Consider the following 56,249-nt stretch of genomic DNA (forward strand, 5'->3'; position numbering starts at 1 on the left):
TCCTGGTGGCGCTGGCCGCCGCCAACCGCGACCCGCGCCGTTTCACCGACCCCGACCTGCCCGACCTCACCCGGACGGACAACGCGCACCTCGGCTTCGGCCACGGGCCGCACTACTGCCTGGGCGCCCTGCTGGCCCGCCTCACCGGCCGCGCCGCGCTGAGCGAGGTCGTCCGGCTGCCGGGGCTGGCCCTCGCGGTGCCGCCGGAGCGCCTGCGCTGGCGTGCCAGCCTGACCGTGCGTGGGCCCGTGAGCCTTCCGGTGACGTTCGGCTGACTCTCCGGGCTCACCCCGCCGGTTCCACCCCCTGGACCACGCTCCTGGCCCCTTCCAGAGGCCCCTTCCAGAGGGCAGGGTCGAGGCCGCAGAGCTCGTCTTCTAGAAGCTGGGGTCAGAGGCCGCAGAGCTCGTCGAGGCCCTTGGCGCCGGCTCGCTGCGAGTTGCGGGTGGGCGTCTGCGTGGGCCGCTGCGGCGTCGCCGTGCGGGTCCTGGACGCCGCCACGCTCGGGGAGGCGCTGACATTGGCCGTCTGCGCCTGCCGGGCCGGGCGCAGCGAGTCGTTGATCGCCTTCTTGGTGGCCGTACGGATCTTGGCCCAGTCCGGCCGGCCCGAGTAGAACTCTGGCGGCACGAACTGCAGACTGGAGATCTTGGCTTCCTTGACCTTGACGGCCAGTTCGAGGAGCGGCTGCACCAGGTGCCGGGGGATGTTCGTCTGGGCCAGCCGCTTGGCCGCGCCGGCGATCTTGTTGAACCGGGTGAGGATCACCGTGGGCGTGGCCTGCTGCGCGAAGGCGCCGATGACGCAGCGCTGGCGGCCCATCCGGGAGAAGTCGTCGCTGCCGACGCGGGAGCGGCCGTACCAGAGGGCCTGCTCGCCGGTCAGCTTGCGCTCGCCGGCCTTGATGACGCCGGCGGTGCCGTACAGGCCGCCCCACTTGACGTCCTGCTCCACCTTGATCCGCAGGCCGCCGATGGCGTCCACCAGGTCGGCGAAGCCGTACATGTTCATCAGCATGTAGTAGTCGATCTTGAGGTTCAGCGTGTAGCCGATGGCGTCCATCAGCGCCCGCGGGCCCTTGTTCCTGCCGCCCATGAGCTGCGGGTTGTCGTTGGCGTACTGCCAGACCTCGTTGAGCAGGCCGCCGTTGGGCAGTTCCGCCATGAAGCCGTTCGGGAACTGCTTGTGCAGCGGCGAGGACGGGGGGAAGCGGACGTGCTGGAGGTTGCGCGGGAGGCTGAACAGCACGGTGGTGCCGGTCTTGAGGTCCACGCTGGCCACGTTCATGCTGTCGGTGCGCACGCCGGTCCTGTTGCCGGCCGCGTCGCCGCCGATGAGCAGGAAGTTGACCCGCTCCTTGCCGTCCCAGGGGTCCTCCGGGTTCTGGGCGACGGTGGGCGTGTCGGCGTCGGGCTCCGAGGGGAAGATCGAGCCGACCGCGTCGCGTACGGTCAGCACGCTGTTGGCGGCGAGCGCGAACGGCGACATGACGGTCACGCAGAGCAGGCCCACCGCGATGCCGGTGAAGATCTGGCCCTGCTGGGGCAGCTTGTTCGGCCCCAGCGCCACGTAGGAGGTCACCAGCAGGGCGAACCAGGCCAGGGCCAGCACCGAGGCGCCGATGACCACCGCGAGCATCGCCCCGTCGCCGGCCAGGCCGGCCGCGTTCGACAGGTCGCCCGCCACGCTCAGGCCGTAGGCCAGGACCGCCAGCAGCAACACCGCGTACACGCTGACGAGGATCAGCCCGGTACGGCGGTGCCCGGCCCGCAGGTGAGCGGCGCCGGGCACGATGGCCGACAGGGCGGTCCAGCCGAGGACCGCGCCGGGCGTCAGTGGCTTGGCGAAGCGCGGGGCGGCGGGCGCGCCCGAGGGGCGGCCGGCGCCCCGCTGGGCGTTCGGCCGCGATCGTCGGATGGGGCGCCGTTTCTTGCCTTCTGGCACGGTGTCTACCCCATCGCGCTTGCTCACACCCGGCTCCTTACACGCCTACCAGGCAAAACTGACGTTTGCCCCCCGATGGGCACAAGATTGCCAGGATTCTAGTCCCCATATCTGGACAACAGAGACATGTGCTCAACATGAGATGAATGCCACGCGGCTGTCAGGAGACCGTCGACGAGGGCGCCAGCCACGTATTGCACTGGTATGTCTTGCTTCTCTCCCATCCCTGACGGAACCAGCGATTGTTGTTCACCGGCTTGCCGTGATCGCGCGGCCGGCCCGGCCAGTCGCCGACCTGACCGTAGAACCAGAACAGCCGGCTGCGCTGGGAGGTGTTCACCGGGTACGACGACGCCACCGACCGCATCCACATGCCGGCGAAGCAGGTGGCCTGCAGCTCCAGCCGGCGGCTCAGCGCCAGCTTGCCGCTCTGGCTGCCGGAGTCGAGGGTCGAGGACCACCAGGAGTTCATCAGGCCGGTGATGTTCTGGACGTGGTGGCCGTACTCGTGGGCCATCATGCTGATGGTGCCGCCGTGCCAGCTGATGATCTCGCCGTACCCGGGGGAGTTGCCGACGCCCGACGCCAGGGCCGAGGTGGAGGCGTAGATGGTGCTGTTGCGCGGGCAGTAGTACGGCACCATGCTCCCCGGCGAGGGATAGTCGCCGCAGGCGCCCCTGCCCTTCCTGGACGCGATGGCGTAGCTGGGCGGGCGGAACTGGATGCCCTGCTTCTCCAGGATCGGCTGCCACGCCTTGTCCATGCACCTGCCGGTCTTCAGGATCAGCGCCTTGAGCTGGCTGTGGTTGAACTGGTTGATGTTGCCGCCACGGCAGTTGAGCCGGGGCAGCGAGCCGGCCCGGTACATCGAGTTGTTCCTCAGGCTCGTGTTGACCGACACCCTGGCGGGCGGCGTGACCCGCGTCGTCGGCCGCTGGGTCGGCCGCTGGGTCGGCCGCTCGGTAGGACGCTGGGTCGGCCGCTCCGTGGGACGCTCGCTGGGGCGCGTGGGCCCGTCGCTGGAGTACGGATCGGGCTCGTAGTCGTCGTCGGGGTCGTACGTCGGGATCGCGACCGGGTTCGAGGTGTCCGAGCTCGACGAGCTGCCGATCGCCGCGACCGCGATGACGAGCAGCACGAACACCGCCGCCAGCGAGCCGAAGATCGTGCCGAGCACCCCCGCGACGCCCATCCCCGACTTCTTCTGCGGCGGCCGCTGCCACTGCTGCGGCGGCATGGGCGGAGGCATCGGGGGCGGCATCGGGGGCGGCATCGGGGGCGGCATCGAGGGAGTGGGCGGCGGGTATCCCGGCCCAGGACCGTACTGCGGAGGTCCGTACTGCCGGCCCTGCGGGGGTCCCTGCGGCGGCCCGTAGGGCGGCTGGCCGTGTTGCGGGTACGGCTGCTCCAGCGGCCGCGTCGGCGCGGGATGGTACGGATTCCCCCGCGGCGGCGGCGGTGGGGGAGGCGGCGGTGGCGGGGGAGCGCCCTGCCCGCCGCCGCCCGGCTGCCGGTAACCGGGCGGCGGCCAGGGCAACGAGGGTGGCCGCTGTGGCTGTCCTGGCTCATGTGGCGGGGGTGGATACTGCCCGTTCCCTGTCACCTTGTCTCCCCGTTTGCCCCGTTGAGTGCAATGCCTGGTTTGCGACGCGACTTGTCGGACCCTTGGCAAATTTGGGGCAAAAGCATACTGATTTAACACCCGTCACGGATGTAGCTGTGCTCGGTTACAGTCCGAAATCATTCGAGGTGATCTCCGCTATCTCCCGGTCCCGGCGGCGGGCGGTGTCCTAGCTTCTTTGGCATGAATCTCCAGCAGCTCCGCTATGTGGTCGCGACAGCGGAGCACCGCACCATGACCGACGCGGCCAGATCGCTCTACATCGCGCAGCCTGCGCTGTCTCGCGCGATCCGCGATCTCGAGCGTGAGCTCGGCATGACGCTCTTCGCCCGTTCCGGACGCGGGGTGGTCGTCACCGCGCAAGGACGCCGGGTGGTCAAGCTGGCGAGGGAGGCACTCGACGCGGTCCACGAGATCGAGGGCCTGGCCAACCAGAGCACGGCCACCGAGGCGGAGCTCCGCATCGCCGCCACCCCGAGCCTCGAACCCGGCCTGGCCGGACGGCTGCTCCCCGCCTACGCGGCCGAGCATCCGGGAGTGCGCGTGCACATCGTCCGCTGCGACGGCCGTGACGGCGTCGTCAGCGCCATCCGGGATCAGCGGGCCGACCTGGGTCTCACCGACCTTCCCGTGCCCACCGACCTCATCACCCATCCGCTCGAACGCCAGGAGATCGTGCTGATCTCACCGCCGGGGCTCGAACTGCCCAACCCGGTGCCGATGGGCAAACTGCACGGCATGCGCCTGGCGCTGCCCGCCCGCGGCAGCATGCGGCGCAGGGACCTCGACGCCATGTTCGGCAAGTACGCGGTCACCCCGGTCGTCGTTCTCGAGACCGACGAACGCAACGGCTGGCTCAACGCCGTACGCGCCGGGCAGGCCTCGCTGCTGTGGTACCGCGGGATGGCCGAGCAGGCCGGACGCGCGGGCCTGGTGGTGCGCTCGCTCGAACCCGCTGTGCGCCGCGTCATCGCGGTCGTGCACGCCCGCCGCCGCCTGCCGCTCATCGCCCAGGACTTCCTGGCCACCGCAGAAAAGGGGACAGCCGCCTGACCACTTTCGGAACGCTCCATGCCCATCCCCAGAGTCCATCCCCGAAGATCCGCACCACGATCAACTGACAGGGCCCGGCACACACCGAGCCCAGGGGGCCCGGCGACGACGCCGTGCCCCTGAGGGTCACCGGAATCCGCTGTCAGCTCCTGATCCGCAGCACCTCCCCGCGAACCCGCACCCGTGATACGCGCATGCCTCGTGCCTAGCACGCGGCCCGCCGGCTGACCAGGGCCCCGCCTCCGACAGGACGCAACCGGTCTCGCTCACGCGACGCCCGCCAGGCGAACGCACGCGACGCCGTCAGGTCCCGGCCCGCGCCACGGCGTACAGGTTCCGGCCCGCGTGCTCCCCTGACGGGGTCAGTCGCGGGCGACGGGCAGGGTGACCACCACCCGCAGTCCCGGCTCGGCGTCTTCGAGCGACACCGTCCCGCCGTGCGCCCGCACGGTCTCCCTGACGATGGCCAGGCCCAGCCCGGCCCCGCCCTCGTCGCGGCTGCGCCCGGTGTCGAGCCGGGTGAAGCGGTTGAAGACCCGTTCGCGGTCCTGCGCGGGAATGCCGGGACCGTCGTCGGTGACCGTCAGGACACCGTCGGCGGTCAGCGCCACCTCGACCTTGGAGGCGGTGTGGCGTACGGCGTTGTCCATGAGGTTCGTCAGCACCCGGCTGAGGTCGAGCGCGTCGCCGCGGACCACGACCGGGTCGCAGACCGTCAGCCGGGCCTCGGCGTAGCGGTCGGCGGTCTGCCGCACCACCTCGTCGAGGTCGACCGGCTCGCGCCGCGCGGGCACGCCGCCGCGCTCGTCCAGCCTGGCCAGCGCGAGCAGGTCCTCGGCCAGCCGGGACAGCCGCATGGTGTCCTCCAGCACGCCCTCGGCCGTCTCGCGCCAGTCCTGGCCCTCCGGATGCCCGAGCGCCACCTCAAGCTGCAATCGGATGCTGGCCAGCGGGCTGCGCAGCTCGTGGGCGGCGTCGGAGACCAGCGCCCGCTGGCGCTGCTCGGCCTCCTCCAGCCGCGACAGCATGCCGTTGAGCGTGGTGGCCAGCGAGTGCACCTCGTCCCGCGACTCGGGCACCGGCAGCCGGCGCGACCTGGCCGTGTGCGTGATGTCAGCCGCGCCCCTGCGCAGCGCCGCGATCGGACGCAGCGTCCTGCCGATCATCAGCCAGCTCGCCACCGCCAGCAGCACCACCAGCGCCGGCGTGCCGACCAGCAGCACCCGCCCGGCCGTGACGAGGCTGGTCTGGATCTCGGAGATGGGCCTGGCCGCCACGACCGTCTGCCCCCGGTCCGCGCGCAGCACGACGACCCGCAGGAACCCGGGGATCGCGTACGGCCGCCCGTCCAGCAGCGTCGCCTCCCCCTTCGCCAGCACCTTCGCCCTGGCCGACGCGTCCAGCAGCGGCACCAGCCGGTCGGTGCCGTACGTGACGTGCGTGATCCGCTCCCGGGAGTCGATGACCTGCACGAGCGTGCCGTCGTGCGTGGTGATCGGGCTGGTCAGCGTGCCCGCGTCGGCCGCCACACGGACGGCCTGCGCCTGCTGCCTGGTGCTCTCGTCCACGGTGCTCATCAGGGCCCGCTCCAGCGCGCTCACCAGCACCGACGCCGACAGGGCGAGCGCCAGCGCGAGCACGGCCGCGGCGGCCACCGTGAGCCTGAACCGCAGCCCCTGCCGCCGCCACCAGGCCAGCGGCGAGTCAGCCACCGTCGCCCGCCAGCCGGTAGCCCGCGCCGCGCACGGTCTGCAGCGAGTTCTTCCCGTACGGGGCGTCGATCTTGCGGCGCAGGTAGCCGACGTACACCTCGACCACGTTGGGGTCGGTGTCGAAGGTGTCCCACACGTGCTCCAGGATCTCCGACTTCGACACCACCTCGTCGCGCCGCCGCATCAGGTATTCCAGCAGCGCGAACTCCCTGGGCGTCAGCTCGATCGGGCTCTCCCCGCGCTCCACCTTGCGCCTGGCCGGATCCAGCGACAGGTCGCCGGCGGTCAGCACCGACGGCCGCCGCCCGGCGTCGCGCCGCATCAGCGCCCGCAGCCGGGCCACCAGCACCACGTACGAGAACGGCTTGGTCAGGTAGTCGTCGGCGCCCAGGTCGAGGCCGTCGGCCATGTCGTACTCGCCGTCCTTGGCGGACAACATCAGGATCGGCACCCAGTTCTCCTCGGCGCGCAGCTGCTTGCACACGTTGTAGCCCGACAGCCGGGGCAGCATGATGTCCAGCACCACGACGTCGTAGTCGCCCTGCCTGGCCGCGTACAGGCCCTCCTCGCCGTCATGCGCGAGGTCCACGGCGAAACCCTCGGCTTGGAGCCCCCGCTGGAGCGCGGCGGCCATCCGCCGCTCGTCCTCGACGACAAGTACTCTCATGTGGCGATTCTCCTGTTCCGGCCCTGAGACAACGCTGAGAAGGCTGAGAGCCATCTCAGACTGTCTCAGGTCTGCCACAGGATCCATGACGCAGGCTCTGGGCATCGACATACCGTTAAGGAGTGAAATGCGCAGAGGCACGTTCGTGAGGTGGGGAGTCCCGATCGCGGCAGCGGCCGTGATCGGAGCCGCGATCGGCGCCGGCCCCGTCATCGCCGCCGTGAGTGGCGAGCCCACGCTGCCGGAACGCTCGGCGGCGCAACTACTGGCCGACGCCGTGGCGGCCACCCACAAGGAGGGTGGCATCGCGCCGATGTCCGGCACAGTGCAGCAGACGGCCTCGCTCGGCCTGCCGGCCCTGCCGTCGTCCGGACCGGCCTCGCCGCTGAGCCTGCTGTCGGGCTCGCACGAGGTGAAGGTCTGGTACGGCGCCGCCGACAAGCTGAGGGTGGCCATGCCGACCCAGCTGAACGAGACCAACCTGATCGTGAACGGCGGCGAGGGCTGGTACTGGGACAGCGCCACCAACACCGCCACCAAGCTGACCATCAAGAAGGGCGACACGCACACGCCGGCCACGCCGGTGCCCCAGGCCAGTGACCTGACCCCGCAGCAGGTGGCCGCGCGGGTGCTGGCCAACGCCGACGAGCACACCGCGGTGCGGGTGATCAACAACGCCGAGGTGGCGGGCCGCCCGGTCTACCAGCTCGTGCTGTCGCCCAAGGAGGAGGGCTCCCTGGTGCAGGAGGTGCGGATCGCGCTCGACGGCGAGACGTACGTCCCCCTCCAGGTCCAGGTATACGCCAAGGGCTCGGCCGAGCCGGCCTTCCAGCTCGGCTTCACCCAGATCACGTTCACGCCGCCGGCCGCCGAGAACTTCACCTTCACCCCGCCCGCGGGCGCCAAGGTGGAGGAGAAGACGATCGGCCTGGACGAGACGCACGAGAAGCGGGCCGAAGAGCACGCCGAGCGGGCCGAACGGGTCGCGGGCGAGGCCAAGGTCGTCGGCGACGGCTGGGCGAGCGTGGCCGTGATCCCGTTCTCGCTGTCGGACCTGACCGCCGCGAAGCCCGACGCGTCCGAGCGGCCCGACGGCTTCGGCGACGGGGCCGACCCGCAGGCGCTGCTGGACGGCGTGCTCAAGTCCGCCACCCCGGTGAGCGGCACGTGGGGCTCGGGCAAGCTGATCAAGACCAAGCTCGTCACCGCCCTGCTGACCGACGACGGCCGCCTTCTGGTCGGCGCGGTCACTCCGGAGGAGATCACCAAGGCGGCGGGCACCAAGTGACCGCCGTCATGCAGGAAGCGGGGGCGCCCTTCGGGGCGGCCCCGCCCTCCGGGGACGCGATCGTCACCGAGGGACTGACCAAGCGCTTCCGCGGCGGCCAGGTCGCGGTGGACGCCCTCGACCTGGCGGTGCCGCGCGGCTCCGTCTTCGGCTTCCTGGGGCCCAACGGCTCGGGCAAGACCACGACGATCCGCATGCTGCTCGGCCTGGTGGCGCCCACGGCCGGCGAGTACTCCGTGCTCGGGCTGCCGCAGGCGGAGGCCTTGCCTAAGGTGGGCGCGCTGGTCGAGGGCCCGGCCTTCTACCCGTACCTGTCGGGCACGGCCAACCTCATGCGCTTCGACGCCGCCGACCCGTACGCGGTCCCCGGCACCGTCAAGCGGCGCGTCGAGGAGGCACTGGAGCGGGTCGGCCTCTCGGCCGCGGCCGGCAAGCGCTACCGCAACTACTCGCTCGGCATGCGCCAGCGCCTGGCCATCGCCGCCGCCCTGCTCGGCCCGCGCGAACTGCTCATCCTGGACGAGCCCACCAACGGGCTCGACCCGCAGGGCACGCGCGAGGTGCGCGCGCTGGTCAAGGAGATCGCCGCGGACGGCACCACGGTCTTCGTCTCCTCGCACCTGCTGGCCGAGGTCGAGCAGATGTGCACGCACGCCGCGATCATGCGCGCCGGCAAGCTCGTCGCGCAGGGCACGATCGCCTCGCTCAACGGCGGGCTGGTCACCCGCATCCGGGTGGAGACGCCCGACGAGGCCGGCGCGGCCCGCGTGCTGGACTCGCTCGGCCTGGCCGAGGTGCGGATCGAGGGCGGGCAGGTCCTGGCGGAGCTGGGCGGGCACGCGCCGGAGAAGATCAACGCCGCTCTGGTGGGGGAGGGCGTGGCCGTACGGGGGCTGGCCGTGGTGCGGCCGAGCCTGGAGGACGTGTTCGTGGGACTGACAGGGGAGGGCTTCGATGTCGACGGCTGAAAGCGCGACCTCGACGGCCACGCGGCGGACGCCCGGCCTGGTGCCGGTGACGGAGACCATGCGGACGACCGAGCGAACAGAAGAGCATGCGGCGGATCGCCCCGCGACGACCGGACCTTCTGGGCCTTCCAGACCTTCCGGGCCTTCTGGACAGGCGTCGGAGCCGGTCTCCGGGCGGGCTTCCGCGGCCCGGGCGACGTGGGCGTTCTGGCGGCTGCTCCGCTCCGAGCTGGGCCTGACCTTCCGCCGCCCGCGCAACCTGGCGATCCTCGCCGTGCTCGCCGTGGTGCCGGTCGTCATCGGCCTGGCCCTGCGCCTGGTCGGCGGCTCCGACGACGGGGTGGGCGGGATCATCCAGGCCGTCGCGGGCAACAGCCTGATGCTGACGTTCGCGTCGTTCTCGTTCCTGGTGCTGCTGCTGATGCCGGTGGCCGTCAGCGTGGTCGCGGGCGACTCGATCGCGGGGGAGGCGGGCGGCGGGACGCTGCGCTACCTGCTCGCCGCGCCGGCCGGGCGCACCCGGCTGCTGGCCGTCAAATACCTCAACGCGGTCGTCTACGCCTACGCGGTGACGGCGGTCGTGGCGCTGTCGGCGCTGCTGACGGGGCTGGCGCTGTTCCCCGCCGGGCCCGTGACGCTGCTGTCGGGGACGACGATCCCGATGCTGGACGGCCTGGTGCGCATCGCCATCACCGTCGGGTACGTCGGCGCGGGCATGGCGGCGCTGGCCGCGATCGCGCTGACGCTGTCGGTGTTCACCGAGGTCTCCATCGGGGCCATCGCGGGCACCATGATCCTGGTCATCGTCTGCCAGGTGCTGCGGGCCTTCCCCGAGCTCAGCTCGATCACGCCGTACCTGCTGCCGACCAGGTTCACGAGCTTCGACGCGGTGCTGCGCAGCCCGATCGACACGGGGGCGCTGATGGACGGGCTGCTCACGTTCGGGGCCTACATCCTGCTGTCCGGCACGATCGCGTGGGCGCGCTTCTCCGGCAAGGACATCACGTCCTGACGGCGGCCGTCCCCGCGCACGCGGCGCGGGGACAGCGACGGGCCCGGAGGGCCTTCGGACGGGCGAGTCAGGCGGGCGGGTCAGGCGGACGGGCGGCGGCGCAGGCCGAGGAAGCCGACCACCACGCCGATGACGCCCACGACCAGCCCGGCCCCGCCGAGCAGCCGGGCCGTGCCGTCCGAGGACTCCGCGGACGCCGAGGCCGCGCCGGCCACCGGGCTCATCGTCGGCGCCGCCGCGGCGGCGGGAGCGGTGGTCGCGGGGGTGGAGGCGGTGGCGTCGGCGGCGGGCACCAGCTTGAGCAGCGGCGCCGGGTGCTCGGCCTCCGTGCCGTCCGTCTTGGGGGCATCCGACCAGTCCACGACCTCGCCGCCGGAGTACGTCTGCTTCGTCGGGAACATCAGCGAGTCGACGCCCTTGGGCAACTGCCCCATGGACACCTCGAACTCCTGGAACTCCCCAGGGGCGATCTTGCCGCCCGACCAGACGACCTTGGTGACGGCCTCCTTCAGCTCGCCGTACTCGGTCTTGACCGGCGCGGGCAGCATGCCCTCGGTGACCTTGACCTTCCACCCCGGCACGGGCTTGACGGAGACGAAGGCCAGCGGATGGTCGGCGGGGAAGCTGACCTCGACCTCGGTGGTCGAGGCGTCGTCACGCTCGTTGGGCACCCGGAAGGCGACCTTGGTGAACCCGCCCGCCTCGGCGGTGCCGGGCTGGATGGTGACGTGGGCCAGCGCGGGCAGGGCCAGGCCGGCGGTGAGGGCGGTGGTGGCGGCGAGCACGGTCGCCGCACGGCGTACGAAGGACATGGGAAGGCTCCACTTGGTGTTCAGGGGGCAGGACAGGTGTCAGAAGGTCAGGCGGGAAGTGGAGGACCACGCCTGGCCACGCTGTGCCGGAACCCCGGCTGGAGCGGGACGACCCTGGTGTGCACGATCGCCGTGTACGGCCGCGGAAGAGGAACGCTCACGGGCGCGAGCGGCGTGAGCCGCCGGCCGAGGCGGCGCAGCAGCGACCACAGCGCGGCCTCGCCGCGCGACAGCCACAGGCCCGTGATCACCGTCGCCGTCAGGTGCGTGAGCAGCATGCCGGCGTTGACGGCCAGGCCGCCCTGGGCGTGCCCGTGCACCGACACATAGGCGGCGCCCTCGCCCGCGAACAGCTCGTGCAGCCCCAGCTGCGCCCCGACCAGCATCAGGTTGATCGTGCCCGCCGAGCGCTCCCTGCCGCCCAGCGCCAGCCCGAGCGCGGCCACGCCGCAGAACCCGAGCGCGGCGGTCGCCGGCGCGGGCGCCGATCCGCCGCCGAGGACGTGGGCGAGCGCGGCCAGAGCCCCGCAGACGGCGGCGAAGGCGGCCGTCCGCGCGAGCCTCAGGGGGAGTTGCGCACGCATGGGTGTGCCCCATGCTCTCACGGGGCAGGGTTGCTTGAGACCTCGAGTCCCAAGCTGTCCAATGCCATGTCCGAAATTGGCATTTGTCGCTAGGGTCGTGCCGATCCACGTTGACATTGAGGTGAGAACGTTGCGGCACTTAGGTGGTTTGCTCATCGGGCTTGTGGTGACGGTCGCCGTGCTGGGGGGCGGGGGCTGGGCGGTGCAGCAGGCCGTCGGGAACGCCGCGGCGAACCCTCCCGACATGCAGAAGATTTGGATCGCGCTGGGCGCGATGGCCGCCGTCGGGCTGGTCTTCGGGCTCGTGACGGCGGGCCGGATCTCGCCGCTGGCGACGTTCGTCCCGTCCATGGTCCTGCTGGCCTGGACGGTCGTCTACGCGCTCGACATGAACCGGGCGCTCTCCCTGATCCCGTCCGAGCCCTCGGTCAACCAGATCATCCGCGACGCCGGCTTCGGTGCCAGGACGATGCTCACGACCGGCGTCCTCGCCCTGATCGGCGTGGCCCTGTTCATCCCCGTCCTGATGCCGTCGCGCTGGTCGCGCCGGCAGGACGACGATCTTGACGAGGACTACGAGACCACGCCGGAGGGCAGCTACTACTGACCGGCGGCGCTACCCGCCGGTGTAGAGGCGGGTCACCACGTCCTCGATCGACGACTCCTCCGGGGCCGTGGCCATCAGGTCGTCGAGCGTGCCGTCGAACGCCAGCCGGCCGTGGTCGATCAGCATGACCCGGCGGCACAGGCGTTCGATGTCGCCGAGGTCGTGCGTGGTCAGTAGCACGGTCGTGCCTCGTTCGGCGTTGAGCCGCTTGAGGAACTGCCTGATGCCGTTCTTGCTGACCACGTCGAGCCCGATCGTCGGCTCGTCCAGCACCAGCACGTCCGGCGCGTGCAGCAGCGCCGCCGCCAGATCGCCGCGCATGCGCTGGCCGAGGCTCAGCTGGCGCACCGGCGTGCGCAGGAAGGCGCCCAGGTCGAGCGTCTCGGTCAGCTCGGCCAGGCGCGCGGTGAAGGCGCCGCGCTCCACCCGGTAGAGGTGGCGGATCAGCTCGAAGCTGTCCTTCAGCGGCAGGTCCCACCACAGCGTCGTACGCTGGCCGAAGACGACGCCGATGCGCCGGGCCAGCGTGGTGCGCCGGCGCGACGGCTCCAGCCCGGCCACCCTGACCCGGCCCGTGGTGGGGGTCAGGATGCCGCACAACATCTTGATCGTGGTGGACTTGCCCGCGCCGTTCGGCCCGAGGTAGCCGACGAACTCGCCCGCCGACACGGTGAAGGACAGGTCGCGCACGGCGTGCACGACGTCCCGCTTCACCTTGAACGACCGTCCCACCTGGTCAAGCTCGATCATGTACGTCAACTCCCCGTCGATCGGTAGTGCCGGATGCCCTGCCGCCAGGCCAGCGCGGCCACCAGGGCGAGGACCAGCGCGGCGGCCGGTCCGGCGAAACGCGTGTACTCGGGTGTCCCGAAGGGATCGTCGCGGCCCAGTACGTACAGGCCCGGCTGCCAGTTGACGAAGGCCAGCGGGAGCACGTACGTCACGCCCCTGACCACGTCGCGGGCGTAGATGCCGAGCGGATACTGGGTGAGCTGGTAGCTGCCGTAGGTGAAGGCGTTGACCACCTCCGGCGCGTCGGTCAGCACGAACTGCGCCGCGCCGGCGAGCGTCCACAGCGCCCCGAAGATGACGATCCCGGTGAGCACCATGACCGGGATCATCCAGACGCGCTCCCGGTCGAGGCCGAGCGCCGTGACCGCGTACCCGAGCACGAGGGCGGACTGGAGGATGCGGCCGATCCGGGTGATCTGGAAGCGGTCGGTGGCGAGCTGGATCCAGGCGCCGACCGGCCTGATCAGGAACGTGTCGAGGGTGCCGGCCTTGATGTGCGCGCTGACCCGGTCGAGGTTGCTGACGAACGTGTCGCAGCTGGTGAACGCCAGGGAGGCGGCCCCGTACAGGAAGAGGACCTCGTCGCGGGAGAAGCCCGCGAGCGTGGTGGTGTTGGCGAAGACGACCAGGATCACGGCGACGTCGATCGCGGCGATGACGAAGCCGAGCACGCTCATCAGCGCGAACGAGGCGGGGTACGCGGCGGCCGCCCTGGTCCACGTCCAGACCAGCCGGAAGTACGTCCTAACCACCCTGGATCACCACCTTGTGGCGGATCGCCCTGGTGCCGGCCGTGCCCAGCCCGAGCAGGACCACGGCCCAGAGCGCCTGGAGGGCGAGCGTCGGCGCCACCGGCGCCTTGCCCAGGTAGAGGTCCGTGGGCAGCTGCACCATGGCGGCCCACGGCAGGACCGCGGCCAGGTCGCCCAGCCAGCCGGGGAACAGATGAAGCGGGATCATCATGCCGCTGAAGAACGTGCTGAGGACCAGCGACACGACGGCCACGCCGCGGTCGTCGAGGAGCCAGCAGACCGACAGCGCGATCAGGTAGCGCCAGCCGAAACTGACGACGACGCCGAGCGCGAAACCGGTCAGGAAGGCCAGCCACTGGCCGGGGCCGGCCGGGAAGTGGATGCCGAACACCAGCGCGCCGACCAGCATCGGCGGGATGCCGCGGACCAGGAACAGGTAGGCGGCCCTGCCCGCGTCCTCGGCGAGCGTCCAGGCTTGGAGCGGCGCGGGGCGGACCAGGTCGAGCGCGATGTCGCCGCTGCGGATGCGCTCGGGCAGGCCGAGGCCGCCGCCGAACAGCTGCATCGGGCCGATGAACGCCTGCGTGACGAAGCAATAGGTGATGGCGTCGGTCATGTCGTAGCCGGCCAGGCCGGGGCGGGCCTGCCACAGTGCGATGAGGATGTAGGCGCGCAGGATGCCGAAGACGCTGTTGGTGAACGCGCCGGCGAGCGCCGCCCAGACGTAGGTGGCGTGTTTGCGGAAGCCGTACCGGACGAGCCGGGCATAGAGCGGGATGGTTTGGCACCTCCGGGGGGTGATGGCACGGTTGCGCACCGTGCTTGGACCCGCGCACGGGTCTGTCGAGTGGGAAGCACGGAATTATCGGGGGGCCGTGTGGCGGCTCGCAACGCGATTAATCCCGGACAAATCCGGCGCTGGTGTGGTTCGTCCGCGTGCGGCGAGGCCGAAATGCGGGCGTAAGAGATTAGTTACCTACTGATGGGTAGGACGATCTTGAACGGGGGAAGAATCACTCTCGGAGGGTCGAGAATGCTCATCGACAAGGACGTGATACCCGGCTACCCCTTGAGCTGGCAGGCCCGCGCGCTCACCGGTCTCATGCGCGGCACGCTCAAGCCGGCCTCCAGTTTGCTGATGCGTCATCCCCTCGCTTTGTCGGGGGCGGCCCGCCTGAACGACCTCACCCGGATGGTCAAGGTGCCCCATCCCGGGCACGTGACGATCGAGCCGGCGGCCTTCTCCGCGTGCGGAGGTGAGTGGGTGCGTGGCGGGGAAGACCTGGACGAGGGCAAGGTGGTGCTCTACTTCCACGGCGGCGGCTACTTCTCGTGCTCGCCTCGTACGCACAGGTCCATCACCTGGCGGCTGTCGGTGGCGGCCGGGCGGCCGGTGCTGGCGCTCGACTACCGGCAGGGCCCGGTGCACCGGCTGGCGGACTCGCTGGCCGACGCGCTCGACGCCTACGACTGCCTGCTGGGCCGCGGGTACGCTTCTGAGGACGTCGTGCTGGCCGGCGACTCGGCGGGCGGCCACCTGACCCTGGCGACCCTGCTGGCCCTGCGCGACCGGGGCACGCCGCTGCCGGGCGCGGCCATCTGCCTGTCGCCGTGGGCCGACCTGACCGACGTGCCGCGCCGGGCCAACCGCTGGCAGGACCCCATGCTGCCGGCCGGCCGGGTGCGCTGGCTGGCGCGCAGGTGGACGTCGGGGCTGGACCCGTGGGACCCGCTGGTCTCGCCGGTGCACGGGGACTTCACCGGCCTGCCGCCGCTCATGATCGTGACCGGCTCGACCGAGGTGCTGCGGGACGAGGGCAGGCAGGTGGCCCGGCGGGCGCGGCTGGCCGGGGTCCCGGTGCGTTACGAGGAGTGGCCGCGGATGCCCCACGTCTTCCCGATCCTGGCCGACGTGCTGCCCGAGGCGCGGCTGGCCTTCGAGCACGTGTCCCGGTTCCTGGCGGCGGTGGGGGCGGCGTCGATGCCCGCGGGCGACTCGGCGGCGGCCTGACTTTTTGCCGGCCCGGCATTTCGCCTGTCCGGAATGAGGGGATTGGCATACGCCAGGAGGCCAGGGCAGTATAAGGTTAGGTATACCTAACTGCACCAGGGGGCTGTTCGATGGCGAACAAGCGCACGGATCATCACCGGGGCGTGGTCCAGCGGACCGAACGCATCTCCCGCCACATGGTACGCGTCGTCGTGGGCGGCGACGGGCTGGCGGACTTCGCGACGACGGGGCTCACCGACCACTACGTCAAGCTGGTGTTCCCGTACGAGGGGGTCGACTACCCCCAGCCGTTCAGCGTGCAGACCTGCCGCGAGCAGCTGCCGCGCGAGCTGTGGCCGCGCCTGCGCACCTACACCGTGCGCGCCTGGGACCCCGACACCCGCGAGCTCACCCTCGACTTCGTCGTCCACGGCGACGAGGGCTTGGCCGGGCCGTGGGCGGAGCGGGCGGTGCCCGGGGACGAACTGCTCATGCTGGGTCCCGGCGGCGGTTACGCGCCCGACCCTGAGGCGGGCTGGCATCTGTTCGTGGGCGACGAGAGCGCGCTGCCGGCCATCGCGGCCTCGCTGGAGGCGCTGCCGGCGGACGCCACGGCGTACGTGCTGGTGGAGGTGGACGCGCCCGAGGACGAGCAGAAGCTGGGCACGGCCGCCGAGGCGCACGTGACCTGGGTCTACCGGGGCGATGGGCCCGTGGGGCTGCGGCTGGTGGAGGCGGTGCGGGCGCTGGAGTTCCCCGAGGGTGAGGTGCACGCGTTCGTGCACGGGGAGGCCGGGTTCGTGAAGGAACTGCGCCGGCATCTGCGGATCGAGCGCGGGATCGGGCTCGACCGGCTGTCGATCTCCGGCTACTGGCGGACCGGGGTCGACGACGAGGCGTGGCGTGAGGTCAAGCGCGAGTGGAACCGCCAGGTCGAGGCCGAGGAATCGGCCGCCATCGCCTCCTGAACCGCGCCGGGCGGCGGTGTCTTCTCGCGCCCGGCCACGATGCCTTTCGCACCCGGCCGCGGTGCTTTTCGCGCCCGGCCACGGTGGCCCGGCGGACCTCGTTCCCGCCCGGCACGGCAGGCGCGAAGTGCCACTTCAGACCGCTATGTCACAGCATTTACTTACCTAGAGGGAATGACAGCCTTACCTCCAATACCCCTTATGTAAGACATGCGGAAAGCCTCCACGGGAGCCGCCACAGTGTGCTTTGCCGTGACCCTGATCAGGAGAGGCGAAACCCGGATGGCGCGTGGGGCGAGGGACATGCCTGCCGGAGTGCGACCGCTGACGGTGGGCGACCCGGTCATCATCGGCCGATATCTACTCCTCGGCCGCCTGGGAACCGGCGGGATGGGAGTGGTGTATCTGGCCGAACACCCTCAAGGGGGCCTGGTCGCCCTCAAGACACCGCATGCGGTGCATCTCAACGATGCCACGTTACGGGCCCGCTTCGCCGAGGAAGTGGCTTTCTCGCGGAGATTGGTACCGTTCTGCACCGCCGCCGTCGTGGAGGACGGCACCGACAAGGACCGCCCTTACCTGGTCACCGAGTACATCCCGGGCCCCGCGCTCTCCCAGGTCGTCAAGGCCAAGGGGCCACTCCCGCCCGACCTCGCCTACGGGGTGGCGCTCGGCGTCGCGGCCGCGCTGGTGGCCGTGCACGAGGCGGGGCTCGTGCACCGGGACCTCAAACCGGGCAACGTGCTGCTATCCCCGCGGGGCCCGCGGGTCATCGACTTCGGCATCGCACGGGACGTGGACACGCTGTCCGCGCACACGCAGGCAGGCCAGGTCATGGGCAGCCCTGGATGGGTCGCGCCGGAACGGCTGACGGGCGGGTCCGCCGTGCCCGCCTCCGACGTGTTCGCCTGGGGATGCCTGGTGGCCTTCGCCGCCGGCGGGCACCATCCGTTCGGCGGCGGTGAGACCGACGTGCTGACCCGGCGCATCCTGTTCGACCCGCCGCGCGTGGAGAACGTGCCGGCCCTGCTGCGGCCCGCCGTCGAGGCCGCCCTGGCCAAGGAGCCCGGCGACCGTCCCAGGGCCGCCGACCTGCTGCGGGCGCTGCTGGCCGCCGGCGGGGTCGGGGATCCGTGGGACCTGCGGCACTCGGTGGCGGAGGTGCTGGCGGAGATCTGGACGCCGGTGCCGTATCCGGCCGGGGGAGGGCTGGTGCGGCTGGCGCGCTCGCCCGGCGACCCGGAGTCATCCGGAGACGAGGACGGCCCGTTCGTGGACCGTTCCGAAGCCGGATCCGTCTGGGGCGAGGGTTCCGGTGGCGGTCCCGATGACGCGGCCCCTGGTTCCGGGGGGCGTTCCGGCGACGCTGCCACGGGTCGGGGCGGTGGCCGGGACGAGGGCGGTACTGGAGGCAAGGGGCGGTCCGGGGCGCGAGGGCGGGGGAGCAGGGCGAAGTCGAGGGCGCAGCTCTCGCACGCGACGTTCGCCGCCCTGGCCACGGTCTCGATCGCGGCCCTCACCGTCATCGCGGCCTCGGGCGGGGACGGGACGAACATGGGAGGAGGCGCGCTCCTGCCCGCCGACCCGCCCGCCGCGCAGCCGCAGAGCAGTGCCGGCTCCACCGTGCGGCCCGCGATCACGACCAGGAATCCGCCCCCGGTACGCCTGGCGACGACCGCGCTGCCGTCGCCCGCCACGCCCACGGTGTTCGTCACGCGAACCCGTACGACCAGCCCGGTCTCCGTGCTCACGCCCGGACGCGAGCGCGACCGCAGGCGGAGCGTCGTCCCGACGTCGCACACGTTCGGCCCCGGCGACCCGGGCGGGAACGACCCGGGAGAGTGCGCGAACCCGGCGGCCCGCAGACGCGGCAACGCCGCGGCCAGACGGGACTGCCCGCGGCCCTCGGGCTCTATCACCACGATCCCGCAGGACGGACCTGGCGAGTCACCCGGCCCGACCCCCACCGTCACGACCACCCCGACCCCGACGGGCGGCACCACCGCCCCCTGAGCAGGTCAGGCCGGCGGCAAGTGAACAGGCCCCCGCCCCCTGAGCGGGTCGGGCGCGCGGCCGGTGCATGTGAAAGCGGGCCGCGCCGGCGCTGGGAGCCGGCGCGGCCCGGTCGCCGGGGAACCGTCCCATGCCCTGGAGGTGGCCGGCGAGATCGGGGGAACCTAGTGGCCGAACTGCTCCTCTTCGGTGGAGCCGCGCAGCGCGGTGGTCGAGGAGTCGGGTGCCACGGCCGTGGAGACCAGGTCGAAGTAGCCGGTGCCGACCTCACGCTGATGCCGCGTCGCGGTGTAGCCGCGCGCCTCGGCGGCGAACTCCGCCTCCTGCAGCTCGACGTACGCGGTCATGCCGTCGGCCGCGTAGCCCTGGGCCAGGTCGAACATGCCGAAGTTCAGCGAGTGGAACCCGGCCAGCGTGATGAACTGGAACTTGTACCCCATGTGCCCCAGCTCGCGCTGGAACTTCGCGATCGTCGAGTCGTCGAGGTGCTTCTTCCAGTTGAACGACGGTGAGCAGTTGTAGGCGAGCATCTGGTCCGGGTACTCGGCCTTGATCGCCTCGGCGAACTCGCGGGCCACGTCGAGGTCGGGCGTGCCGGTCTCCATCCAGAGCAGGTCGGAGTACGGCGCATACGCCAGGCCGCGCGCCACGCACGCCTCCAGGCCGTTCCTGACCCGGTAGAAGCCCTCCGCGGTGCGCTCGCCGGTGGTGAACGCCTGGTCGCGCGGGTCCACGTCGCTGGTCAGGAGCGTCGCGGCCTGGGCGTCGGTCCGCGCGACCACCAGCGTGGGGACTCCGGCGACGTCCGCGGCGAGGCGGGCGGCGTTCAGGGTCTTGACGTGCTGGCCGGTCGGGATCAGCACCTTGCCGCCGAGGTGGCCGCACTTCTTCTCCGAGGCCAGCTGGTCCTCCCAGTGCACGCCCGCGGCGCCGGCCGCGATCATGCCCTTCATCAGCTCGAACGCGTTGAGCACGCCGCCGAACCCGGCCTCCGCGTCCGCCACGATCGGGGCCAGCCAGTGGGGGGCGTCACCGTCGCCCTCCGACCAGGTGATCTGGTCGGCGCGCAGCAGCGCGTTGTTGATCCGGCGCACGACGGCGGGCACGGAGTTGGCCGGGTAGAGGCTCTGGTCGGGGTAGGTGTGCCCGCCCAGGTTGGCGTCCGCGGCGACCTGCCAGCCCGACAGGTAGATCGCCTTCAGCCCCGCCCGCACCTGCTGCACCGCCTGGTTGCCGGTGAGCGCGCCGAGGGTGTTGACGTAGTCCTCGGTGTGCAGCAGGCTCCACAGCCGCTCGGCGCCCAGCCGGGCGAGCGTGTGCTCCTCCTGGACACTGCCGCGCAACCTGATCACGTCTTCGGCGCTGTAGGTGCGCTCGATGCCCTTCCAGCGAGGGTCGTTGTCCCATTCGTCCTGCAGCTGCTCAGCAGCTCCCTTGAGGCGATCGATCATGGCTCACTCCTTTGTCGTCCCCTGGGTGCTCACGCCGAGTCTCTGCCCCGGCCACCTGCGACAAATAGGGTTAACCTGCGAGAAGAATCGCCGATATTCTCGTATTGAGGATTGCCGGCCGGTATTCAGCAGTGAAGAATTCGCAGGTTTTACCGTTGGCCTAGACCAATCGCCTCTGCGGCGGCGCCGTCCAAGATCCTGCGCCGAGGAGTCCCGAAGCGCTGGAAGATGAGCCGAATTTCTGTCTAAGATTCGGTATGGCCTCCTTGCTGGGCGAAGAACCGCTGTCTTTGACGCAGGAGCTCGATCTGATCGCGTTTGGCCAGCGCCTGCGTCACCTGCGCAAACAGCGCGGGCTCACCCTGTCCGACCTGGGCTCGCGCGTCAGCAGGGCGCCGAGCCAGCTCTCCCTGCTGGAGAACGGCAAGCGCGAGCCCAAGCTCTCCCTGCTCAAGTCGCTGGCGACCGCGCTCGGCGTCCCCGTCGAGGAGCTGCTGCGCCGCCAGCCGCCCAACCGCCGCGCCCAGCTGGAGATCGCGCTGGAGGAGGCCCAGCGCGACCCCGTCTACGCCGGGCTCGGCCTGCCCCGGCTGAAGGTGTCCGCGCGCGTGCCGAACGACGTGCTCGAACACCTCCTCGGCCTGTACGGCGAACTGCGCGCCCGCCAGGCCCGCGGCACCGCCACGCCGGAGGAGGCCAGGGCCGCCAACGCCGAGCTGCGGCGCCGGCAGCGGGAGGTGGGCAACTACTTCCCCGAGATCGAGAAGGCCGCCGCCGAGGCGCTCGAAGCGGTCGGATACCGTACGGGCGCGCTGTCGCAGAGCATGATCCAGAGCCTCGTCACGCACTTCGGCTACACCGTGCACACCGCCCAGGACCTGCCGCGTTCGGTGCGTTCCATCACCGACATGCGCAACCGCCGCATCTACGTCAAACACGAGCAGCTCGGCATGCACACCCCGCGCACGATCCTGCTCCAGACGCTCGGGCACCTCGCGCTCGGCCACGACAAGCCCCGTGACTTCGCCGACTTCCTGCGCCAGCGCACCGAGGCCAACTACTTCGCCGCCGCCGTCCTCGTCCCCGAGAAGGCCGCCGCGCTCTACCTCCAGGAGGCCAAGTCCGACCGGGCGCTGTCGGTGGAGGACCTGCGGGACGTGTTCGCGGTGTCGTACGAGATGGCCGCCCACCGCTTCACCAACCTCGCCACTCACCATCTCGGGCTGGTCTGCCACTTCGTCCGCAACGACGCGGGGGGCACGATCTACAAGGCGTACGAGAACGACGGCATCGTCTTCCCGGCCGACGAGCAGGGGGCCATCGAGGGGCAGCGGATGTGCCTGCAGTGGTCGGGGCGGCAGGTGTTCGCCTCGCCGGACCGCTTCTCGGTGTTCTACCAGTACTCCGACTCGCCCACCGGGACCTACTTCTGCGTGGCCCACGTCGATCCTTCGCGCGAGCGGGACTTCGCGATCACGCTGGGGGTGCCGTACAAGGAGTCGCGCTGGTTCCGGGGCCGCGAGACCACCAACCGCACGAAGTCCAGCTGCCCGAGCGGCGACTGCTGCCGCCGCCCACCGGCCGAGCTGGCGGAACGCTGGGAGGGGTACGCCTGGCCGTCGGCCAGAGCCAACTCCCACGTGCTCGCCGCACTGCCGCCGGGGTCGTTCCCCGGGGTGGACGAGGCCGACGTCTACACCTTCCTGGAACGCCACGCCGCCGCCGGCTGAACGCCGGGCGGTGCGGACCGTCGGTGCTCGAACCGGGCTTGATGGTTCACCCGGCCGTCGAACGCAGCCGCCGTCGTAACGCATTTGTTATCCAAATCAAGTGTTTAGTCGGCCATTTGCGGGCATTCTTGATCATGAAGTCCAGCAGAGGGCTTCCCTCACGCGTTACCGAAGCGTGCCTCTGCCTGGGCTTTTTGTCATGGGCGGAGCCGCTGGCACCTGTTGGAGCAGCACATGTCCCTCATGACCGTCGCATTCGAGCAGCTCACCGCCGAAGACCTGCTGGCCGAACTCGCCGACCCGCACATCTCCGACCTGCGCGCCGCCCGCATCCGTGAGCGCATCGTCCAGCTGCACGAAGGACTCGTCTCCGAGGTCACCCGCCGCTACCGCTACCGCGGCGAACCCATGGAAGACCTGCGCCAAGCCGCCTACGTCGGGCTCATGAAGGCCGTCAACGGCTACGACCCCGACCTCGGCCACGAGTTCCGCGGCTACGCCATGATCACCATGATGGGCGAAGTCAAGCGCCACTTCCGCGACCGCACCTGGGCCATCCGCGTCCCCCGCGTCTACCAGGAACGCCGCATCGAGCTCAACAAGGCCACCGCCGAACTCACCCAGACCCTCGGCCACGCCCCCACCGTCGCCGAACTCGCCGCCAAGCTCCGCATCTCCGAAGAAGACGTCCTGCTCGCCCTCGAAGCCTCCACCGCCTACAGCACCCTGTCCCTCGACGCCCCCGTCAACAACGGCGAGGACGACGCCGCCGAACTGAGCGACTTCCTGCCCGCCCAGGACGACTCCCTCAACCACCTCCTCGACAGGCACGCCGTCAAGCCCCTCATCGACGCCCTGCCTCCCCGCGAGAAGAACATCCTGCTCATGCGCTTCTACGGGAACATGACCCAATCGGAGATCGCCCAGGAGTTCGGCATCTCCCAGATGCACGTCTCCCGCATCCTGCGCGCCGTCCTCACCCAGCTCCGGACCGCCCTCACCGACTGACGGCGATGACGGAGACGAGCGCCTGCCCTCCCAGGGTTCGACTCACCGGCTGACTGGCACCCGGCCTCGGCGGACGGCACGAATAACGGCATGATTCTGTCGGGGCCGGGTGCAAAGATGCCCGCATGACTGACTGGGACCCGACGGCGGATCTACGGCACTACCTGCAGACCGTGCGCGAGGCACTGCTGTGGAAGCTGGACGGCCTGTCGGAATACGACGTCCGCCGGCCGCTGACGCCCACCGGCACCAACCTGCTGGGGCTGGTCAAACACCTGGCCGGAGTGGAGGCGGGCTACTTCGGCGACATCTTCGGCAGACCGTTCGCCGAGCCGATGCCGTGGATGGAGGACGACGCCGAGCCCAACGAGGACCTGTGGGCGACCCCCGACGAGTTGCGCGAGGACATCATCGGGCTCTACCGCCGGGTGTGGGCGCACGCCGACGCGACGCTCGACGCGCTGCCGCTCGACCACTTCGGCGAGGTGCCGTGGTGGCCGGAGGATCGGCGGCGGGTGACCCTGCACCGGATCCTGGTCCACGTGATCGCCGAGACCAACCGGCACGCCGGCCACGCCGACATCGTCAGGGAGTTCATCGACGGCTCGGCGGGCTTGCGCCAGGGCGTCGACAACCTGCCGCGGGTCGGCGAGGAGTGGTGGGCGGAGCACCACGCCCGCGTCGAACAGGCGGCCCGGGAGGCCGACCAGGCGTCGGCGCGGTAGATACGCGGTCGGTCGATACGCCTTCTTCGGGTGGGAGCACCTTTTCGTGCCATCATCCATTGCGGCGTCGTTGCCGGCAGCGCTGTGGCTTCAGCCCCGTTCTTTGCGGTGCCGTCGTTCCAGACCCGTCCTTTGCGGTGCGGTTGTTCCAGCCCCGCCCCCGCGGGGCTGTGGTTCCAGCCCCATCCTTTACGGCGGCGCCGTGGCCTCCCACCCGCCGCACTCCGGCCGGCGACCCTCCAGGGAGACGGCCTCTGACCCTTCACCGGCTGAGCGCCGTAACGCGAGCCCATCTTGACCAGCCACGTGGTCATCCCCCGCCCGCCCGCGTCATCCACCCTGGGCTGCCCTCAGAGTCCACCCGCCTGACCCGGTAACCCAGACCCCCTCCGCGCGGGTCACGTCCCGTCAGCTGGAGTAAAGCCGGTCCTCAACGGCGCGTCGCCTTCAACGAAGGGGGCCATCGACATGGCCGGCTCTTCGGATTGCCAGTGGATCTTTGGCTGGTGTGCCGTCGAGGGGGATGCCGCGCACGCTGAGGAGCATGAGCAGGGCGCAGCCGCCGGTGAGGGCGATGTCGGCGACGTTGCCGACGAACAGGCCGCCGTAGTCGATGAAGTCGACGACGTGGCCGTGGGCGAAGGCGGGCGGGCGCAAGAGCCGGTCGAGCAGGTGGGAGGCGGCGCCGCCCAGGAGCGCGCCCAGCACGACGGTCCACGCCGACGAGCGCAGCCGCCTGCCGACGTACAGGATGCCGATCACCGCGGCGGCGGCCGTGAGGGCGAACACCCACGTCACGCCCTCGCCGATGGAGAACGCCGCGCCCGGGTTGAGCAGCAGGCGAAGCTGGATCACCTGGGGGATGACCGTGACGCGTTCACCGTCCGCGAGCGCCGAGACCGCCCAGAACTTGGAGGCCTGATCGACGGCGAGCACCACGGCGGCGAGTGCGAGCATCCACCCGTATCGCCGCATTTCACGTCCTGTCGCCTGCGCAATGTGTTCGTCCGGCACCCGCTACCTCGCCATCACCGTCGTTTGCGAACGAATCTACCGAAAGCGCCTTCGCGACGTCTGGATGCCGTCGCGGATTTCCCCCCGCCGGGTTCCCCGCCCGCAAGGCGATGGCCCTCCTCCTGACGCCGCCTGTCCGGGCGGCGCGGCTCAGGAATGAGATGAAGCCCCCTCCTGAGGGCGCCTCTCCTGGCGGCTACTCATGCACGGGGATGTCCCCAAAATGGCAATGTCCAGCTCAGGAGCAGGACATGTCCCGCGCGTCGCTGCTGACGGCTTTGCCCGGGTATGCCATCGTGGCTGCTTCCAGCAGCGCCCCCGAGGGTCCGCCGTCCGGCCGTCACCGGCCACCGGCGCTTCGCACATCACGCTCACGACCAGGTCGCGGTCCCAGCACCGCACCCTGGCCGCAGGCACGCACGGGCGCAGGCATCCGCACACCCACCACGGGGCGCGCCCGCCCCGACCATGAGGAAGGCTGGCCAGCGCAGGCATGACCGGCAGGCGACCAACCCCGACCAGCACCACCAGACGCGACCGCGGCAAGCGGCGCGTGGCGCGCCTGAGCGGCGCGCAGATCACCGGCGGCGGCCTGGCCGCACTCACCGCCGCCGTCACGGCCTCGTACCTCGGGGTGACGGGCACGGTGATCGGCGCGGCCGTGATGAGCGTGGCCACCACGGTGGGGACCGAGTTCTACGCCCATCTCCTGCGGCGCACCGGCCACAGGGTCAAACAACACACCACGACCAGCCGGCGAACCCGCCCAACCCGGGATGACGCTCCAGCGGGTCGCGAGGCTTCGGCCGGCGGTGATCCGGCAGGTGACGCTTGGGTGATCGGCGCTCCGGCAGGCAGCGCTTCGGCAGGCGACACCTGGCCACTCGACACGCCGGCGGACGGAGCTTGGGTAAGCAGCGGTGCTCCGGCGGGCGGAGGTCTCGTAGGCGGCGCGGCCTCGGGTGAGGTGCAGGCGGATGAGGCGTCGGTGGGTGGGCCGGCGTTCGGGAGCAGTGCCTGGTCGCATGGGATGCGCGGGCGACTGGGCTGGCTGCGGGTGGGGGCGGTGCTTGCGCTCGTGGTCACGGTCAGCTTCGGTGGCGTCCTCATCTACCAGGCGTTCAGCGGACAGATGGCGGCCGATCAGGGGAACGGCACGAGCGCGAGGAAAGCGAAGTCAGACAAGCGGCACGCTCCTGACCGCGACCGGCGCGCCGCCCGGGGGTCCCAGCAGTACGGTCCGGTCCAGTCGGGGCCGCCCGCCACACCGTCCCCCACAGGCCCGTCCGGGTCGCCCTCGGCGGTCACCGGCCCACTCACCGATCCATCCATCGGTCCAGGCAGCGGTACGACAACCGGACCGGACGCGGGCGCGGTCAACGGCGCCGGCAGCGACCTGGGGGAGGGCGCGGGCATCGGCGGAGGCGGTGCGGTGAACGGCACCGCCCCACCTGGCGGCTCGGCCCACGCCACGTCCGCGCCGCCACCCGGCTCATCCACGACCGCCCCGCTCGAAGCACCGGAGGCCGCACTGCCGGACGCCGCGCCCTCCACCTCGACGGCCCCCGGACGACCGCACGCGGAGAACCCACCGGCTCCCACCCGGCCTGCGATGGGCGAGGATGGCGGAAGCCGGCATCGATGACCGAGGGACTGGGTGGTCATGGTCGGCGTTCGATGAAGGGGGCGAGCAGGCCGGGCAGCGCTGTCTCGGCCAGGGTCAGTCCCTGGTCCACCGACACGTCGCGGATCCGGTAGATGCCGTCTCCCGCCGCCGTGGTGGCCCCCAGGGTGAGCAGGCCGGTGCGGCGCTGGAACGGTGAGCGTGTGATACTCCAGCCGATGACCCCGTCCCGCCGCAGGACGACGGTGCGGCGGGCGAACGCCCCATAGGCGGTGACCAGGTAGGGGCCGCGGATGGCGTGACCGAGCGAGCGGTAGGCCGAGCGGGCCAGGGCCGTCAGGACGGGCGCCAGGACCAGGCAGGTGATCGCGCCGGTGATGACGAACGCGGGTCCGAGCCACAGCCCGAGGCCGGCGGGGATTGCTGCGATCAGCACCGACGCCGTCAGAGCCTGGTTGACCCGCCTGCGCAGAGCGACACGAGGATGAGCGCCCAGCCCCCGCCGCTCCAGCAACTCCCGCCCGTCCAGCAGTTCCCGCTCGGTCAGGTCGCGCTGGGCCGGCAGGCTTCGCACGGCCGGGTCACGTGGCTCCCACACGGCCAAACCGGTTGGTGGCAGGATTTGTGCGGCGATGGTGAGGGCTTCGGGGCGGGGGACTGCCGGGGTCAGGGCGCGGCGTCTGCGGTTCTCGTCGCGGTCGCCGAGTCCGGTGGTGACGGCGTTGAGTCTGGCGCCGCCGGCCCAGCGCAGCGGAAGGGGCTCCACCAGTTCCAGGCCGCGCAGCCGGTGCTCCTCCATGCTCACCGACCGGGTGGCCAGCAGGCCGCGGCGCACGCGCAGGACGCCGCCTTCGCCGCGCCGCAGCTCGTACCCGCTCCAGTTCTCGATGAACGTGAGCGTCGAGCAGGCCGCCCCGAGAGCGACGACGGCGAGCACGGTCACCAGCAGGCCGAACCAGAGCGGGACCGAGCCGAAGCGGCGCACGAGGTCCTGGACGACCCCGAGTTCGAGCGGGTCGATCTTCATCTCGTGCAGCGTGCGGTAGCCGGTGCCGGCGGCGGCCAGGACGGTGCCGACACCCCAGACGGTGAGCGGGGCGTAGCGCAGCCACGAGCGGTCCAGCTCGCTGATCAAGCCGTCGCTGTCGGCGGCGTGTGCGGTGTCGCTCCCTTCGAGGATCAGGCGGCGCAGCTCGGCGGCCTGATCCTCGGTGATGCCGTCCAACCGGACCCCGCGGCGGGCGGCGCCGCCCTGGCCGCCGCCGGTGTCGAGATGGAGTGTGGTCAGGCCGAACAGGCGGTGCACCGGATGGGCGGTGATGTCGATGCCGCGGACGCGGACCAGCGGGATCGAGTGCCGGCTGCGGAAGAGCAGGCCGGCGCTGACCTCGAACCGGTCGCCGGTGAGCCGGTAGCGGGTGGTCGCCAGGCGCGACAGCCCGATGCCGCCGACGATCAGGCCGGTGAGGAGGAACGAGGCGAGGGTGATGAGGATCTGCAGGTTCGGCTCGCCGCCGGTGACGAGCAGGCTGACCGCGAACAGGGCCGCCGGGGCGAGCAGGGCGCTCAGGCTGACCAGGACGAGCCGGCCGCTCAGCCGCCCCTCGTGGTCACGCGGCGCCGTACGCGGGCGGGTGCCGGTGGTGGTCGTCATGAGGCGTCTCCGGGTACGACCTGAGTCCGGTCGGCCAGGTAGGCCACCAGTTCGTCCCCCACCTTCGCGTCGAGCCCCTTGATGCTGACGGCCGAGGACGAGGCGGTCGTCACAGTGATGCCCGACAGCCCGAACAGCTGCTGCAGCGGCCCGCGCAGCGTGTCGACGGTCTGGACGCGCGACAGCGGGACGACCCGCCACTGCTGCCACAGCCAGCCGGAGGCGGTGTAGACGGCGTCGGCGGTGACCTCCCAGCGGTGCACCCGGTAGCGCCAGACCGGCATCACGGCCAGGTAGAGCAGCCCGGGTGCCAGGGAGCCCAGGGTGAACCACATGAACAGCTCGCGCGTGGGCGGGATGGTGGCCCACAGGATGCCGAAGGTGAGCGGCAGCGGCAGGGCGAACACCGCCGCCTGCGCGCTCCACCAGCCGATCGCACGGCCCTCTACGCGGTTGCGCGGCGGCCTGAGCCTGAGCTCGTCCATGACGTCACCTCTCACTGTCACCTGTCGCTGACTCGCCTGTCATCGGGTCGCGGGCACCGGTACGGCGGCGGCCTTGAGCCTGCGCATCTTGGTCATGAGCACGGTGGTGCGGGAGAGCACCATGGTCAGGGACATGAAGACGAAGGCGTTGGCGTAGGTGTCGGGGCCGCTGATCCGGTAGTCGATGGAGAAACGGACCAGGTCCGCGGCGAACCAGTGCTCGGCTCCGTACGCGAACACCACCCGCCCCAGCGACAGCACGATCCACACCAGCGCGTAGCCGAGCCCGCCGGTCGTGTAGAGCTCGCCCGACGGGCGCCGGTGGGCGGGCAGCAGCGAGCCGGCGATCAGCCCGCAGATGATCCCCGTCCCGATGCCCACGAGTTGCAGCGACAGGTCGTTCCCCTGCGACGGGAAGGAGTGGACGAAGATGGGGATGATGACGGCGACGACGATCACCGAGCGCAGCACCCGCGTCATGGTGATGCGGCGCTGTCCGAGGTCGGTGGCCAGGATGACGAGCAGGATGGTTCCGCTGGCTATGAGGGCAGTGAGGAACTGACTCATCAGGGGGTTACTCCGGATCTTGAGTGGGGAGATCCCGTGCGGCTTGGCGCTTCGCACGTTCTCTTCGGCGCTTTCCACGCTAGAGACGGGGCTCCCGCCCGGAGACGACCGAACGGTGGGTCCGGTTGTCAACCGATCAGTGGACACGGACGTTTCCGTGGTACGACTGTTGCCGTGCGTGTACGACCTGATACCGGAGAGACAGGCGACCATCCCCCCGCCACCGAGCCGCGTACCGGCTGGTTCGGCCTGTGGGACGGCTTCTTCGCCGTCTCCTACCTCCTCACCGCGGTGCTGCTGTTCCTCTCCGGCGACCCCACGGCCGCCCAGGCCGTCTCGATCGGCGCGCTGACCCTGATCGTGCCCTGGTACGCGGGGCTCGGCCGCCGCCTGATGGCCGTCCAGACGTACGGGCGGAAAAACCTGATCTTCGCGGCCGGGCTGGTGGCGCTGTTCTGCGTCACCACGTGGTTCGGCCTCATCAGCTCCTTCGCGTTGTACGCCGTCGCGCCCATGCTGATCATGACGCTGCCGATGAGGCGGGCCGTCGGCTGGCTCGCGGTGGCCAACCTGTTCCCCGTGCTGGTGACCTGGATCAGGAGCGAGGAACTGGGGATCCCGCCCTGGAGCGCGCTGCCCCTCTCGCTGCTGAGCTACGCGCTGTCGATCCTGCTGGGCGTCTGGATCAAGCGGGTGACCCGGCAGAGCCGGGAGCGTGCCCAGCTCATCGAGGAGCTGCGCCGCACCCAGGAGCGGGTGGCCAGGCTCTCCCACGAGGCCGGCATCTCGGCCGAGCGCGAGCGGCTGGCCAGGGAGATCCACGACACCCTCGCTCAGGGCCTGACCAGCATCATCAGCCTGACCCAGGCGGCGGAGTCGAGCGTGCGCGACGCGCCCGACCAGGCGAGCAGGCACCTGTCGCGGGCCGGGCAGGTGGCCAGGGAATCCCTCGCCGAGGCGCGCGAGTTCGTCGCCGCCCTGACCCCGCCCACCCTGCGCGGCGGCTCGCTCGTGCAGGCCGTGCGCAGGCAGGCCGACGGCCTGGTCGCCGACACCGGGCTCGATGTGCGCACGTCGGTGCGGGGCGCGGAGGAGCCGCTGCCGATGCCGGTCAACGTCGTCCTGCTGCGTTCGATGCAGGAGGCTGCCGCCAACGTGCGCAAACACGCCGCGGGGGCGCGCTCGGTGGACGTGGTGATGACGTTCGAGCCGGACGCCGTGCGCCTGCTCGTCCGCGACGACGGCGAGGGCTTCACCCCGGAGGGCGACCACGACGGATACGGGCTGCGCGGCATGCGGGCCAGGGTCTCGGAGATCAACGGGACGGTGAGCATCGGCAGCCGCCCCGGCGGGGGCACCGCCGTCGAGGTGCGCGTTCCCCTGCCGGCGGAAGCCGTGGGGGCGGCCGGAGTGGCTGGAACGGCGGGCGAGGAGCGGGCGCGTGGCTGAGGCGGAACCGATCACCACCCTGGTGGCCGACGATCATCCAGTGGTCCGCGAGGGGCTCATCGCCATGCTGGAGTCCGCCGACGGCATCACCGTCGTGGGCGAGGCGGGCTCGGGGGAGGAGGCGGTCGCCAGGGCGCCGGCGCTGCGGCCCGACGTCGTTCTGCTGGACCTGCGCATGGGCGGCATGGACGGCGTCGCCGCCACCGGGCGCATCCTGCGCGAGCTGCCTTCCACCAAGATCGTCATCGTGACCACGTACGAGAACGACACCGACATCCTGCGCGCGGTGGAGGCGGGCGCGGCCGGATACCTGCTCAAGGGCAGCTCACGGCAGGAGCTGATCGACGCGGTCCGGGCCGCCGCGCGCGGGGAGACCGTGCTCACCCCCTCGCTGGCGGGCAAGCTCTTCCGCGCGCGGACGCCCGACCCGGCCGCGCTGTCCGAGCGTGAGTGCGCGGTGCTGCGCCTGGTCGGTCAGGGGCTGACGAACGCCGAGATCGGCGGCGAGCTGTTCATCAGTGAGGCGACCGTCAAGACGTATCTGCTGCGTTCGTTCAAGAAACTCGGCGTCTCCGACCGCACCGCCGCCGTCATGACCGCCATCGAACGCGGCCTGCTGTCCTGATCCGGGTGTTTCCGCCGCGTCGCGGGGGATGAGGATCAACGGGGACTGTGGCCAGGGGGAGGTCACGATGGGTGGTGGTATCGGCGCCGGCGCCGGCTGCGGTGACGGGCCGGCCTTCGAGATGCTGGATCCGGCGCCGGTGGGCGTGGCGGTGACGCGCGGCCCCGAGCACCGGCTGATCTACATGAACCGCATGTGCCGCGCGCAGCTGGGCGATCCCGAGCTGGGCAGCCCTTTCCCCAGCGCCTTCACCTCGCCGACGCGCGAACGCTACCGCCGGCTGTGCGACCAGGTGTTCAGGACGGGCGAGTCCGTCGTGCTCACCGCCATTCCTTTGGGTACGGAGGCGCCGCCCGAGCAGGACCGGGGCCGGCGCGCGTGCCCGGCCCGGGATCAGGATCAGTTCCATGACCACGACCAGCACCATGACCACGACCAGGACACGAGCTTGGCCCAGGATCAGGACCAGGACACGAGCACGGTCCAGGATCAGGACCAGGACACGAGCACGGTCCAGGATCAGGACCAGGACACGAGCCCGACTCAGGATCGGGCCCCGAGACAGGGCCAGGACGCGGACGAGGACGTAGACCAGGAGCGGTTCTTCACCTCCAGCCTGTCGCGGATCACGTTCGGGCCCGATGACCACGGCGTGCTGGTGATGGCCATGGAGGTCACCGAGCAGATCGCCGCAGCCCGGCAGGTCCAGGCCATCGCCGACGAGCGCCGCCGCATCCTGCGGCGATACCGGAGCCTGATCCAGGTCAGCGCCCAGATCATCTGGGTGACGGGGCCCGAGGGCGACGCGATCGAGCCGAGCCCCAGCTGGGAGCGGGTGATCGGGCAGGCTTGGGAGGATTTCCGCGGCAACGGCTGGCTGCGGATGGTGCACCCCGACGACCAGCCCGAGGTCCTGCGGACGTGGCAGGCCACCCTCGAGAGCGAGGCGAAGTCGTACGACCACATCTGCCGGCTGCGCGTCACCGAGGGCGGCTACCGGCACTTCCGCGTGCGGGCCGTGCCCGTCTACGAGCACGGGCGGCTGGTGGAATGGGTCGGGAGCTGCAGCGACGTCGAGCGGCAGTGGCAGGAACGCCGTTCCCAGGACCTGCTCGACCGGGCCGCCGCGGCCATGGGGGAGCTGTCGAGCCTGCCGGACATGCTCCACGCCCTGGCCGGGGTGATCGTGCCGGAGCTGGCAGACGGCTGCGGGATCCACCTGATCACCGACATGTCCAGCGCCGATAGCGGGGGGCCGCTGCTGGTCGAGCGGGTCGCGGCCGCCGTACGTCCCGGATTGCCGATGATGACCCCGTACGGACAGGAGCAGGTGCGGCCCGAGAACATGCTCGTCCAGGCCGTCCGGCAGCGGCGCCCGATGCTGGCGACGTTCGCGCCGGGCAACCCGCCGCCGGACCTCGCTCCGTCGGGAGCGCAGCAGTGGGTGGCGGAGAACGGCGTCAACAGCCTGCTGCTCCTGCCCGTCGTGGTGGACGGCGCGGTCCCGGCCGTGGTGACGGCGCTGACCTGCCAGCATCGCGCGCCGCTCAGTCAGGCGGACAGCGCGTTGATCACCCAGATGTTCGACCACGCGCACGACGCGCTGAGCAATGCCATCCGGTTCCAGCGGGCGCAGCAGATCGCGCTGGCCTTGCAGCACAGCCTGCTGGCCGAGCCGCCGCTCCTGCCCGATCTGCGCATCGCCGCCCGCTACCGGGCTAGCCCGGCCGCCGCCGAGGTGGGCGGCGACTGGTACGACTCCTTCGTCCTGCCCGACGGCGCCACCGTCATCGCCATCGGCGACGTCGCCGGCCACGACCTCGCCGCCGCCGTCGAGATGAGCCAGCTCCGCAACATGTTGCGCGCCCTCGCGATTGACCGCTGGGGGCCGCCGGGCGAGGTCCTCACCCGGCTCAACAAGGTGATGGCGGCCCTCTCTGGCGAGGTCACGGCCACCTGCGTGCTCGCCCGTGTCGAGGAGGCCGGCGGCGGTCACCGGCTGCACTACGCCGTCGCCGGCCATCCGCCGCCCCTGCTCGTCACGTATGAGGGAACGGCGCGTTTCCTGGACGATCCGACCGGCTCGCTGCTCGGCATCGGCGACGTGTTCGACTGCCCCTCGGCGACGGTGCCGCTGCCGCCGCGCAGCACGCTGCTCCTCTACACCGACGGCCTGGTCGAACGGATGGGCGAGCACCTGGACCTGGGTCTGGAACGGCTGCGCGAGCTGGCGGGGACGCTCGCCCGCGAGCCCGTGGACGCCTTCTGCGACCAGTTGCTCAGCGGACTGCCGACGACAGGGCTCGACGACATCGCCGTCCTGGCCCTGCGACGACCGGGAGACGACTGACACCGGGCCGCACCGGAGATCGACGCCGCCCTTCCGCGAGCTGAGGGCGGGTCGGTCGGAGGACTTGAGCGGGGTCTCGTCGTAGGCCGGTTTCGGGCCGTCCGGGAGAGGACTGACACCGGAGGTCGACGTCGGCTCTTCCCACCGGACCGTCCGGACTACTGAGTCTGGCCTTCCCGAAGGCCGGTGCCGGACCGTTCGGGAGATCGACGTCGGGTCGCACGTGCTAGGGCTTGAGGACGATCTTGCCGCGGGTGTGTCGTTGCTCCAGCTCGCGGTAGGCGTCCTGGACCCGGTCCAGCGGGTAGGTGGCGGCGATCGGGACCTCCAGTCGGCCCGTCCGGATGAGCTCGGTCAGCTCGGCCAGCACGTCGGCCGTGGCCGCCATGGCGCTGCCCTCGTTCTTGACGCCGTAGCGCTCGGCCGCGGCGACGTCGATGATGGTGTCGATCCGGTCGGGGCTCACCCCGAGCTCGATCGCCATCTCCACGTAACCGCCGCCGAAGTTGTCGATGAAGGCGTCGACGTGCCCGGCCGCGGCCTTGATCCGGGCGGCGGCCCCCTCGCCGTACGCGATCGGCACGGCCCCGTGATCACGCAGCCACTGGTGGTTGGGCTCGCTCGCCAGCCCGATCACCGTGGCGCCCGCCTCGACCGCGAGCTGCGTCGCGATCGTCCCGACCCCGCCGGCGGCCCCGGCGATGACCACCGTGTCGCCGGCGCGCAGGCCGACCGCCCGCACCTCCGCCACCGCCGTCGTGCCCGCGACATACAGCGAGCCCGCCTGCTCCCACGACACCTCCGACGGGCGCCGGACCAGGTTGGACGCCTCCACCACGACGTATTCGGCATGGCTGGCCCGGTTGTCGGTGAAGCCGAGCACCTCGTCGCCCGCCGCGAAATCCGCCACCCCGTCGCCGGTCGCGACCACCACCCCGGCCAGGTCGCTGCCCTGGCCGGAGGGGAATGTGGCCGGCCAGATGTCGCGGAGCGCCCCCGAGCGGATCGCCGCCTCACCCGGGTTGATCCCGGCGGCCACCACCTTCACCAGGACCTGCCCCGGGCCGGGCGCCGGGCGCTCCACCTCGACGATCCGCAGCACCTCGATCCCGCCGTAGTCGTCGAACCGGACCGCTCGCATCGTCTCGACCGTCATCTCGACCTCCCTGACCTGTTCTTGCTCCGGGTGACGTGGTGAAACCCGGTTCGGGAGACACGTTGCCAAGCGTTGACGACCGGCGGAATCGGACAGGTCTCCCTAGGATCCACGGTCCTAGGCTGTGAGGTCGGGCAGGCCCCGCGGCCGCGTCATCATGGATTCATGGACATGGACCGGGAGCAGCTCGCCGACTTCCTGCGCCGGGCCCGCGAGCGGCTGCGTCCGCAGGAGGTGGGGCTGCCGGCCGGGCCGCGCCGCCGCACGCCCGGGCTGCGCCGCGAGGAGGTCTCGCAGCTCGCGGGCATGTCGGCCGACTACTACATGCGCCTCGAACAGGCCCGCAGCCCGCAGCCCTCGCTGCAGATCCTGGCCGCGCTGGCCCGCGGGCTCCGGCTGACCGACGACGAGCGCGACCACCTCTACCTGCTGTCCGGCCACCGGCCGCCGAGCGGTCCGCTGGCCCACGACCACGTCAGCCCCGGCCTGCTCTACCTCCTCGACCGGCTCACCGAGACCCCGGCCCACATCACCAACGACCTCGGCGACCTGCTCGCCCGCAACCAGATGGCCGAGGCGCTGCTGGGCTGCATCTGCTCGGTCCGCGAGCAGGACCGCAATTTCGTCTGGCGGTGGTTCACCGACCCGGCGATGAGCCAGGCCTACGATCCGGACGAACGCGCCGCGCTCAGCCGGGATCACGTCGCCGACCTGCGCGCCTCCTACGCCCGCCGGGGCGGCGACGAGCCCTCCGCCCGCCTGGTCGCCCGGCTGCGCGCCACAAGCGAGGAGTTCGCCCGGCTGTGGGACCTGCACGAAGTGGCGGTACGCCGTTCCAGCCGGATGCGGGTCGCCCACTCCGCTGTCGGAGCGATCGAGCTGAACTGCGAGACGTTACTCAGCCCCGCCGAGGACCAGCGGCTCGTCATCTACACCCCGGTGCCGGGGACGTCCGCCATCGAGCATTTGAGCCTGCTCCGCGTCCTCGCCCACAACGACTTCGTCCCCGCCAGCCCCGCCCGCCGCTGACCGAGGAGGATTGCGGTGCACCGTCGCCGGTCGCTGCTCTGTTATGGCGCAGAACGCCGCCGGCCGGTGGCGATTGGCAGGGCCTCACTGGCGCTGGCCGGTGGTGGCTCGGTTTCGGCCGTTGGTGGACGGCACGGCGGCACCGGTACCGAGCGGCCCTGGCAGGGCTTCGACCGGCGGTGAACGGAGCGGCACCACCCGGAATCACCAGCGCTGACCGGTTTCAGCTGAACTTCGGTCGCCGGCTGCGCGTACCTCAGGTACGCGGCGACTTCACGGCGGGCCGTCGCGTGTGATGGTGTGCCTCCTGACGACGTGGCGGTTTCCTGATGACAGTTTCCGCACGGCTGTACGCCGTACTCGCGGTCGGCTCGGGCGTTCTGGTGCTGGTGGCGGCGCTGCGGTTCGGGGGCGGGGCCGGGGCGCCGCCGATCGCCGGGCTGCCGGCCGCGGGGCCGCTGACCGACTGGGGCCTGCCGCTGGCGCGGTTCGCGCACGAGCTGTGCGCGGTGGCATGCGTGGGCACCGCGCTGGCGGCCGCACTGGCTTCGGCAGCCTCGCCCGAGTCGGCGCGCTGCCTGCGCGCGGCCGGATGGTGGGCACTCGGCTGGGCGTTCTCCAGCCTGCTGGGCTACGTGCTCACCCTGTCCAGCTTCATCCCGATGCCGGTGGCGGACCTGCTCGCGGCTCCCGGCATGCTCAGCTTCGGCACGGACCTGCCGCAGACGCGGGCGCTGCTGGTGGTGACGGCGGTGACGTTCGTGGTGGCGGTGGCGACGATGGTGCCGCGGCTGCCGAGGTGGGTGCCGGTGACGGTCGCGGTCTTCGGGCTGCTGCCGCCCGCGTACGTCGGCCACGCCGCCTCCGCGGGCGATCACGACCTGGCCGTGTCCGCGCTGATGGCGCACCTGGTGCCGATGGCGCTGTGGGTCGGCGGGCTGGGCGCGGTGCTGGTCTACTTCCGCCGCTCCGGCGACCTGCCGGTGGTGCTGCCGCGCTTCAGCACGATCGCCCTGTGCTGCTTCGCGGCGGTGGCCTTCTCCGGCGCGGTCAGCGGCTGGGTGCGGCTGAACGCCGTCTCCGACCTGTGGCAGAGCCCGTACGGGCTGCTCCTGCTGGCCAAGATCGCCGCTCTGGCGGTGCTCGGCTGGTTCGGGTGGGTCCACCGGCGCAGGACCGTCGCGGGTGTCGCCGATCGCGGGGTGCGCCGTACCTTCGTCCGGCTGGCGGCCGGTGAGCTGGGCGTGATGGCGGTGGCGATGGGGCTGGGCGTCGGCCTGGCCAGGACCCCGCCGCCGCCCGGCGGTGAGGGCGGCGGGCACGCGCATCCCCTGCTGGAGTACACGCTGGCCCCGTTCTCGCCCGGCGCGCTGATCGTCGAGGGGCGGCTGGACGTCCTGGTCGCGCTGCTGCTGGCGCTGCCCGCCGTCGCCTACGCGCTCGCCGTGCGCAGGGTGGCCGCGTGGCCGTACGGACGCACGATCGCCTGGTACGCCGGGCTCGGCCTGGCCGCGCTCGTGCTGCTCGGCGGGGTGGCCGGCTACGCCAGGGCGATGCTGCCCGCGCAGGCGCTCCAGCATGTGGCGCTGGCCGTCGTGGTGCCGGTGCTGCTCTGCCTGGGTGCTCCGCTGACGCTGGCGGGCCGGGCCACCTCGCCGGCGTCCCGGCTCGGCGCCCTCGGCTCGCCTGAGTCCCGGTCCGGTGCTCTGAGCTCGCCTGGGTCCCGGTCTGGCGGCCCAGGTTCGCCCGCCTTCGGGCGGCGCCTGACCGGGCCCGTCCTCCTGGCCGCCTATCCGCTGCTCTTCCTGCTGCTGTACGGGACGGACTGGCTGGCGTGGTCGCTGTCCGGGTACGCGCCGCACCTGGTCACCGAGCTGCTCTTCCTCGGCGTCGGCCTGGTGACGTCATGGGTGCTGGCGGGTGCCGATCCGCTGCCCCGGCCGTTCGCGCGGGGTGAGCTGGTGCGGCTGCTGACGGTGGTGGCCGTGACGCACCTGGTGGTGGGGGCATACCTGCTGGTGGGGCCGCCGGTCGCGGCGGACTGGCTGGTGCAGACGGCGCCGCCCGGCGCACCGGACCTGCTCACCGGTCAGCGGGTGGCGGCGGCCGTCTTCCTGGTCGTGCCGCTGCTGGCTCTCGCGCCCCTGGCTGTGCGCCTGATCCGGAGGCGACCAGCCGCGCGGTGGCGTTGGTCCCACATCCGCGTCGCCGACGCGAGCACCGAGGCGAGCACAGGCGTGAGCGCCGGCCGTGAGCACGGTGGTGCCGCTCTGGACGATCCCCTGCCGGTCACGGACGGGGTGCTGCTCCTTGATAAAGGCCGGCGACGGCCGCCAGCACCCGCTCACGGGCGACGGCCCCCGGGGTGACGCCGGTGAGCACGTAGGCGGCCAGCCCTTCGGCAAGCGCCACCAAGGACAGCGCGGCCCCGTGCGGGTCGATGGCCGCGGGGATGCGCCCCGCCCGCTGGTCCCGTTCGACGAGGCCGGCCATGTCGCGGTGGAAGGCGGCGTACAGGACGCGCAGCCGGGCGGCGATCGCCTCGTCGGCGAAGGCGTAGGCGTGGAAGGACTGGCGGACCCGCATGTGGGCCTCGGTCGTGGCGTCGTACGGGATGAGCTCGGTGAGCACCGTGGTCAGGACCAGCCGCGGCTCGGCGGCGCCGAGCTCTGAGCCGACCCGCTGCCGGATGCGGGCGCTGGACAGGTGGTTGCCGCGCTCGAAGGCCGCTTCGATGAGCCGCCGCTTGGCCGGGAAGTAGTGCTGCACCCGGCCCGGAGAGATGCCGGCCTGGGCGGCCACCTCGGTCAGGGAGACGGCGGCCAGGCCGCGTTCGGCGACGATGGCGAGCACGGCGTCGGCTATCTCGGCGCGCCGCTGCGCGTGGTGCGCGCCGGGCCCTCTGGTACGCCGTTCAGCCGGCTGTTCTGCCACTCAGCCACCTTATCGATAAGACCACACCGGATTGACCGTTCAGCGTAGGGGTTGTCACCCGGAATCCCCGTGCGCATCGGCGTTCCGGCCGTCAGACGGGCTTGGAGACGGTTGTGACCCGAGGGACTACGGATGACCAGAGACACGGATGCGACCGGCCGACCGGGAAGACTTCGCATAAGCTGACAAATGGGATAGCGGGGGGAGGGTTGGCATGCTGCCTGAGGTGCGCGGATGGTTGGGGCGCCGTACTTCGACCGCCGGGGACTGGCCGCTGCGGGACCTGGTGGCCGCCAAGGGAGACAGCACGGTCAGCGTGGTGCTTCCCGCCCGGGACGAGCGGGAGACCGTGGGGGAGATCGTCGCGATCATCCTGCGGGACCTCGGCACGCTGGTCGACGAGGTCGTCGTCATCGACTCACGTTCCACCGACGACACCGCGCGCGTGGCCGCGCGAGCAGGGGCCACGGTGCACGCGCAGGACGAGATCCTGCCGCGGCTCAAGCCGCTCGACGGCAAGGGGGAGGCGCTGTGGAAGTCGCTGGCCGTCACGTCGGGGGACGTGCTGGTGTTCGCCGACGCCGACATCAGGAACTTCCGTGCTTCCCTGATCACGGGAGTGCTCGGGCCGCTGCTGGCCGATCCCACGATCGTCTACGCCAAGGGGTGCTACGACCGTCCGCTCCACGGCGTCCCCGACGGAGGCGGGCGGGTCACCGAGCTCGTCGCCCGGCCGCTGATCAACCTGCACTGGCCCCAGCTGGCCGGTTTCGTGCAGCCGCTCGCGGGTGAGTACGCGGGCCGGCGCTCCGCCCTCGAACGCGTACCGTTCCTGACCGGCTACGGCGTCGAGCTCGGGCTGCTCATCGACCTGCTCGAACTGGCGGGGCTGGACGCGTTCGCCCAGGTGGACCTGGGCTCGCGCGAGCACGCGCCGCAGTCCACCGAGGCACTCGGGGGCATGGCCGCGCAGATCATGCTCGCCGCCTGGTCGCGGCTCGACCGGCAGGGCAAGATCGCGGCGCTGGCCGAGCCCTCGGTCCGGCTGGCGCAGTTCAAGAGACGGCGGTCCGGGTACGGCGTGCGGACGCGGGACGTCGGCATCGGCGAACGCCCGCCCATGCTCACCCTGGACGAGTGACCGGCCGGTAAGGTGTTACCACCGGTAACGTCTCGGTTCGAGGAGCGGCGCGATGACGGGATTCTGCCCGGAGCTCAGTGACGACGTGGTCGAGGTGCGCGACTGGGTGCACGCGTTCGCCCGCGACGTGATCCGCCCCGCGGGCGCCGAGTGGGACGAACGCGAGGAGACACCCTGGCCGGTCATCCAGGAGGCGGCCAAGATCGGGCTCTACTCCCTCGACTTCTTCGCCACCCAGTGGTTCGAGCAGAGCGGGCTGGCGCTGCCCGTGGCGTTCGAGGAGCTCTTCTGGGGCGACGCCGGCATCGGCCTGTCCATCACCGGCACCGGCCTGGCCGCCGCGGCCCTCGCCTCCAACGGCACCCCCGAGCAGATGGGGGAGTGGCTGCCGCGGATGTTCGGCACGGCGGACGACGTCAAGCTGGGCGCGTTCTGCGCCTCCGAGCCGGACGCCGGCTCCGACGTCGGCGCCATCCGCACCCGTGCCGTCCCCGACGGATCCGACTGGGTGCTCAACGGCGTCAAGACCTGGGCCACGAACGGCGGCATCGCCGACGTCCACGTGGTGGTCGCCTCCGTGGACCCGTCGCTCGGCACCAGGGGCCAGGCCTCCTTCGTCGTCCCGCCGGGCACGCCAGGGCTGTCGATGGGGCAGAAGTTCCGCAAACACGGCATCCGCGCCTCCCACACGGCCGAGGTGGTGCTGAACGACGTGCGCGTGCCCGGGGAGTGCCTGCTGGGCGGCAGGGAGAAGCTGGAGGCCAGGCTGGCCCGCGTACGCAAGGGGGGACGGGCGGGCGAGCAGGCCGCGATGCGCACGTTCGAGACCACCCGCCCGTCGGTGGCCGCGATGGCGGTCGGGATCGCGCGCGCGGGCTTCGAGTACGCCAGGGACTACGCCCGCGAACGCGAGCAGTTCGGCCGCAAGATCGGCGCCAACCAGGCCATCGCCTTCCTCCTCGCCGAGATGGCGACCCGGGTGGACGTGTCCAGGCTGCTGACCTGGCGAGCCGCCTGGATGGCCCGCAACGGCAGGCAGTTCGAGCAGGCGGAGGGCTCGATGTCGAAACTGGTGGCGGGGGAGACGGCGGTGTGGGTGACCGAGCAGGCCATCCAGATCCTGGGCGGCGCCGGCTATACCAGGGAGCACCCGGTGGAACGCTTCCACCGCGACGCCAAAATTTTTACGATCTTCGAGGGGACGTCGGAGATCCAGCGGCTCATCATCGGCCGCGCGGTCACCGGCCTGCCGGTCCGCTGAAAGAGCCCGGCACCCCGCTCCAAGCGCCGGTGGATGCAGGTCATTATCAGGAATGCTCCCTGATTCTCTTAGTCGCCCCCGTCTCCGCCGCCGCCGAATCCCCCGTCTCCGCCTCTCCCGCCTCCGTCATATCCCGCGCCTCCGTCGCGGCCGGAACTCCCGCTGGGTGAGTCGTCCGTGAATACGTGGAGCAGGAAAGCGAGGAAGATGAAGAGCACGAGGGACCAGATGCCGTCCACTTCCCGGAAGATCAGCACGAAGAGGAAGAGCGCCCCCATCAGCGTCAGCACGACCTTCACGCGCGTTTGCACGACGGCTCCCTCCTTTTACCGGGAACAACACTCTTCCTTCCTGAAGCAGTGAAGTCAACGCGTTTCATAACCCGGAGGCGGCGGAGAAAGCGGTGTTACTGGTGGTATAGCGAATGGGTTGCCATTCCCTTCGCAAGGAGGTCGCTACCTGAGGGATTTGGTGGCGAGGGCGTCGAAGTCGCGGTCCGGCAATGTGCGGTCGAGTTCCAGGAGTTTGTCCGCCAGCCAGCCGACGGCATAGCGCGTCCGGGGTTTGTCCGCCTCGACGGCCTCGCGGATGGTCGTCGCGACGAGGCCGGGGTCGGAGGCCGGGGCGTCGGCGGTGTTCTGGGTCTCGGCCTTCTGCGCCATCTTCTCGGCCATCGGTCCGTAGGCGGTCGAGCCGGAGATCTCGCGGAGGTCCTGGGCGGTGCGGTCCTCGAAGCCCGTCCTGATGATGCCGGGCTGGATGATCACGACGTCGATGCCGAACGGTTCCACCTCCATGCGGAGCGTGTCCGAGTACGCTTCCAGTGCGTGCTTCGAGGCGTAGTACCAGCAGCCGAGCGGCAGGGAGATCTCGCCGCCGACGGACGACACGTTGATGATCGTGCCCGACCCCTGGGCGCGCATGTGGGGCAGGGCGAGCTGGGTCAGCCGGGCGGGGGCGAACACGTTCACCTCGAACAGGTCGCGCGCCCGTTCCAGCGGGACGTCCTCCGCGGCCCCGTGCAGGACGGTGCCCGCGTTGTTGATCAGCACGTCGAGCCTGCCCTGCTCCTCGACGACCGTGCGGACGACCCGCTCCAGGTCCTCGGGCTCGCGGGCGTCCATGGGGAGGGTGTGGCCGCCGGCGTCGCGGAGGGAGTCCATCGCCGTGAGGCGCCTGGCCGCGCCGTAGACGGTGTGACCGGCCCGCAGAAGTTCGAGCGCGGTGGCCTTGCCGATGCCGGACGAGGCTCCGGTGACGAGGGCGACTCTCATGAGCGGGCCTCCTCCTGCGGCACGTCCCACGTGACAGGGAGGCTGTGCACGCCGTAGATCATCATGTCCTCGCGCGTGGGGACCTCCTCCGGTGGCACGGCCAGGCGCAGGGACGGGAAGCGGTCGAACAGGGCGGGGATGGCGACCTGCATCTCGACCCGGGCGAGTTGCTGGCCGAGGCACTGGTGGACGCCGTGGCCGAAGGCGACGTGCGCGGACGTGGTCCGGCGCAGGTCGAGCGTGTCGGGGTCGGGGAAGTGCTTCGGGTCGCGGTTGGCGGCCGGGACGGAGACCGTGACCGACTGGCCGGCCTTGATGAGCTCGCCGCCGAGCTCGACGTCCTCCAGGGCGGCCCGCACCGTGGCGGGGATGATGCTCAGATAGCGCAGCAGCTCTTCGACGGCGTTGCCGATGAGGGCGGGCTCGGAGCGCAGGGCGGCGAGCTGCGCGGGGTGGTCGAGCAGGGCGAAGACACCCAGGGCGATCATGTTCGCGGTGGTGTCGAAGCCCGCGCCGGTCAGGATGCCGCCGATGATGGCCAGCTCGTCGTCGGTCAGATCACTGCTGCCGACGAGCCCGCCGAGCAGGTCGTCCGTGGGCCGCTCGCGCTTGGCGCGCACCAGGTCGAGCATGAAGGACTGCATCTTGCCGAAGGCGGCCATCTTCTCGCCGGCGGGCACCCCCAGGCGTCCGAGGATGCTCATCGCCCGGACGAACTCCTCCCGGTCGCCGGTGGGAACCCCGAGCAGCTCGCAGATCACCAGCCCGGGAAGGGGCCCGGCGAACATCTCCACCAGGTCGGCCGGCGGGCCGTGCCGCTCCATGACGGTCAGCAGCTCGGCGGCAATCTCCTCGATCCTGGTGGTCCACCGGCGCATCCGGCGGACGGTGAACTGGCCGGTGAGGAGCTGGCGGTAGCGGGTGTGCTCGGGCGGGTCCATCGAGGTGAAGGCGCCCGGCGGCGCCGGCTGCGGCTCGTCGCTGAACGAGGCTCCCGGTAGCGGGTTGCGCAGGAGCTCGGCCCGATGGCTGAAGCGCGGGTCGGCCAGCACCTCGCGGACCAGGGCGTGCTCGGTCACCAGCCAGCCCTCGTGGCCGCCCGGGTAGATCATCGGCGTCACGGGCCGCTCGGCACGCAGCCGCGCGAGCTCGTCCGGCGGATCGAAGGGGCAGGCCGCGGCGTGCTGGACCAGCAGTCTCGGCAGATCTGATGGATCGGACATGTCACTCCTCGGGTGGGTACGCCGTGCGAGTGGCGTCCTGCCCGGCGTCACTCGCACGGCCGATGCGATCCATTTAGCCTCACGACGTGTAAAAGTACAAGATGTGTAAAAATTTTCGGCGTGTAAGATGTGTCACCGTGGAGGAGACGCGGCGGGCGCGCAAGAAACGCCAGACCAGGGAGCTGCTGGTCCGTACGGCCTTCAGGCTGTTCAAGGAGCAGGGGTACGAGCAGACCACCATCGCGCAGATCAGTGCAGAGGCGGACATAGCGACCAAGACCTTCTTCAACTACTTCTCCAGCAAGGAGGACGTGGTCTTCACCGACGCCGAGCGCTACTACGAGCTGACCCTCGACGTGATCAAGGGACGCCGGCCCGGCGAACGCGTGGCCGACCTGCTGCTGCGGACTTGTGAGTTGTCCCTGTCGGCCGGATACATGGCCGAGGGGCCCATCTCGGCCGACCCTGAGCTGACGGACGTCTACCGCAACCTGGTCGCCACCGTCCCCAGCGTCCAGGCCAAGGGCCTGCATGTGATGTTCGATTCGCAGCGCAGGATCGCCGACGCGTTCGTCGCGGCGTTCCCCGGCGAGATCGACCGTTTGACGGCGCTGGCGGCGGTCGGCGCGCTGATGGGCGCGGTGGGGGCGATCGGGCTGGTCAGCCTGGAGATGGGGCAGTCGGAGGAGGAGTTCCTGGCCACGATGCGGCGCGCCGTCGACCTCGTCATGCACGGCCTCGACACGTTGTGACGCAGGGGGGGCGGATCGGGCAGAGCGGGCCGTCGTAAAATGGGCGCGCGGGCTCCGCGAGGCGCGCCGGTGCAGGCTGAGCACGAAGGCGGCAACCACATGGCTGATCCGTACCCGAAATACGCCCGGCTCCGCGAGCGCGGCGCCGTGCACCGCGTCCGCACCCCGTTCGGCGGCGACGCGTACCTGATCACCAGATACGCCGAGGCCCGCGCCGCGCTCAACGACCCGCGCCTGTCCAAGCATCCGAAGAACGCGCCGGCCTTCCTGCGCGAAGCGGGGCTCGTCACCGGCGACGCCGGGCCGCTCGGCGTCAACATGCTCTCCTCCGACCCGCCCGACCACACCCGCCTGCGCCGGGTGATCGGCAAAGCCTTCACCGCCAGGCGGGTGCTGGCCCTGCGCCCGCGCATCCAGGAGATCGCGGACGACCTCCTGGCCGCCCTGCCGGTCGGCGAGGAGGTCGATCTCATCGAGGAGTTCGCCTTCCCGCTGCCGATCACGGTGATCAGCGAGATGCTCGGCGTGCCCGTCTCCGACCGTGATCGATTCCGTACGTGGAGCCGCGACCTGATCACCACGGCGTCGGCCCCCGAGCTCAGGCGGCGGCGGGAGGCCGCCACCACGGCGCTCACCGGCTACCTGTCCGGCCTGGTCGCCGAGCGCAGGGAGCGGATGGACGACAGGCGGATGGACGACAGGCGGATGGACAGGGAGCCGGCGAGCGAGACGCAGCCCGACCTGATCAGCGCCCTGATCGTGGCCGCCGACCGGCACGGCGAGCTGGACGAGACCGAACTGCTCGGCATGCTCATGCTGCTGCTGGTCGCCGGGCACGAGACCACGGTCAACCTCATCGGCAACGGCGCCCTGGCCCTGCTGCGCGCCCCGGACGTGCTCGGCGCCCTCGCCGCCGATCCCGGGCTGGTGCCGGCCGCGGTGGAGGAGCTGCTGCGCTACGACGGGCCGGTCGAGCGGGCCACGTTGCGCACCGCCGTCGAGGACATCGACGTGGACGGCGTCACCGTCCCCTCGGGCAGCCTGGTCGTGGTCGCCCTCAACTGCGCCGACCGTGACCCCGCCCGGTTCGACCGGCCCGACGAGCTCGACCTGGCCAGGCCGGACAACCAGCACCTCGCCTTCGGCCACGGCCCGCACTTCTGCCTCGGCGCGCCGCTGGCCAGGCTGGAGGGCACGATCGCGTTCACCTCGCTGCTCGGCCGCTTTCCCGGGATCCGGCTCGCCTGCCCGCCGGAACGGCTCCAGTGGCGCTCGCAGAGCGCGATGATGATCCTGCGCGGCCTGGAAGCCCTTCCCGTCATCCTCGAACAGCCCGTGCCGTGTTGACAGCCGGGCTTACTGCCGAAAGGCTTTGCCATTCGGAATGGCTCAGTGGGGAGCGCTGCTTGATGAGGCACACCGAACTGAAGGACTTCTGGGAGCGCCGCCTGGAGGCCGACTGGACCGAGAGCGGAGTCGGCTACAAGCAGCTCGGCCGGGCCTTCAACTCGTACATGTATCTGATTCGAGGAGAGGTCTTCCGGCGTGAGGTGGGACGGCTCGGGCTCGACCTGGCCTCGGCGAAGGTGCTCGACGTCGGCTCGGGCACCGGCTTCTACCTGCGCCAGTGGCGGGCGCTCGGCGCCCGGTCGATCACCGGAGCCGACCTCACCAAGGCCGCGGTCGAGCGCCTGATCGCCCGCTTCCCCGAGTCCGAGATCCTCCAGCTCGACCTCGCCGACCCGGGCGAGCTGATCGAGCCGGCCTCGTTCGACGCGGTCTCGGCCATGGACATGCTGTTCCACATCACCGATGACGAACGTTACCGCTCGGCCCTGCGCACGCTCGGGCGGGCCACGAAGCCGGGCGGCGTCCTCGTCCTGTCGGAGAACTTCCTGCACAGGCCCGAGCAGCGCGGCGACCACCAGGTCAACCACACGCTGCCGTGGATCACCACGGCGCTCGGCGAGGCCGGCTTCGACGTCGTCCGGCGCGCGCCCATGCTCGTGCTGATGAACGCCCAGGTCGACGCCAACCCGGTGTGGCGCAAGCTCTGGGGCGGCTTCCTGCGCGGCGTCACGCTCACCGAGGCCACCGGCCGGGTGGCCGGGGCGCTGCTGTCGCCGGTGGAGCGGCGGCTCGTCCGCGTCGTCCGCGAGAGCCCCACGACGGAGTTGATGATCTGCCGCCGCCGAGCTGAGTGATTACGATATCTCTCACATGATTGTTGACAATCTGAGTGAGGGAACGTGTCCACAGACGCGGGAACGGTCCTCGACGCGATCCGTGAAGGGATCATGCGGGGCGATTTCGTGCCTGACCAGCGGCTCGTGGAAGCCGACCTGTCCGAGCGCTTCGCCGCGAGCAGGAGCTCCGTGCGCTCCGCGCTCCTGCAGCTGGCCAACGAGGGCCTGGTGGAGCGGGTGCAGAACCGCGGCGCGCGGGTGCGGGCGGTCTCCGTGGAGGAGGCGATCGAGATCACCGAGGTGCGCATGGTGGTCGAGGGCCTGTGCGCGGCCAAGGCGGCCGGCCGGGTCACCCCGGGCGCGGTCGCCGAGCTGCGCGAGATCGGCGCGCTCATGTCCGAGGCGGTGCGGTCGGGCGACGTCCTCGGCTATTCGGAGCTCAACCAGCTCCTGCACCGCCGCGTCCGCGAGCTGAGCGGTCAGTCCATCGCGGAACGGGTGCTGGAACGGCTGCGCGGCCAGGTCGTCCGCCACCAGTTCCGGCTGTCCATGCAGCGCGGCCGCCCGGCCAGGTCGCTGGGCGAGCACCTGGCCATCATCGACGCCATCTGCGCGGGGGACCCCGGCGCGGCCGAACAGGCGGCCCGCCGTCATCTGCGCAGCGTGATCGCGGCTTTACGGGATTCTCAGAACTGATCGCCCTTGACGGTTGTCGCCCATATTGTTAACAATCTGTTTCAGCAAACAGATCGTGGGAGACATGCATGCCGGATCACCCCCAGCCCTCCGCGCGAGCGCGTGACCTCGTCGCGGACGCCTACGACGTCCACGTCCACGTGGCACCGGATGTGATGCGCAGGCGGATCGACGACCTGACGCTCGCGGCGCGCTTCGCCGAGGTCGGGCTCGCCGGCTTCGTGCTCAAGTCCCATTACGTGCCCACCGCGGAACGCGCCGAGGTCGTACGGGCCGCGGTGCCCGGCGTCGACGCAGTTGGGGCGATCACGCTGAACGCCTCCGTGGGCGGTATGAACCCCATCGCCGTCGAGATCGCCGCACGCGGCGGCGCCCGGTTCGTCTGGCTGCCCACCGTGGACAGCGCCAACCAGCGGGCCTGCACCGCGAGCGACCCCGAGGGCGCCACGCCGCCCATGTGGGCCAGGCTCCAGAACGACCTGCGGGAGGCCGGGATGGCCGCCGACCCCGTGGACGTGGTGGGGCCGGACGGCGCGGTGCCGGATCGGACCAGGCAGGTGCTGCGGCTGATCGCCCAGCACGACCTGACCCTCGCCACCGGGCACCTCAGCGCCGACGAGATCGACGCGGTGGTCGCGGCCGCCGTCGCGGAGGGCGTACGCCGCATCGTGGTCACCCATCCCGAGTTCACCTCACAGCGGGTCGCGATCGACCGCCAGCGCGCCCTGGCCGCCAAGGGCGCCCTGCTCGAACGCTGCTTCACCACCCCGCACTCCGGCAAGGTCTCCTGGCGGACCTGGTTCGAGCACATCGACGCCGTGGGCCCCGAGCACTCCGTGCTCTCCAGCGACCTCGGCCAGCCCTTCAACCCGCCCGTGGAGGACGGCCTGGCCCTGCTGGCCGACCGGCTGCTCGCCGAGGGCTTCACCGACAAGGACGTACGCACCATGGCCGTGGACAACTCCCGTCGGCTGGCGGGCCCCCGATGAGCGACACCGTGATCAGCGACACCGTGATCGAGGTGAGCGGGCTCGGCAAGCAGTTCGTCAAGGACGCCGTCGGCGTCGTGGCACTGCGCGACTTCGACCTCACGATCGCCGAGGGCAGCTTCGTCACCGTGCTCGGCCGCAGCGGCTGCGGCAAATCCACCATGCTCAACCTGCTCGCCGGCCTCACCACGCCGACCTCGGGCACGGTCTCCTACCGCGGCCGGCCGGTCGCGGGCCCGCGTACGGAGGTGGGCTACCTGACCCAGTCCGACACGCTCATGCCGTGGCGCAGCGTGCACAGGAACGTCGAGCTGCCCCTGGAGATCGGCGGCGTGCCCGCGCAGAAACGCAAGGAACGCGCGGCCCAGCTGATCGGGAAGGTCGGCCTCGAAGGCTTCGAACGGCACTACCCGCGCGAGCTGTCCGGCGGGATGCGCCGCCGGGTCAGCCTGGCCAGGATGCTGGCGGGCGATCCGGAGACGCTGCTCATGGACGAGCCGTTCGGCGCCCTCGACGCCCAGCTCCGCGGCGAGCTGCAGGCCGAGCTGCTGCGCCTGTGGGCGGACGGCGGCCAGACGGTGGTGTTCGTGACCCACGACATCGAAGAGGCCCTGCTGCTCGGCGACCGGGTCGTGGTGCTCGGCCCGGTCGGCCGCATCGTGCTCGACCGGCCCATTGACCTGCCCCGGCCCAGGGACGCCGACGAACTCAGGATCGACCCCGAGTTCGTCGCCCTGCACCGGGAGCTCACCGCCGCGCTGCGGGAGGGAGCCCGATGACCGCGATCCAGACCGTGCGGCTCGACAGGAGCTGGTGGACCCGGCACGGCGGCACCGCCACGGTGTGGTCCCTGAGAGCGCTGCTGGTGGTGGCGCTGCTGGTCGTGTGGGAGCTGACCGCCGAACGCTGGTTCGACATCACCTTCACCAGCCGGCCCAGCGACATCTGGACCCGCCTGGTCCAGTGGCACCAGGACGGGACGCTGTGGTCCAACACCTGGATCACCGTCCAGGAGGTGGTCTACGGCTTCCTGCTCGGCGCCGCGGCCGGCGCGCTGACCGGCTTCGCACTGGCCTCGGCGCGGGCCCTCTACCAGGTGCTCGACCCGTTCATCATGGCCCTGTACGCCATCCCGAAGGTCGCCCTGGCGCCGCTGTTCATCGTCTGGTTCGGCATCGGCATGAGCATGAAGGTGCTGCTGGCCGCCGCGACCGTGTTCTTCCTCGTCTTCCTCAACACCGCCGCGGGCGTGCGCGAGGTGGACCGCGGCCTGATCGACGCCGTACGCCTGATGGGCGGCGGACGGCGCGACATCATGGTGAAGGTCGTCGTCCCTTCGTCCATGACCGGCCTGCTCACCGGGCTCAAGGTGGCCATCCCGTACGCGCTCATCGGCGCCGTGATCGGCGAGCTGGTGGCCTCCAACCGGGGCCTCGGCTACCTGATCAACGACGCCGCCGCGCAGTTCGACACCGCCGGCGTGTTCGCCACCCTCGTCGTGCTGAGCGTGATCGCGGCACTGCTGAACCTGCTCGTCGGGATGCTCGACCGCCGCGCCAGCCGGTGGAAGCCGCTGGGAGAGGAGCGGTGACCCGCGCCAGGGCACCCCGTTCCCGCACGGCCGCCCCGCGCGTGCCGATCCTCAGGACCCGCCCCCGGCCCGCCGCGCTGAGCGTGCTGATCCTCGCCACGCTCCTGCTGGCCGTGACCGGCTGCGCGCAACGCAGCTCGACCACGCCGCCCGGCGTCCTGAACGTCGGCCAGATCAGCAACTCGCTCGCGTTCTTCCCGCTGTTCGTGGCCGAGCAGAAGGGCTATTTCGCCGAGGAGGGCGTCAAGCTCGGTGAACGGCCCAGGCTCGGCACCGGGGCCAAGGTCGCCGCGGCCCTGAAGTCGGGCAGCATCGACCTGGGCGCCGGAGTGATGACCGATGCGCTCAACCTGGCCAGGATCGACGACAAGGGCAGGCTGGTGGCCAACCTGGTCGACCGCTACTACGTGGACGTCGTGGTCGGCGCCTCCTTCACCGGCGCGACCCCGTCCGACCCGCTCGACCAGCGCATCCGCGCCCTGCGCGGCAAGAAGATCGGCATCACCGGGCCGGGCAGCGGAACCGAGGCGCTGGTGACGTACCTGTTCGCCAAGACCGGGATGAACTCCGCCACGGACAGCGAACTGGTCAACCTCGGCAGCACCGCCGCAGCCGCCCTGGGCGCGCTCAAGGCGGGCCGGGTCGACGCGCTCGCCTTCTTCCAACCGATCGCCCAGCAGGCCACCGCGGCCGGGATCGGTGTGCGGTTCATCTCGCCCGCCGCCGGCGACGTGCCGGGACTGGAACGGACCTCGCACGGCGTCGTGTTCACCACGCAGCGGATCATCGACAAGAAGCCCGAGGAGGTCGCCGCCTTCCAGAACGCGCTCGGCCGCGCCCAGCGCTTCATCCGCCAGGCCGACACCGCCGAGATCATCCGGCTGCTGGGCGTCTATCTCAAGGGCATCGACCCGAAGGCGCTGACCGAGCTGCCCGCGCTCATGCGGAGCGAGATTCCCGAGAGCATCGGCTTCCCCCGGTCGTCCTTCGACGCCGCCATCGCCTTCCACCGGACGACCGGGCTGGTCAAGCACCTGCCGTCGTACGAGCAGATCGTGCCGCCCGCGCTGCGGGCGAACGCCACCTGACGTGCTGGGGCGGGCTCCCCCTCCCGCCCGCCCCAGCCTCCCGGCCAACCCCGGCTCCGGCCGGACGCGCCACGCGTCCGGCCGGAGCCTTTTGCTGTCCGGACGCACCCGTATGATCCGGCGCTGGTGCGGAAAGCGGGGGAAAGCGTTTGCCTCCGCCGGTGCCGCCGTGGAGTGAACGTCAACGGAGGATAAAGTGGGGGTGGCGAGGGATGGGGAAAGCGGAGGAAAAATGGGGAAATTGGAGCGGCACGTCACGATCACCGACGTCGCGGCGCTGGCCGGGGTGTCGGTGGGCACGGCCTCCAAGGCCCTCAACGGGCGCGGATCGCTGCGGGAGGAGACCAGGGCGCGGGTCAGGGAGGCGGCCAGGCAGCTCAACTTCGAGGTGAACGCGGGGGCGCGCAGCCTGCACTCGGGCCGGACGTACACCGTGGGCATGATCACCACGGACACGATCGGGCGGTTCAGCATCCCCGTGCTCATGGGCGCGGAGGACGCGCTGGGGGCGGGGCAGATGTCGGTGTTCCTGTGCGACGGGCGCGACGATCCGATCAGGGAGCAGTACCACGTCAAGACCCTGATCGGCCGCCGGGTCGACGGCATCATCGTCACCGGCCGCCGCACCGAGGCACGCGCGCCGATCTCCCCGGCCCTGCCCGTCCCCGTCGTGTACGCCTACATCGGCTCGACCGACCCTGACGACTGCTCCGTGGTGCCGGACGAGGCGGGCGGGGCGCGCAAGGCGGTCGAGCACCTGCTGGCCATCGGCCGCACCCGCGTCGCGCAGATCACCGGTCCAGAACACCATCACTCCGCCCGCGTCAGGGCCGGCGCCGCGGCCGAACGGCTGGCGGAGTCGGGGCTCGCGCCCGCGGGGCCGGCCCTGTTCGGGGCGTGGAGCGAGGTGTGGGGGCGGCAGGCGATCGGGATGCTGCTGGCCGGCGGGACGGAGTTCGACGCCGTCTTCTGCGGCAGCGACCAGATCGCCCGCGGCGTGGCCGACGCGCTGCGCTCGGTGGGGCGGCGGGTGCCCGAGGACGTGGCGCTGGTCGGGTTCGACAATTGGGGCGTGATGGTGGAGGGCTCCCAGCCGCCGCTGACCAGCGTGGACATGAACCTGGAAGGGCTGGGCAGGACGGCGGCGGAGATGCTGCTGGCCGCCATCAACGGCTCGCCGTCGCCGGGGCGGCACGCCCGCCCGTGCCATCTGGTGGTGCGGGAGTCGACCACGGTGCCGCTGGTTCCCGGCATCGCCTGACCAGCCGTCACGGGCGGTTGGGGGCGTCACGGGAGCTGGGGTGTTACGGGCGGTGGGGTATTACGGACGGTGGAGCAGGAGCATGGCGGCGTCGTCGTGCAGCGGGCCGCCCGTGTGCTGCACCAGGTCCGTCCGCAGCGAGTCGAGCGCCTCCTGCGGGTCGTCGCGGCGCAGCAGCCACGCCCGCTCCATCAGCGGGTAGAACTCGCCGGCCGCGTTTCTGGCCTCGATCACCCCGTCGGTGAAGAACAGGACGCGGTCGCCGGAGCCGAACGGGATCCGCTGCGGCTTCGGCGCCGAGGTCTCGAACACGCCCAGCCCGAGGGGCAGCCCCTGCTCGGCCGGCTCGGGGGCGTGCAGCTCGCCGTCACCCGTGATCAGCAGCGGCGCCGGGTGGCCGAAGTTGACCAGCGACATCTCCTTCTCGTGGATCTCCGCGATGATCGCGGTGACGAACTGCTCGCCGCCTAAGTGCCTGGCCAGGCTGGCCTCCAGGCGGTCGCCGATGTCGCCCAGGTCGGCCTCGTCGTAGGCGGCCTCGCGGAAGGCGCCGAGCACCCACGCCGCCGTCTCGACCGCCGCCAGGCCCTTGCCCTGCACGTCGCCGATCAGCAGCCGGACGCCCTGCGGGGTGGTGACGACCTCGTACAGATCGCCGCCGATCCGCGCCTCGGCCGCCGCGGAGGTGTAGGACAGCGCCACCCGCACGTCGCCCGCCCGCCGCGGCACCGGCCGCAGCAGCACGCGCTGAGCGGCCTCGGCGACCTGCCGCACGCTGGCCAGCTCGCGCTCGCGCTGCAGGCGCAGCCGGCTGGCCAGCATGCTCGCCGCCGTCACCCCGGCGATGGAGATGACGGTGAGGTTGTTGGCCCAGGTGAACAGCAGGTCGTTGTAGATCGCCATGGGCACGCAGATGGCCAGCGCCACCGCTCCGACGGCGGCCGTGCGTCGTACACCGCCCGACACCGACGCGAAGGCCGGGCCCAGCGTGAGCAGCGGCAGGAAGACGAGGTTCTGGCCGGCGAGCAGATCGACCAGGGTGACGCCCAGCATGACGATGAACGGCAGCCAGCGCAGGACCCGCAGAGACGACCTCATCCCACCCCCGGTACGGACTTCACGCGCTGTTGACACACCAGCATCGCGCAGGACGCCCGCTGTTCTCAAGCGGGATAGTTCCAGGTTTCCTGTGTATTCCGGACGCCAGAAATCCCCCTTTTCGCCAGAAAGGCGCTGAATCGTGTTCGTGCAGGTACGTAGCGTGAAATTGTACTGCAATTCTACTTACGCGTATTTTGGCGCGCCGCGCTAGATTCGAGGCGTCGGAAAATCGGGCCGCCGAAAGGGGACATCAAGTGGCGTTGACCAATACCGGCATGCGGCGTTTACTCGCGGATTCAGGTGAGCCGCGCGGCTGGGTCTCTCCCCGGACGGACCTCGTGACGGCGTTGCTGGGCATCTGGTTCGGCGTCGGGTTGATGATCGACGCGTGGGCGCACACCAACCTCACCGAACTGGAGACGTTCTTCACGCCGTGGCACGCGGTGTTCTACTCGGGGTTCGCCGTGGTCTCGGGCTGGATCTGCTGGCAGGTGTGGCGCGGGGTGCGCGCCGGTCGGCAGGGGCCGGCGGCCGTGCCCAACGGATATCTGGCCGGGCTGGTGGCGATTCCCGGGTTCGCCGCCTTCGGATTCGTGGACATGATGTGGCACACGATCCTCGGCATCGAGACGAATCTTGACATTCTTTTCAGCCCTTCGCATCTCGGCCTTATCGTGACGATGCTCATCATCATCACGACCCCACTCCGCTCCACCTGGAACGCCCCCGACGTGGGCGAAAGGCCGTCGCTCGGACGCCTGCTTCCCGCGCTGATCGGGCTCGGCTTCGCCACGGCGCTGGTGTGGCTCTTCCTCTCCTACGGCGACGCCATGCAGTACGGGCCGCAGCGCATCGTCGAGAGCTTCTCCGCCACCGACAACCAGGGCGCCGCCCGGCTGGCGTCCGCGCTGGTGATCACCAACGTCGTCACGCTCACCCCCGTGCTGTTCCTCGTCCGCCGCTGGCGGCTCCCGTTCGGCGCGGTGACCGTCCTGTACGCGCTGAGCGTCCTCATGCCCGGCGCGCAGACGGAGTTCAGTAACCTGCCGATCCTGCTGGCGTTCGTGGCCGGCGGGCTGGTGAGCGACCTGCTGATCCTCCGGCTGCGCCCGTCGGCCGCGCGCAGGGGCGCCTTCTGGGCCTTCGCCGGGCTGTCGCCGTTCGCCACCTGGTCGCTCTACTTCGCGGTCGCCTCGGTGGCGGGCGGCGGCCTGCCCGCCGTCCCGGAGTTGTGGACGGGCGCGCCGGTCGTGGCCGGGCTGATCGGCCTGGCGTTCGGAGCCCTGTTCCTGCCCAACGCGCTCCCCGCCCCCGACGCGGCACCGGACCGCGACGCGCTCGCCGATCCCGGCGCGTCCGCCGACTCCGGCGTGCTCGCCCGCTCCAACGTGCTCGACGACACCGAGCGGGCATGATCCGACGGCTCCGAGCGGCGGCGGTCCAGGTGCTGTGTCTCATCGCCGTGCTGGTCGTGGGCACCGCCGTTCCCGCCGCGGCGCACAACGTCACGGTGGGGGCGGATCTGCGGATCGCCCAGACGATCGCCGGCGCCGAGGTCACGGTGGTGATCAAAGGGACGCCTCGCGTGCCGGGGCCGCTGCGGATCGGGGTGATCGCGTACCAGCCGGTCACCGCGCTGCCGGTCGGCCTGGAGGTGCGCTCGGTCGAGGACGGGCGGACCGCGACCGCCACGGCGCGGGCGGCGGCGCGCGATCCGCAGTACGCGGAGCTCCGGGTGAACCGGACCGGGCCGCACGAGCTGAAGCTGAGCGCGGGGAACGAGGTCGCCGTGATCCCGTTCCGGGTGCTGGTTGACCGCGGTTCCGCGGGCGACTTCCTGATCTACGGCGGCCTGTTCGTGGCCGCGATGCTGCTGGTGGGCGGCCTGCTCACCGGGGCGCTCGCCCGGCGGGGCACGGCGATGCTGCTGGCGGCGGGGGCTGCGGCCGGGGTGACGGTCGCCGTCATGGTCATCGTGTTCGAACCCTGGATGCCGCCGCCCGTCCCCGACGGTGCCGCACCCGAGGCGTCGTCGGAGCCGTTGTCCGGGGCGGGGTCGGAGACGGGGTCGAGGGTGGTGACGGGCGGGCGGCCGTACGTGCAGACGCGGGTGGCGACGGTGCCGGCGCGGCCGGCGGCGGGGGAGGAGTTCACGCTCCGGATCGACCTCGTGGACGGCTCCACCGGCCGTCCCGTGGACGACCTCACCGTGCACCACGAGGCGCTCGCCCATGTGGTCGTGACCAGCGAGGACGGCCGCTACTTCCGCCACCTGCACCCCCTGCGCACGGCGCCGGGCAGGCTGGAAGTCAGGCTGCGCGCCGACCGCCCCGGCCGCTACCTGACCCATGCCGAGCTGGAACGGGAGAACTCAGGCGGCCAGCTCGCCACCGCGACCGTCACCATAGGCGGCGAGGCCCCACTGTCGGACCCACCGTCGTCGAACCGTTCAGCCACGGATCCGGCCACCACGGATCCGGCCACCACGGATCCGGCCACCACGGATCCGGCCACCACGGATCCGGCCACCACGGATCCGGCCACCACGGATCCGGCTACCACGGATCCGGCTACCACGGATCCGGCTACCACGGATCCGGCTACCACGGATCCGGCTACCACGGATCCGGCTACCACGGATCCGGCCACCACGGATCCGGCCACCACCGACTCGGCTGCGACAGACCCGACTGAGACGGGTGCCGGTGGCGTGGGTGCTGTGCCGCGGTTGCGGCCTGACGTTCCTGTGGCGGGGCGTCCGGCGACGATCGAGCTGGACGCGCCCGCGGGCGTGCGGCCCTGGCTCGGGATGGCCGGTCACCTGCTCATCCGCAGCCAGGACGGCACCTTCTTCGGTCACGTCCACGAGATGGGCGCCCCGGGCTCCCGGCTGCGGTTCACCTTCAGCTTCCCGCAGGCGGGCCGCTATCTGGCCTGGGCCCAGTACGCCACCGGCGAGGGCGTCGTCACCGTGCCCTTCGCCGTGGACGTGACGGCATCGGAGGCCACGCGATGAGCCGGAAATGGGCCCTCGCGGCCCTGGCGCTCGTGGTCGTCGCCGTGACGCTGTTCGTGGTGGGCAGGAGCATGGCGGCCGAGCCG

General features: G+C 71.3%; 52 protein-coding genes (2 of these 52 only partly in view). 32 read left to right on the forward strand and 20 right to left on the reverse strand.

The genetic code is table 11. The features are described from left to right. Window positions 1–275: the end of a cytochrome P450 gene (locus AB0C27_RS11155; protein ID WP_357841264.1), read on the forward strand. Its footprint begins 922 nt before the window's first position; 275 of the gene's 1,197 nt are visible here — the last part of the coding sequence; the start codon falls outside the window, past its left edge; its stop codon occupies window positions 273–275. A gap of 115 nt (window positions 276–390) precedes the next feature. Here AB0C27_RS11155 and AB0C27_RS11160 read toward each other — a convergent pair whose 3' ends face one another. Both AB0C27_RS11160 and AB0C27_RS11165 read right to left on the reverse strand, forming a co-directional pair. Further along, window positions 391–1,971 carry an LCP family protein gene (locus AB0C27_RS11160; RefSeq protein ID WP_357841267.1) on the reverse strand — a complete coding sequence of 527 codons (1,581 nt, stop codon included), beginning with the start codon at window positions 1,969–1,971 and terminating at the stop codon, window positions 391–393. Window positions 1,972–2,104: 133 nt separating this feature from the next. Further along, window positions 2,105–3,181 (reverse strand): neutral zinc metallopeptidase, encoded by a 1,077-nt coding sequence (locus tag AB0C27_RS11165; protein ID WP_357841270.1) that lies wholly within the window; start codon window positions 3,179–3,181, stop codon window positions 2,105–2,107. A 567-nt stretch (window positions 3,182–3,748) separates the two neighbouring features. On the opposite strand from AB0C27_RS11165, the gene AB0C27_RS11170 reads away from it, so the two are divergent. Then, complete coding sequence (locus tag AB0C27_RS11170; protein WP_106244972.1) at window positions 3,749–4,618, forward strand: LysR family transcriptional regulator; 870 nt, start codon at window positions 3,749–3,751, stop codon at window positions 4,616–4,618. Window positions 4,619–4,980: 362 nt separating this feature from the next. Here AB0C27_RS11170 and AB0C27_RS11175 read toward each other — a convergent pair whose 3' ends face one another. Together AB0C27_RS11175 and AB0C27_RS11180 are read right to left on the reverse strand one after the other, a co-directional pair. Beyond that, window positions 4,981–6,330, reverse strand: a complete 1,350-nt coding sequence (locus AB0C27_RS11175) for an ATP-binding protein (protein WP_357841273.1) — start codon at window positions 6,328–6,330, stop codon at window positions 4,981–4,983. Then, entirely contained in the window at window positions 6,323–6,997 is a 675-nt protein-coding gene (locus tag AB0C27_RS11180) for a response regulator transcription factor (protein ID WP_357841276.1), read from the reverse strand. The genes AB0C27_RS11175 and AB0C27_RS11180 overlap by 8 nt, the downstream gene beginning before the upstream one ends. A gap of 127 nt (window positions 6,998–7,124) precedes the next feature. Between AB0C27_RS11180 and AB0C27_RS11185 the strand changes: the two genes are divergently transcribed. Genes AB0C27_RS11185 through AB0C27_RS11195 form a run of 3 tightly spaced genes read left to right on the forward strand, consistent with a single transcriptional unit; the run spans window position 7,125 to window position 10,265 of the window. Beyond that, entirely contained in the window at window positions 7,125–8,285 is a 1,161-nt protein-coding gene (locus AB0C27_RS11185) for a DUF2092 domain-containing protein (protein ID WP_357841279.1), read from the forward strand. Then, entirely contained in the window at window positions 8,282–9,253 is a 972-nt protein-coding gene (locus AB0C27_RS11190) for an ABC transporter ATP-binding protein (protein ID WP_357841282.1), read from the forward strand. Before AB0C27_RS11185 ends, AB0C27_RS11190 begins: the two co-directional genes overlap by 4 nt. Next, entirely contained in the window at window positions 9,240–10,265 is a 1,026-nt protein-coding gene (locus tag AB0C27_RS11195) for an ABC transporter permease (protein ID WP_357841285.1), read from the forward strand. Before AB0C27_RS11190 ends, AB0C27_RS11195 begins: the two co-directional genes overlap by 14 nt. Window positions 10,266–10,345: 80 nt before the next feature. Here the strand turns inward: AB0C27_RS11195 and AB0C27_RS11200 are convergent, their stop codons facing one another. After that, window positions 10,346–11,077, reverse strand: a complete 732-nt coding sequence (locus AB0C27_RS11200) for a YcnI family protein (RefSeq protein WP_357841288.1) — start codon at window positions 11,075–11,077, stop codon at window positions 10,346–10,348. 47 nt (window positions 11,078–11,124) lie between these two features. Further along, window positions 11,125–11,661 carry an MFS transporter gene (locus AB0C27_RS11205; RefSeq protein ID WP_357841291.1) on the reverse strand — a complete coding sequence of 179 codons (537 nt, stop codon included), beginning with the start codon at window positions 11,659–11,661 and terminating at the stop codon, window positions 11,125–11,127. A 148-nt stretch (window positions 11,662–11,809) separates the two neighbouring features. Between AB0C27_RS11205 and AB0C27_RS11210 the strand changes: the two genes are divergently transcribed. Next, window positions 11,810–12,268, forward strand: coding sequence for a hypothetical protein (locus tag AB0C27_RS11210; RefSeq protein WP_346109332.1), 459 nt, complete (start codon window positions 11,810–11,812; stop codon window positions 12,266–12,268). A gap of 9 nt (window positions 12,269–12,277) precedes the next feature. Here the strand turns inward: AB0C27_RS11210 and AB0C27_RS11215 are convergent, their stop codons facing one another. Genes AB0C27_RS11215 through AB0C27_RS11225 form a run of 3 tightly spaced genes read right to left on the reverse strand, consistent with a single transcriptional unit; the run spans window position 12,278 to window position 14,629 of the window. Next, the gene (locus tag AB0C27_RS11215) at window positions 12,278–13,018 is read right to left on the reverse strand and encodes an ATP-binding cassette domain-containing protein (RefSeq protein ID WP_357841294.1); all 741 of its coding nucleotides are present in this window, start codon (window positions 13,016–13,018) and stop codon (window positions 12,278–12,280) included. A gap of 5 nt (window positions 13,019–13,023) precedes the next feature. Continuing rightward, on the reverse strand, window positions 13,024–13,812 hold the full coding sequence (locus AB0C27_RS11220) for an ABC-2 family transporter protein (RefSeq protein ID WP_357841296.1): 789 nt from the start codon (window positions 13,810–13,812) through the stop codon (window positions 13,024–13,026). After that, window positions 13,805–14,629: an ABC-2 family transporter protein gene (locus AB0C27_RS11225; protein ID WP_357841299.1), complete on the reverse strand. Its 825-nt coding sequence runs from the start codon at window positions 14,627–14,629 to the stop codon at window positions 13,805–13,807. Before AB0C27_RS11225 ends, AB0C27_RS11220 begins: the two co-directional genes overlap by 8 nt. A gap of 216 nt (window positions 14,630–14,845) precedes the next feature. Between AB0C27_RS11225 and AB0C27_RS11230 the strand changes: the two genes are divergently transcribed. The 3 genes from AB0C27_RS11230 (at window position 14,846) to AB0C27_RS11240 (ending at window position 18,783) form a co-directional block, all read left to right on the forward strand. Then, window positions 14,846–15,823, forward strand: coding sequence for an alpha/beta hydrolase (locus AB0C27_RS11230; protein WP_357841302.1), 978 nt, complete (start codon window positions 14,846–14,848; stop codon window positions 15,821–15,823). 110 nt (window positions 15,824–15,933) lie between these two features. After that, window positions 15,934–16,770 carry a siderophore-interacting protein gene (locus tag AB0C27_RS11235; protein ID WP_357841305.1) on the forward strand — a complete coding sequence of 279 codons (837 nt, stop codon included), beginning with the start codon at window positions 15,934–15,936 and terminating at the stop codon, window positions 16,768–16,770. Window positions 16,771–17,073: 303 nt separating this feature from the next. Further along, window positions 17,074–18,783 carry a serine/threonine-protein kinase gene (locus AB0C27_RS11240; protein ID WP_357841308.1) on the forward strand — a complete coding sequence of 570 codons (1,710 nt, stop codon included), beginning with the start codon at window positions 17,074–17,076 and terminating at the stop codon, window positions 18,781–18,783. Window positions 18,784–18,947: 164 nt separating this feature from the next. Here AB0C27_RS11240 and aceA read toward each other — a convergent pair whose 3' ends face one another. Then, window positions 18,948–20,234 (reverse strand): isocitrate lyase, encoded by a 1,287-nt coding sequence (aceA, locus tag AB0C27_RS11245; protein WP_357841311.1) that lies wholly within the window; start codon window positions 20,232–20,234, stop codon window positions 18,948–18,950. A 290-nt stretch (window positions 20,235–20,524) separates the two neighbouring features. Here aceA and AB0C27_RS11250 point away from each other — a divergent pair, with 290 nt between their 5' ends. The 3 genes from AB0C27_RS11250 to AB0C27_RS11260 all read left to right on the forward strand — a co-directional run bounded on the left by AB0C27_RS11250 (window position 20,525) and on the right by AB0C27_RS11260 (window position 23,697). Next, window positions 20,525–21,964: a helix-turn-helix domain-containing protein gene (locus AB0C27_RS11250; RefSeq protein ID WP_357843067.1), complete on the forward strand. Its 1,440-nt coding sequence runs from the start codon at window positions 20,525–20,527 to the stop codon at window positions 21,962–21,964. A gap of 243 nt (window positions 21,965–22,207) precedes the next feature. After that, a complete protein-coding gene (locus tag AB0C27_RS11255) occupies window positions 22,208–22,972 on the forward strand; it encodes a SigB/SigF/SigG family RNA polymerase sigma factor (RefSeq protein WP_357841313.1) in 765 nt (254 codons plus the stop codon). A 125-nt stretch (window positions 22,973–23,097) separates the two neighbouring features. Continuing rightward, complete coding sequence (locus tag AB0C27_RS11260; RefSeq protein WP_357841316.1) at window positions 23,098–23,697, forward strand: DinB family protein; 600 nt, start codon at window positions 23,098–23,100, stop codon at window positions 23,695–23,697. 447 nt (window positions 23,698–24,144) lie between these two features. Here AB0C27_RS11260 and AB0C27_RS11265 read toward each other — a convergent pair whose 3' ends face one another. Then, window positions 24,145–24,672, reverse strand: coding sequence for a signal peptidase II (locus AB0C27_RS11265; protein ID WP_357841318.1), 528 nt, complete (start codon window positions 24,670–24,672; stop codon window positions 24,145–24,147). A 532-nt stretch (window positions 24,673–25,204) separates the two neighbouring features. Between AB0C27_RS11265 and AB0C27_RS11270 the strand changes: the two genes are divergently transcribed. After that, on the forward strand, window positions 25,205–26,356 hold the full coding sequence (locus tag AB0C27_RS11270; protein ID WP_357841321.1) for a hypothetical protein: 1,152 nt from the start codon (window positions 25,205–25,207) through the stop codon (window positions 26,354–26,356). Between the two features lie 16 nt (window positions 26,357–26,372). Here AB0C27_RS11270 and AB0C27_RS11275 read toward each other — a convergent pair whose 3' ends face one another. The 3 genes from AB0C27_RS11275 to AB0C27_RS11285 are packed head-to-tail and all read right to left on the reverse strand — an operon-like array spanning window position 26,373 to window position 29,041. Beyond that, the gene (locus tag AB0C27_RS11275; protein WP_357841324.1) at window positions 26,373–27,989 is read right to left on the reverse strand and encodes a PH domain-containing protein; all 1,617 of its coding nucleotides are present in this window, start codon (window positions 27,987–27,989) and stop codon (window positions 26,373–26,375) included. Beyond that, window positions 27,986–28,474 (reverse strand): PH domain-containing protein, encoded by a 489-nt coding sequence (locus tag AB0C27_RS11280; protein ID WP_357841327.1) that lies wholly within the window; start codon window positions 28,472–28,474, stop codon window positions 27,986–27,988. The genes AB0C27_RS11275 and AB0C27_RS11280 overlap by 4 nt, the downstream gene beginning before the upstream one ends. A 39-nt stretch (window positions 28,475–28,513) precedes the next feature. Then, entirely contained in the window at window positions 28,514–29,041 is a 528-nt protein-coding gene (locus AB0C27_RS11285) for a hypothetical protein (RefSeq protein ID WP_357841330.1), read from the reverse strand. A gap of 174 nt (window positions 29,042–29,215) precedes the next feature. On the opposite strand from AB0C27_RS11285, the gene AB0C27_RS11290 reads away from it, so the two are divergent. The 3 genes from AB0C27_RS11290 (at window position 29,216) to AB0C27_RS11300 (ending at window position 33,465) form a co-directional block, all read left to right on the forward strand. After that, a complete protein-coding gene (locus AB0C27_RS11290; RefSeq protein WP_357841333.1) occupies window positions 29,216–30,490 on the forward strand; it encodes a sensor histidine kinase in 1,275 nt (424 codons plus the stop codon). Further along, complete coding sequence (locus tag AB0C27_RS11295; RefSeq protein WP_357841336.1) at window positions 30,483–31,115, forward strand: response regulator transcription factor; 633 nt, start codon at window positions 30,483–30,485, stop codon at window positions 31,113–31,115. The genes AB0C27_RS11290 and AB0C27_RS11295 overlap by 8 nt, the downstream gene beginning before the upstream one ends. A gap of 67 nt (window positions 31,116–31,182) precedes the next feature. Beyond that, a complete protein-coding gene (locus AB0C27_RS11300) occupies window positions 31,183–33,465 on the forward strand; it encodes a SpoIIE family protein phosphatase (RefSeq protein ID WP_357841338.1) in 2,283 nt (760 codons plus the stop codon). A gap of 226 nt (window positions 33,466–33,691) precedes the next feature. Here AB0C27_RS11300 and AB0C27_RS11305 read toward each other — a convergent pair whose 3' ends face one another. After that, a complete protein-coding gene (locus AB0C27_RS11305) occupies window positions 33,692–34,621 on the reverse strand; it encodes an NADP-dependent oxidoreductase (RefSeq protein ID WP_357841341.1) in 930 nt (309 codons plus the stop codon). 165 nt (window positions 34,622–34,786) lie between these two features. Between AB0C27_RS11305 and AB0C27_RS11310 the strand changes: the two genes are divergently transcribed. Together AB0C27_RS11310 and AB0C27_RS11315 are read left to right on the forward strand one after the other, a co-directional pair. Further along, window positions 34,787–35,650 (forward strand): helix-turn-helix transcriptional regulator, encoded by an 864-nt coding sequence (locus AB0C27_RS11310; protein WP_357841344.1) that lies wholly within the window; start codon window positions 34,787–34,789, stop codon window positions 35,648–35,650. 329 nt (window positions 35,651–35,979) lie between these two features. Continuing rightward, window positions 35,980–38,019 carry a cytochrome c oxidase assembly protein gene (locus AB0C27_RS11315; RefSeq protein WP_357841347.1) on the forward strand — a complete coding sequence of 680 codons (2,040 nt, stop codon included), beginning with the start codon at window positions 35,980–35,982 and terminating at the stop codon, window positions 38,017–38,019. Here the strand turns inward: AB0C27_RS11315 and AB0C27_RS11320 are convergent. After that, on the reverse strand, window positions 37,940–38,584 hold the full coding sequence (locus AB0C27_RS11320) for a TetR/AcrR family transcriptional regulator (protein ID WP_357841349.1): 645 nt from the start codon (window positions 38,582–38,584) through the stop codon (window positions 37,940–37,942). The two genes, AB0C27_RS11315 and AB0C27_RS11320, sit on opposite strands and share 80 nt — an antisense overlap. A 214-nt stretch (window positions 38,585–38,798) precedes the next feature. On the opposite strand from AB0C27_RS11320, the gene AB0C27_RS11325 reads away from it, so the two are divergent. Together AB0C27_RS11325 and AB0C27_RS11330 are read left to right on the forward strand one after the other, a co-directional pair. After that, window positions 38,799–39,725, forward strand: coding sequence for a glucosyl-3-phosphoglycerate synthase (locus tag AB0C27_RS11325; protein WP_357841352.1), 927 nt, complete (start codon window positions 38,799–38,801; stop codon window positions 39,723–39,725). 52 nt (window positions 39,726–39,777) lie between these two features. Further along, window positions 39,778–40,986: an acyl-CoA dehydrogenase family protein gene (locus tag AB0C27_RS11330; RefSeq protein WP_357841355.1), complete on the forward strand. Its 1,209-nt coding sequence runs from the start codon at window positions 39,778–39,780 to the stop codon at window positions 40,984–40,986. A 68-nt stretch (window positions 40,987–41,054) separates the two neighbouring features. Here AB0C27_RS11330 and AB0C27_RS11335 read toward each other — a convergent pair whose 3' ends face one another. The 3 genes from AB0C27_RS11335 to AB0C27_RS11345 form a co-directional block, all read right to left on the reverse strand. Next, a complete protein-coding gene (locus AB0C27_RS11335) occupies window positions 41,055–41,297 on the reverse strand; it encodes a hypothetical protein (RefSeq protein WP_357841358.1) in 243 nt (80 codons plus the stop codon). A gap of 144 nt (window positions 41,298–41,441) precedes the next feature. Beyond that, window positions 41,442–42,260: an oxidoreductase gene (locus tag AB0C27_RS11340; RefSeq protein ID WP_357841360.1), complete on the reverse strand. Its 819-nt coding sequence runs from the start codon at window positions 42,258–42,260 to the stop codon at window positions 41,442–41,444. Further along, entirely contained in the window at window positions 42,257–43,483 is a 1,227-nt protein-coding gene (locus tag AB0C27_RS11345; protein ID WP_357841362.1) for a cytochrome P450, read from the reverse strand. The genes AB0C27_RS11340 and AB0C27_RS11345 overlap by 4 nt, the downstream gene beginning before the upstream one ends. Before the next feature lie 137 nt (window positions 43,484–43,620). Here AB0C27_RS11345 and AB0C27_RS11350 point away from each other — a divergent pair, with 137 nt between their 5' ends. The 9 genes from AB0C27_RS11350 (at window position 43,621) to AB0C27_RS11390 (ending at window position 52,046) form a co-directional block, all read left to right on the forward strand. Continuing rightward, on the forward strand, window positions 43,621–44,235 hold the full coding sequence (locus tag AB0C27_RS11350; protein ID WP_357841365.1) for a TetR/AcrR family transcriptional regulator: 615 nt from the start codon (window positions 43,621–43,623) through the stop codon (window positions 44,233–44,235). Between the two features lie 99 nt (window positions 44,236–44,334). Next, window positions 44,335–45,582, forward strand: coding sequence for a cytochrome P450 (locus AB0C27_RS11355; protein WP_357841368.1), 1,248 nt, complete (start codon window positions 44,335–44,337; stop codon window positions 45,580–45,582). 59 nt (window positions 45,583–45,641) lie between these two features. Then, entirely contained in the window at window positions 45,642–46,439 is a 798-nt protein-coding gene (locus AB0C27_RS11360; protein ID WP_357841371.1) for a class I SAM-dependent methyltransferase, read from the forward strand. A gap of 45 nt (window positions 46,440–46,484) precedes the next feature. Further along, window positions 46,485–47,117 (forward strand): GntR family transcriptional regulator, encoded by a 633-nt coding sequence (locus AB0C27_RS11365; protein WP_357841374.1) that lies wholly within the window; start codon window positions 46,485–46,487, stop codon window positions 47,115–47,117. A gap of 68 nt (window positions 47,118–47,185) precedes the next feature. Beyond that, window positions 47,186–48,106, forward strand: coding sequence for a DUF6282 family protein (locus AB0C27_RS11370; RefSeq protein ID WP_357841377.1), 921 nt, complete (start codon window positions 47,186–47,188; stop codon window positions 48,104–48,106). Continuing rightward, window positions 48,103–48,885: an ABC transporter ATP-binding protein gene (locus tag AB0C27_RS11375; RefSeq protein ID WP_357841380.1), complete on the forward strand. Its 783-nt coding sequence runs from the start codon at window positions 48,103–48,105 to the stop codon at window positions 48,883–48,885. Before AB0C27_RS11370 ends, AB0C27_RS11375 begins: the two co-directional genes overlap by 4 nt. After that, on the forward strand, window positions 48,882–49,697 hold the full coding sequence (locus AB0C27_RS11380; protein ID WP_357841383.1) for an ABC transporter permease: 816 nt from the start codon (window positions 48,882–48,884) through the stop codon (window positions 49,695–49,697). Before AB0C27_RS11375 ends, AB0C27_RS11380 begins: the two co-directional genes overlap by 4 nt. Further along, on the forward strand, window positions 49,694–50,785 hold the full coding sequence (locus AB0C27_RS11385) for an ABC transporter substrate-binding protein (RefSeq protein ID WP_357841386.1): 1,092 nt from the start codon (window positions 49,694–49,696) through the stop codon (window positions 50,783–50,785). The genes AB0C27_RS11380 and AB0C27_RS11385 overlap by 4 nt, the downstream gene beginning before the upstream one ends. Window positions 50,786–51,017: 232 nt before the next feature. Beyond that, on the forward strand, window positions 51,018–52,046 hold the full coding sequence (locus tag AB0C27_RS11390) for a LacI family DNA-binding transcriptional regulator (protein WP_357841389.1): 1,029 nt from the start codon (window positions 51,018–51,020) through the stop codon (window positions 52,044–52,046). A gap of 60 nt (window positions 52,047–52,106) precedes the next feature. Here the strand turns inward: AB0C27_RS11390 and AB0C27_RS11395 are convergent, their stop codons facing one another. Beyond that, the gene (locus AB0C27_RS11395; RefSeq protein ID WP_357841391.1) at window positions 52,107–53,144 is read right to left on the reverse strand and encodes a PP2C family protein-serine/threonine phosphatase; all 1,038 of its coding nucleotides are present in this window, start codon (window positions 53,142–53,144) and stop codon (window positions 52,107–52,109) included. Window positions 53,145–53,401: 257 nt separating this feature from the next. On the opposite strand from AB0C27_RS11395, the gene AB0C27_RS11400 reads away from it, so the two are divergent. The 3 genes in view from AB0C27_RS11400 to AB0C27_RS11410 are tightly spaced (each overlapping or abutting the next) and all read left to right on the forward strand, a layout consistent with a single transcriptional unit that may run on beyond the window. Further along, window positions 53,402–54,562, forward strand: coding sequence for a hypothetical protein (locus tag AB0C27_RS11400; RefSeq protein ID WP_357841393.1), 1,161 nt, complete (start codon window positions 53,402–53,404; stop codon window positions 54,560–54,562). Next, window positions 54,559–56,163, forward strand: coding sequence for a hypothetical protein (locus AB0C27_RS11405; protein WP_357841395.1), 1,605 nt, complete (start codon window positions 54,559–54,561; stop codon window positions 56,161–56,163). The genes AB0C27_RS11400 and AB0C27_RS11405 overlap by 4 nt, the downstream gene beginning before the upstream one ends. Further along, window positions 56,160–56,249: the 5' end (the start) of a hypothetical protein gene (locus AB0C27_RS11410; protein WP_357841398.1), read on the forward strand. 303 nt of this gene lie beyond the right edge of the window; only the first 90 of its 393 coding nucleotides appear in the window; its start codon is at window positions 56,160–56,162; its stop codon lies beyond the right edge, outside the window. The genes AB0C27_RS11405 and AB0C27_RS11410 overlap by 4 nt, the downstream gene beginning before the upstream one ends.

This window comes from Nonomuraea sp. NPDC048882 (assembly GCF_040649755.1).
In the GTDB taxonomy this organism is placed as follows: domain Bacteria; phylum Actinomycetota; class Actinomycetes; order Streptosporangiales; family Streptosporangiaceae; genus Nonomuraea; species Nonomuraea maheshkhaliensis.

Excerpts from the sequence above, each read along its gene's own strand:
- AB0C27_RS11195 (WP_357841285.1), top strand. The coding sequence starts at position 9,240 with ATGTCGACGGCTGAAAGCGCGACCTCGACGGCCACGCGGCGGACGCCC.
- AB0C27_RS11285 (WP_357841330.1), bottom strand. The coding sequence starts at position 29,041 with ATGAGTCAGTTCCTCACTGCCCTCATAGCCAGCGGAACCATCCTGCTC.
- AB0C27_RS11215 (WP_357841294.1), bottom strand. The coding sequence starts at position 13,018 with ATGATCGAGCTTGACCAGGTGGGACGGTCGTTCAAGGTGAAGCGGGAC.
- AB0C27_RS11310 (WP_357841344.1), top strand. The coding sequence starts at position 34,787 with ATGGACATGGACCGGGAGCAGCTCGCCGACTTCCTGCGCCGGGCCCGC.
- AB0C27_RS11355 (WP_357841368.1), top strand. The coding sequence starts at position 44,335 with ATGGCTGATCCGTACCCGAAATACGCCCGGCTCCGCGAGCGCGGCGCC.
- AB0C27_RS11380 (WP_357841383.1), top strand. The coding sequence starts at position 48,882 with ATGACCGCGATCCAGACCGTGCGGCTCGACAGGAGCTGGTGGACCCGG.
- AB0C27_RS11390 (WP_357841389.1), top strand. The coding sequence starts at position 51,018 with ATGGGGAAATTGGAGCGGCACGTCACGATCACCGACGTCGCGGCGCTG.
- AB0C27_RS11260 (WP_357841316.1), top strand. The coding sequence starts at position 23,098 with ATGACTGACTGGGACCCGACGGCGGATCTACGGCACTACCTGCAGACC.
- AB0C27_RS11185 (WP_357841279.1), top strand. The coding sequence starts at position 7,125 with ATGCGCAGAGGCACGTTCGTGAGGTGGGGAGTCCCGATCGCGGCAGCG.
- AB0C27_RS11165 (WP_357841270.1), bottom strand. The coding sequence starts at position 3,181 with ATGCCGCCGCAGCAGTGGCAGCGGCCGCCGCAGAAGAAGTCGGGGATG.
- AB0C27_RS11205 (WP_357841291.1), bottom strand. The coding sequence starts at position 11,661 with ATGCGTGCGCAACTCCCCCTGAGGCTCGCGCGGACGGCCGCCTTCGCC.
- AB0C27_RS11275 (WP_357841324.1), bottom strand. The coding sequence starts at position 27,989 with ATGACGACCACCACCGGCACCCGCCCGCGTACGGCGCCGCGTGACCAC.
- AB0C27_RS11330 (WP_357841355.1), top strand. The coding sequence starts at position 39,778 with ATGACGGGATTCTGCCCGGAGCTCAGTGACGACGTGGTCGAGGTGCGC.
- AB0C27_RS11180 (WP_357841276.1), bottom strand. The coding sequence starts at position 6,997 with ATGAGAGTACTTGTCGTCGAGGACGAGCGGCGGATGGCCGCCGCGCTC.
- aceA (WP_357841311.1), bottom strand. The coding sequence starts at position 20,234 with ATGATCGATCGCCTCAAGGGAGCTGCTGAGCAGCTGCAGGACGAATGG.
- AB0C27_RS11170 (WP_106244972.1), top strand. The coding sequence starts at position 3,749 with ATGAATCTCCAGCAGCTCCGCTATGTGGTCGCGACAGCGGAGCACCGC.
- AB0C27_RS11340 (WP_357841360.1), bottom strand. The coding sequence starts at position 42,260 with ATGAGAGTCGCCCTCGTCACCGGAGCCTCGTCCGGCATCGGCAAGGCC.
- AB0C27_RS11395 (WP_357841391.1), bottom strand. The coding sequence starts at position 53,144 with ATGAGGTCGTCTCTGCGGGTCCTGCGCTGGCTGCCGTTCATCGTCATG.
- AB0C27_RS11315 (WP_357841347.1), top strand. The coding sequence starts at position 35,980 with ATGACAGTTTCCGCACGGCTGTACGCCGTACTCGCGGTCGGCTCGGGC.
- AB0C27_RS11235 (WP_357841305.1), top strand. The coding sequence starts at position 15,934 with ATGGCGAACAAGCGCACGGATCATCACCGGGGCGTGGTCCAGCGGACC.
- AB0C27_RS11345 (WP_357841362.1), bottom strand. The coding sequence starts at position 43,483 with ATGTCCGATCCATCAGATCTGCCGAGACTGCTGGTCCAGCACGCCGCG.
- AB0C27_RS11230 (WP_357841302.1), top strand. The coding sequence starts at position 14,846 with ATGCTCATCGACAAGGACGTGATACCCGGCTACCCCTTGAGCTGGCAG.
- AB0C27_RS11370 (WP_357841377.1), top strand. The coding sequence starts at position 47,186 with ATGCCGGATCACCCCCAGCCCTCCGCGCGAGCGCGTGACCTCGTCGCG.
- AB0C27_RS11240 (WP_357841308.1), top strand. The coding sequence starts at position 17,074 with ATGCCTGCCGGAGTGCGACCGCTGACGGTGGGCGACCCGGTCATCATC.
- AB0C27_RS11305 (WP_357841341.1), bottom strand. The coding sequence starts at position 34,621 with ATGACGGTCGAGACGATGCGAGCGGTCCGGTTCGACGACTACGGCGGG.
- AB0C27_RS11270 (WP_357841321.1), top strand. The coding sequence starts at position 25,205 with ATGACCGGCAGGCGACCAACCCCGACCAGCACCACCAGACGCGACCGC.
- AB0C27_RS11300 (WP_357841338.1), top strand. The coding sequence starts at position 31,183 with ATGGGTGGTGGTATCGGCGCCGGCGCCGGCTGCGGTGACGGGCCGGCC.
- AB0C27_RS11405 (WP_357841395.1), top strand. The coding sequence starts at position 54,559 with ATGATCCGACGGCTCCGAGCGGCGGCGGTCCAGGTGCTGTGTCTCATC.
- AB0C27_RS11375 (WP_357841380.1), top strand. The coding sequence starts at position 48,103 with ATGAGCGACACCGTGATCAGCGACACCGTGATCGAGGTGAGCGGGCTC.
- AB0C27_RS11265 (WP_357841318.1), bottom strand. The coding sequence starts at position 24,672 with ATGCGGCGATACGGGTGGATGCTCGCACTCGCCGCCGTGGTGCTCGCC.
- AB0C27_RS11325 (WP_357841352.1), top strand. The coding sequence starts at position 38,799 with ATGCTGCCTGAGGTGCGCGGATGGTTGGGGCGCCGTACTTCGACCGCC.
- AB0C27_RS11255 (WP_357841313.1), top strand. The coding sequence starts at position 22,208 with ATGACCGTCGCATTCGAGCAGCTCACCGCCGAAGACCTGCTGGCCGAA.
- AB0C27_RS11200 (WP_357841288.1), bottom strand. The coding sequence starts at position 11,077 with ATGTCCTTCGTACGCCGTGCGGCGACCGTGCTCGCCGCCACCACCGCC.
- AB0C27_RS11280 (WP_357841327.1), bottom strand. The coding sequence starts at position 28,474 with ATGGACGAGCTCAGGCTCAGGCCGCCGCGCAACCGCGTAGAGGGCCGT.